General features: G+C 57.7%; 39 protein-coding genes, 1 tRNA gene and 1 pseudogene. 26 read left to right on the plus strand and 15 right to left on the minus strand.

Annotation, left to right across the window (positions count from 1 at the left end; translation table 11 throughout):
* Nucleotides 1-308 precede the first annotated feature (308 nt).
* Nucleotides 309-1,121: an ECF transporter S component gene (locus Q0650_RS06810; protein ID WP_298817212.1), complete on the plus strand. Its 813-nt coding sequence runs from the start codon at nucleotides 309-311 to the stop codon at nucleotides 1,119-1,121.
* A 78-nt stretch (nucleotides 1,122-1,199) separates the two neighbouring features.
* Here the strand turns inward: Q0650_RS06810 and Q0650_RS06815 are convergent, their stop codons facing one another.
* On the minus strand, nucleotides 1,200-2,615 hold the full coding sequence (locus Q0650_RS06815; RefSeq protein ID WP_298817214.1) for an ammonium transporter: 1,416 nt from the start codon (nucleotides 2,613-2,615) through the stop codon (nucleotides 1,200-1,202).
* 727 nt (nucleotides 2,616-3,342) lie between these two features.
* Between Q0650_RS06815 and Q0650_RS06820 the strand changes: the two genes are divergently transcribed.
* The 5 genes from Q0650_RS06820 (at nucleotide 3,343) to Q0650_RS06840 (ending at nucleotide 9,065) form a co-directional block, all read left to right on the plus strand.
* Nucleotides 3,343-3,681, plus strand: a complete 339-nt coding sequence (locus Q0650_RS06820; protein WP_298817217.1) for a zinc-ribbon domain containing protein — start codon at nucleotides 3,343-3,345, stop codon at nucleotides 3,679-3,681.
* Nucleotides 3,682-4,359: 678 nt separating this feature from the next.
* Nucleotides 4,360-5,004 carry a TetR/AcrR family transcriptional regulator gene (locus Q0650_RS06825; RefSeq protein WP_298817219.1) on the plus strand — a complete coding sequence of 215 codons (645 nt, stop codon included), beginning with the start codon at nucleotides 4,360-4,362 and terminating at the stop codon, nucleotides 5,002-5,004.
* Between the two features lie 3 nt (nucleotides 5,005-5,007).
* Entirely contained in the window at nucleotides 5,008-6,768 is a 1,761-nt protein-coding gene (locus tag Q0650_RS06830; protein ID WP_298817221.1) for an efflux RND transporter periplasmic adaptor subunit, read from the plus strand.
* 133 nt (nucleotides 6,769-6,901) lie between these two features.
* Nucleotides 6,902-7,702, plus strand: coding sequence for an ABC transporter ATP-binding protein (locus Q0650_RS06835; protein WP_298817223.1), 801 nt, complete (start codon nucleotides 6,902-6,904; stop codon nucleotides 7,700-7,702).
* A 112-nt stretch (nucleotides 7,703-7,814) separates the two neighbouring features.
* The gene (locus Q0650_RS06840) at nucleotides 7,815-9,065 is read left to right on the plus strand and encodes an ABC transporter permease (RefSeq protein WP_298817225.1); all 1,251 of its coding nucleotides are present in this window, start codon (nucleotides 7,815-7,817) and stop codon (nucleotides 9,063-9,065) included.
* Nucleotides 9,066-9,244: 179 nt separating this feature from the next.
* Here the strand turns inward: Q0650_RS06840 and Q0650_RS06845 are convergent, their stop codons facing one another.
* Nucleotides 9,245-9,886 (minus strand): SH3 domain-containing protein, encoded by a 642-nt coding sequence (locus tag Q0650_RS06845; RefSeq protein ID WP_298817227.1) that lies wholly within the window; start codon nucleotides 9,884-9,886, stop codon nucleotides 9,245-9,247.
* Nucleotides 9,887-9,954: 68 nt separating this feature from the next.
* Nucleotides 9,955-11,238, minus strand: a complete 1,284-nt coding sequence (locus tag Q0650_RS06850; protein ID WP_298817229.1) for an NAD(P)/FAD-dependent oxidoreductase — start codon at nucleotides 11,236-11,238, stop codon at nucleotides 9,955-9,957.
* Nucleotides 11,239-11,371: 133 nt separating this feature from the next.
* Between Q0650_RS06850 and serC the strand changes: the two genes are divergently transcribed.
* The 4 genes from serC to dcd all read left to right on the plus strand — a co-directional run bounded on the left by serC (nucleotide 11,372) and on the right by dcd (nucleotide 14,620).
* Complete coding sequence (gene serC, locus Q0650_RS06855; RefSeq protein WP_298817231.1) at nucleotides 11,372-12,454, plus strand: 3-phosphoserine/phosphohydroxythreonine transaminase; 1,083 nt, start codon at nucleotides 11,372-11,374, stop codon at nucleotides 12,452-12,454.
* A complete protein-coding gene (locus Q0650_RS06860; protein WP_298817233.1) occupies nucleotides 12,447-12,827 on the plus strand; it encodes a VOC family protein in 381 nt (126 codons plus the stop codon). The genes serC and Q0650_RS06860 overlap by 8 nt, the downstream gene beginning before the upstream one ends.
* 33 nt (nucleotides 12,828-12,860) lie before the next feature.
* Entirely contained in the window at nucleotides 12,861-13,991 is a 1,131-nt protein-coding gene (locus tag Q0650_RS06865) for a glycosyltransferase family 4 protein (protein ID WP_298817235.1), read from the plus strand.
* Nucleotides 13,992-14,059: 68 nt separating this feature from the next.
* Complete coding sequence (gene dcd / locus Q0650_RS06870; protein ID WP_298817237.1) at nucleotides 14,060-14,620, plus strand: dCTP deaminase; 561 nt, start codon at nucleotides 14,060-14,062, stop codon at nucleotides 14,618-14,620.
* A gap of 95 nt (nucleotides 14,621-14,715) precedes the next feature.
* On the opposite strand, the gene Q0650_RS06875 is transcribed toward dcd, so the two are convergent.
* The 3 genes from Q0650_RS06875 to Q0650_RS06885 form a co-directional block, all read right to left on the minus strand.
* On the minus strand, nucleotides 14,716-16,389 hold the full coding sequence (locus Q0650_RS06875; protein ID WP_298817239.1) for a ribonuclease J: 1,674 nt from the start codon (nucleotides 16,387-16,389) through the stop codon (nucleotides 14,716-14,718).
* Nucleotides 16,390-16,537: 148 nt separating this feature from the next.
* Nucleotides 16,538-17,122: a hypothetical protein gene (locus Q0650_RS06880; RefSeq protein ID WP_298817241.1), complete on the minus strand. Its 585-nt coding sequence runs from the start codon at nucleotides 17,120-17,122 to the stop codon at nucleotides 16,538-16,540.
* Nucleotides 17,123-17,159: 37 nt separating this feature from the next.
* Entirely contained in the window at nucleotides 17,160-17,792 is a 633-nt protein-coding gene (locus tag Q0650_RS06885; RefSeq protein WP_298817243.1) for a uracil-DNA glycosylase, read from the minus strand.
* Between the two features lie 374 nt (nucleotides 17,793-18,166).
* Between Q0650_RS06885 and Q0650_RS06890 the strand changes: the two genes are divergently transcribed.
* The 6 genes from Q0650_RS06890 (at nucleotide 18,167) to Q0650_RS06915 (ending at nucleotide 22,664) form a co-directional block, all read left to right on the plus strand.
* Nucleotides 18,167-19,273 (plus strand): TRM11 family methyltransferase, encoded by a 1,107-nt coding sequence (locus Q0650_RS06890; RefSeq protein ID WP_298817246.1) that lies wholly within the window; start codon nucleotides 18,167-18,169, stop codon nucleotides 19,271-19,273.
* A 13-nt stretch (nucleotides 19,274-19,286) separates the two neighbouring features.
* Nucleotides 19,287-19,955 (plus strand): TIGR04283 family arsenosugar biosynthesis glycosyltransferase, encoded by a 669-nt coding sequence (locus Q0650_RS06895; RefSeq protein WP_298817248.1) that lies wholly within the window; start codon nucleotides 19,287-19,289, stop codon nucleotides 19,953-19,955.
* Between the two features lie 87 nt (nucleotides 19,956-20,042).
* On the plus strand, nucleotides 20,043-20,951 hold the full coding sequence (locus Q0650_RS06900) for a MoxR family ATPase (protein ID WP_298817250.1): 909 nt from the start codon (nucleotides 20,043-20,045) through the stop codon (nucleotides 20,949-20,951).
* Nucleotides 20,948-21,331, plus strand: a complete 384-nt coding sequence (locus Q0650_RS06905) for a hypothetical protein (protein WP_298817252.1) — start codon at nucleotides 20,948-20,950, stop codon at nucleotides 21,329-21,331. The genes Q0650_RS06900 and Q0650_RS06905 overlap by 4 nt, the downstream gene beginning before the upstream one ends.
* Nucleotides 21,328-22,371 (plus strand): glycosyltransferase family 4 protein, encoded by a 1,044-nt coding sequence (locus Q0650_RS06910; RefSeq protein ID WP_298817254.1) that lies wholly within the window; start codon nucleotides 21,328-21,330, stop codon nucleotides 22,369-22,371. Before Q0650_RS06905 ends, Q0650_RS06910 begins: the two co-directional genes overlap by 4 nt.
* 202 nt (nucleotides 22,372-22,573) lie before the next feature.
* Nucleotides 22,574-22,664 (plus strand) — tRNA-Ser (locus tag Q0650_RS06915).
* Between the two features lie 11 nt (nucleotides 22,665-22,675).
* Here Q0650_RS06915 and Q0650_RS06920 read toward each other — a convergent pair.
* Nucleotides 22,676-23,008, minus strand: a complete 333-nt coding sequence (locus Q0650_RS06920; protein WP_298817257.1) for a DUF1294 domain-containing protein — start codon at nucleotides 23,006-23,008, stop codon at nucleotides 22,676-22,678.
* 88 nt (nucleotides 23,009-23,096) lie between these two features.
* Nucleotides 23,097-23,291, minus strand: a pseudogene (locus Q0650_RS18835) (cold shock domain-containing protein); the annotation flags it as partial.
* Between the two features lie 190 nt (nucleotides 23,292-23,481).
* Here Q0650_RS18835 and carB point away from each other — a divergent pair.
* Nucleotides 23,482-26,766 (plus strand): carbamoyl-phosphate synthase large subunit, encoded by a 3,285-nt coding sequence (gene carB, locus Q0650_RS06925; RefSeq protein ID WP_298817259.1) that lies wholly within the window; start codon nucleotides 23,482-23,484, stop codon nucleotides 26,764-26,766.
* 117 nt (nucleotides 26,767-26,883) lie between these two features.
* Here the strand turns inward: carB and Q0650_RS06930 are convergent, their stop codons facing one another.
* Together Q0650_RS06930 and Q0650_RS06935 are read right to left on the minus strand one after the other, a co-directional pair.
* Complete coding sequence (locus Q0650_RS06930; RefSeq protein WP_298817261.1) at nucleotides 26,884-28,698, minus strand: ABC transporter ATP-binding protein; 1,815 nt, start codon at nucleotides 28,696-28,698, stop codon at nucleotides 26,884-26,886.
* A 100-nt stretch (nucleotides 28,699-28,798) separates the two neighbouring features.
* Nucleotides 28,799-30,625: an ABC transporter ATP-binding protein gene (locus Q0650_RS06935; protein WP_298817263.1), complete on the minus strand. Its 1,827-nt coding sequence runs from the start codon at nucleotides 30,623-30,625 to the stop codon at nucleotides 28,799-28,801.
* A gap of 332 nt (nucleotides 30,626-30,957) precedes the next feature.
* Between Q0650_RS06935 and Q0650_RS06940 the strand changes: the two genes are divergently transcribed.
* On the plus strand, nucleotides 30,958-34,020 hold the full coding sequence (locus tag Q0650_RS06940; protein WP_298817265.1) for a clostripain-related cysteine peptidase: 3,063 nt from the start codon (nucleotides 30,958-30,960) through the stop codon (nucleotides 34,018-34,020).
* 31 nt (nucleotides 34,021-34,051) lie between these two features.
* Entirely contained in the window at nucleotides 34,052-35,314 is a 1,263-nt protein-coding gene (locus Q0650_RS06945) for a sensor histidine kinase KdpD (protein WP_298817267.1), read from the plus strand.
* A 105-nt stretch (nucleotides 35,315-35,419) separates the two neighbouring features.
* On the opposite strand, the gene mvk is transcribed toward Q0650_RS06945, so the two are convergent.
* Nucleotides 35,420-36,361, minus strand: coding sequence for a mevalonate kinase (gene mvk / locus Q0650_RS06950; RefSeq protein WP_298817269.1), 942 nt, complete (start codon nucleotides 36,359-36,361; stop codon nucleotides 35,420-35,422).
* A gap of 3 nt (nucleotides 36,362-36,364) precedes the next feature.
* Complete coding sequence (pheT, locus tag Q0650_RS06955; protein ID WP_298817271.1) at nucleotides 36,365-38,947, minus strand: phenylalanine--tRNA ligase subunit beta; 2,583 nt, start codon at nucleotides 38,945-38,947, stop codon at nucleotides 36,365-36,367.
* A gap of 167 nt (nucleotides 38,948-39,114) precedes the next feature.
* Here pheT and Q0650_RS06960 point away from each other — a divergent pair, with 167 nt between their 5' ends.
* Nucleotides 39,115-39,816: a hypothetical protein gene (locus Q0650_RS06960; RefSeq protein ID WP_298817272.1), complete on the plus strand. Its 702-nt coding sequence runs from the start codon at nucleotides 39,115-39,117 to the stop codon at nucleotides 39,814-39,816.
* A 48-nt stretch (nucleotides 39,817-39,864) separates the two neighbouring features.
* Here the strand turns inward: Q0650_RS06960 and Q0650_RS06965 are convergent, their stop codons facing one another.
* Together Q0650_RS06965 and Q0650_RS06970 are read right to left on the minus strand one after the other, a co-directional pair.
* A complete protein-coding gene (locus tag Q0650_RS06965; RefSeq protein WP_298817291.1) occupies nucleotides 39,865-40,359 on the minus strand; it encodes a hypothetical protein in 495 nt (164 codons plus the stop codon).
* Nucleotides 40,244-40,738, minus strand: coding sequence for a hypothetical protein (locus Q0650_RS06970; protein ID WP_298817273.1), 495 nt, complete (start codon nucleotides 40,736-40,738; stop codon nucleotides 40,244-40,246). The genes Q0650_RS06965 and Q0650_RS06970 overlap by 116 nt, the downstream gene beginning before the upstream one ends.
* A gap of 380 nt (nucleotides 40,739-41,118) precedes the next feature.
* Between Q0650_RS06970 and mraZ the strand changes: the two genes are divergently transcribed.
* The 6 genes from mraZ (at nucleotide 41,119) to Q0650_RS07000 (ending at nucleotide 47,280) form a co-directional block, all read left to right on the plus strand.
* Nucleotides 41,119-41,574 carry a division/cell wall cluster transcriptional repressor MraZ gene (gene mraZ, locus Q0650_RS06975; protein WP_298817276.1) on the plus strand — a complete coding sequence of 152 codons (456 nt, stop codon included), beginning with the start codon at nucleotides 41,119-41,121 and terminating at the stop codon, nucleotides 41,572-41,574.
* Nucleotides 41,575-41,615: 41 nt separating this feature from the next.
* Complete coding sequence (locus Q0650_RS06980; protein ID WP_298817278.1) at nucleotides 41,616-41,807, plus strand: hypothetical protein; 192 nt, start codon at nucleotides 41,616-41,618, stop codon at nucleotides 41,805-41,807.
* Between the two features lie 187 nt (nucleotides 41,808-41,994).
* A complete protein-coding gene (locus Q0650_RS06985) occupies nucleotides 41,995-43,326 on the plus strand; it encodes a CHAT domain-containing protein (RefSeq protein ID WP_298817280.1) in 1,332 nt (443 codons plus the stop codon).
* Nucleotides 43,327-43,380: 54 nt separating this feature from the next.
* Nucleotides 43,381-45,306: an N-acetylmuramoyl-L-alanine amidase gene (locus Q0650_RS06990; protein WP_298817282.1), complete on the plus strand. Its 1,926-nt coding sequence runs from the start codon at nucleotides 43,381-43,383 to the stop codon at nucleotides 45,304-45,306.
* A gap of 31 nt (nucleotides 45,307-45,337) precedes the next feature.
* On the plus strand, nucleotides 45,338-46,438 hold the full coding sequence (locus tag Q0650_RS06995; protein WP_298817284.1) for a cell division protein FtsZ: 1,101 nt from the start codon (nucleotides 45,338-45,340) through the stop codon (nucleotides 46,436-46,438).
* Nucleotides 46,435-47,280: a hypothetical protein gene (locus tag Q0650_RS07000; RefSeq protein ID WP_298817288.1), complete on the plus strand. Its 846-nt coding sequence runs from the start codon at nucleotides 46,435-46,437 to the stop codon at nucleotides 47,278-47,280. Before Q0650_RS06995 ends, Q0650_RS07000 begins: the two co-directional genes overlap by 4 nt.
* Nucleotides 47,281-47,403: 123 nt before the next feature.
* Here the strand turns inward: Q0650_RS07000 and Q0650_RS07005 are convergent, their stop codons facing one another.
* Nucleotides 47,404-48,636, minus strand: a complete 1,233-nt coding sequence (locus Q0650_RS07005) for a cysteine desulfurase-like protein (RefSeq protein ID WP_298817289.1) — start codon at nucleotides 48,634-48,636, stop codon at nucleotides 47,404-47,406.
* Nucleotides 48,637-49,662: the final 1,026 nt, after the last annotated feature.

Consider the following 49,662-nt stretch of genomic DNA (forward strand, 5'->3'; position numbering starts at 1 on the left):
CGAGCACTGAGCGTTTCGTGGTGATACAGGTCACGCATCATCGACCACTTCCTTTCATCAGATACATGGTGATATTTACCAGACTTGAAAACATTTTATCACGACATTGATAAAAGTCAACATGTAAATTGGTTAATATTACCATTTAATTGAATATTCACGACCTCTCATCGATTACATGTCATTAGCTCCATGCAAGCGTCTCTGTTCGTTCTCACCCCATCGGCATACAATTGCAATCTACAGCGGCGGCACGCGGCGATCCACTGGTTCACACCATCCCAACCGGATTTGGTATGATAGCGGCTATGAACACATCTCCTTCACACCACAACCAGCCGGCGGCATGGGCCGGCAATCTGGCTCTGGCGCTCATCTGTTTGCTCGGCGCAATTGCGTTTCTCTATCCTTTTGCCATGGGGCGCGCCGAGACCGGATTTGAGCAAGCGCATGCCACAACTGCGCCAATCTTCTTTGCGATACTCGGCCCTGCGTTGCTGATCCTGCTGATTGCCGAACTGAGTGCCGGTCGGCTCAACACGCGCGCACTGGCTACGCTTGGCGTACTCGCCGGTGTGGTCGCATTGTTGCGCCTGCCAGCCGGGCCTGGTGACTCGCCAACCTTTTTCTTTTTGATCATCCTGGCCGGTTATGTGTACGGCGCTCGTTTCGGTTTTTTGCTCGGCGCGTTGGGATTGCTCGTCTCAGCGCTCCTCACCGGTGGAATAGGGCCATGGCTACCCTTTCAGATGTTTGTCAGCGGCTGGATGGGTATGAGTGCCGGATTGCTGACACCGCTCGGTCGCAGTCTAAAACCGGGGGGATGGGGCGAGCTGACCATGCTGGCAGGTTTCGGCTATCTGTGGGGATTCCTCTTCGGAGCGCTGATGAACCTCTGGTTTTGGCCGTTTGCGCCAGCCGGCTCGCTCGGCTGGACGCCAGGCTCTGGGCTGACGGCCACGATCCAGCAATACTTCATCTTCTACACGGTGACTTCGCTGGCATGGGACGCCACGCGCGCGTTGGGGAATGCGCTGTTGATTGCGCTGCTAGGGCGATTAGCTCTCAAAGAATTACGCCGTTTTCGCAACCGATTCTGGTTTGCAGTGGATGCTCATTGACAGGCTGCGCTTAAGCGCAAAAGAAAACCCCTCCTCCATTCAGGAGGAGGGGGCGCAAGGAGGAGGGGAAATATTCTATTACTTGGCCAGCGCGCCGCTCACGCCACTGCCCGCCGGAGTGCCCGCCAGATCGGGGTAAGCAACCATGCCGTGCTCGCCGATGTCGAGGCCAGCCTCTTCTTCCTCTTTGCTCACGCGCAGACCGATCGTCGCCTTGATAGCGAAGAACATCAGCGCCGCAGTCGCTACCGTCCATAAACCGATTACCACCACACCAACCAATTGCGAGATGAGCAGGGTCGCGCCACCGCCGTAGAACAAACCAGTCGTGCCGGTATTGCCAGGAACTGAAGCGAAGAGACCGACCGCCAGCGTTCCCCAGATGCCACTGAACAGGTGAACCGGAACTGCGCCGACCGGATCATCGATCTTGAGCTTCTCGAGCAGCTCAGCCGAGAAGACAACGACCGGACCAGCGATGAAGCCGATAATAATTGCTGAAAGCGGATCGACGTAGGCGCAACCAGCCGTGATCGCCACCAGGCCACCCAGAACACCGTTGAGGGTCTGGCCCAGATCGGGCTTGCCATAGCGCAGCCACGCGGTGAAGAGGGCGCCTAATGCGCCAGCCGCCGCTGCCAGGTTCGTCGTCACCGCCACCAGCGCCACCGCATCGGCATCACCTTGCGACGCAATCGCCAGTTGTGAACCGGGGTTGAAGCCGAACCAGCCCAGCCAGAGGATGAATGTGCCCAGCGCAGCCAGCGACATGTTGTGGCCAGGAATGACACGCGGCTTGCCATCAGGGCCGAAGCGACCGAGGCGCGGGCCAAGGATCATAGCGCCTACCAGCGAGGCCCAGCCGCCAACGCTGTGTACCACCGTGCTGCCAGCGAAATCGGTAAAGCCCCAGTTCCCTTCAGTGCTACCACTGTAGGTATTCAACCAGCCGGCGCCACTCCAGACCCAGTGAACAACAACCGGGTAGATGAAGAGTGAGATGATGAAGCTGTAGACGAGATAAGCGACAAACTTTGTGCGTTCGGCCATCGCGCCAGCCACGATGGTTGCCGCTGTGCCAGCGAACACGACCTGGAAGAACCAGCTTGCCAGCACTGGAATCTCACCCTCTGCCGTAACATTGGCGAGGAAGAACTGGTCGGTGCCGATGAAGCCATTCGCTGAAGTGCCGTAAGCGATGCCCCAACCGACTGCCCAGAAGGCGATTGAGCACATCACGAAATCCATCAGGTTCTTAAACAGAATGTTGGTTGTGTTTTTCGAGCGGGTCAGACCGGCGGTCAACATCGCAAAACCGGCCTGCATAAAGAAGACCAGCGCAGCAGCAATGAAGAGGAAGAACGTATTCATGGCTACTGCAAGTTCTGTCGTTGTTGGCCCTTCCTGCGCAAATGCCCGTCCGCTACCCACCAGCCAGAGACCGAGGCCAATACCAAGACCGAGACCGATCTTTGTGCGCCATGCAAGCTTCATGAGAAAAACTCCTTAAACCGTAGTGCTGCTCAGCGATTGCATGCAATCCATGGTTTCAGACACCATGAGATTTTAGAAAAAATGCACAAACCATCTGCCTCTGCCTCGTCGCAGGCCAAATCAGCTTCATCGCGCGCGCAAGCGACCAGTGGCCCTTGCTATGAACTTGTGAAAAGAGAAGGCAATTCCGAACAGTTATGCACCCCTGAAACGATTCCTCGCTCTGGCGCGCGTGGTTCATACTGCAACGCCGCAGATGATGCTCACGCAGCGCGTGTTCACCCCCTTGCAATCTACGCATCCTGGCGATCACCAATTTGTGCAGTCATTAGACATCGGTATGATAACAAGCTTGCTTCAGTCTGCCAATGGATAGGTTTGCCAATGTTTGCAAGTAGCGGATTGGATCTTTTGCATAAGCAGGTCATCACGAGACACAACATCCTTCTACCCCTAGCGCCGGCAGAATATGAACAACGCGACAGAGCCCGGTTTCAAACCACCCCCCAATCGCTCACGTTTGGTCAGACGCTTCTGTCCGATCGGATAGCAAAACCGTTTTGCGCGTTAGTAAAAATTTGGTATAATCAACATTCAAGAGTGGTTCGGATTTGGTACGCGCTAGCGCTCCCCCGCTGAGACTCCCCTCGGTCGAGTACGGACGCAACGCAGCCTTACGCACCGGCCCAATAAACCCTTCGTTGTTCTGCTAGAGGAGTAGCGAGCCATGAGCTTCGCAGACAAGACCCTTACCTGTCGGGATTGTGGGATGGATTTCGTTTTCACAGCGGGAGAGCAGCAATTTTACGCTGCCAAAGGCTTCACCAATGAGCCGGTGCGTTGCCCATCGTGTCGCAAAGCGCGCAAGACTCAAATGAGTGCCCCGGCAGAGCGTCATCGTGTTGCTCATACTGCGCCAGTTGGGCGTGAGCGAGTAAATTACCAGGTGACGTGCGCCAGTTGTGGACAAGAAACGACCGTTCCATTCGTTCCCCGCGGCACCAAGCCGGTCTACTGTAGCTCGTGTTTTAACCGAATGCGGGGCAGTCAACGCTCGATGTTCTGACAGGCGATGGTGACCGCGCTGCGATACCACAGCTTGTGCCATCGTCAGTTGCGCATCAGATAGAAACCTGGCAAGCAGTGTCCTGATACCTGTAACCCACTCTCGGCTCTGGAGTGGGTTCGGTGTTTTTTGTTGAGCTATATCAGGTGGTTTGCATGCGCGCAGAGCGGATGGGTATCCCTCTATCCGGTTCAATCGCCGATCCGTCATCATGGACGCTCTTCCCTGCATCTTCCCCGTCGATGAACGGTTGCGCTTGCCGGTGTGACTGGTCTCTCAACAACCAGCTACAATTCCCCTACGCTGCAAGCTGCGCGCCCTCTATACGCCAACCCAGCCCGGTTGACCGGTCTGATCCCTTCCCGCATCGCATCATGACAGCTCACAATGCGCCCACTCTGCGCGGCAAGCCGCGCGCTCTATACGCCAACCCAGCCCGGTTGACCGGTCTGATCCCTTCCCGCATCGCATCATGACAGCTCACAATGCGCCCACTCTGCGCGGCAAGCCGCGCGTCCTCTACGCGCCAAGCCCGCCCGGTTGACCAGATCGAACCTCGCCAATGCTTCCCATGAAATGCTTTCCATGACAAAATCTGTGCAAGATATTGACAAATCTTCGACAATCATGCTATATTACTTACCGGTCGGTAAGAATAGATGAGATTGGTCTTTTGAAATGACAGAGTTCAACCTGACGCTCGATCCGCGGATCATTGATAGCCCCACTGCGCTACGCATTCTCGACGTGGCTGGCCACCTTTTTATGCAGCGTGGTTATCGAGCGGTTTCGATTAATGACATCATCAATGCCGCCGGTGTCACTAAACCCACGCTTTACTACTACTTCAGTGACAAAGAGGAACTGTTTGTACAGATGGGATTGCGCGTCCTCATAACAATGAGTGAACCGCTGGCCGAATTGGTCAGCGCAGATCTTCCGCTCGTCGAGCGGTTGCGCGCCATCGCGACCTTGCTGATTAACGGGTACGAAGGCGATATGCGGGTGATGCGCCATGAGATGATGGAACACCTGGGTGAAGCGGCTCGCGCCCGGCTGAGCGCTGCGTTCTACCAGCATCTGTTTGAGCCGCTGATCCGACTCATGCGTGAAGCCGGCGCTGCCGGTCTCATCCGCAACGATCTCGCGCCAACGATGCTCGCGACCCTCTTTCTCAGTCTGTGCGAGACATTTCACGAATTGACGCCCACCAATCCGTTCACGCGCTGGGTTGGTGAGGTATCACCGGCTTTACTGGTCGATCTTTTTCTCAATGGCGCTGGCAGACGGGCCACGCCCAATCCGTTGACAGGAGCAGCATAACTTATGAGTACGATACCCCAGTCTCGCCCCCGTTTCGGTCTTCCACGTCTTTCCTGGCCGGTCTTGATTGCCGCTGGCTTGCTACTGGCCGTTATCGTGACAGTCATTGTTCGATTGACTACCGCTTCTACGACCGATCCACTTGCCGGTGTCACGCTAGCGCCGGTTGTGCGCGGCGATCTGCGTCTGACCGTCAACGCCACTGGATCGATTGAACCGAATCAGACGGCAGCGTTGAGCCTGACCATTCCTGGCCGGGTGCAAGAGGTATTGGTAACGGTCGGGCAGCAGGTGACTGCTGGCGATCCATTGTTACGGCTCGATGATCGCCAACTGCGGGCCGATGTGGCCGCAGCGCAGGCGGCAGTGGCGCTCGCCCAGGCCGATTTGCAGGCGCTGCGCGAACGGGCGACACCGGAGCAGCAGGCGGAAGCTGCGGCGCTGGTGGCGGCGGCGCAAGCTGGTTTGGCCCAGACCCAGGCGAGTGTGACTCCGGCGGATGTAGCCGCAGCGCAGGCAGCGGTAGAAGAGGCCCGCGCGCGGTTGCAGGAGTTGCTTAATGGGCCAACCCCAGAGCAGCGCGCGCGCGCTGAGGCGGCGCTCACGCAGGCCAAAGCCGAACTTGAGCGCCAGCGCGAGCTGTTGTCAGCAGCCAAATCTGAAGCGCAAGCCCGGATTGAAGCGCAGGCTAATGTGGTTCGCAATGCGCAGAGCGCGTATAGTGATGCCTACTGGAATTGGGAACACGTCAAAGCCAAAGGAACCGATCCGCGCAGCGGACGCTCGCTCAATGAAGCTGAGCAGCGCGATTTCGAGCGCGCATTTGAGCGCGCCGCCCGCGCATTGGCCGACGCAGAAGCAGGGCTGGCACAGGCGCAGATCGCCTATCAGACGGCAGTGCAGAATGAGATTAGCGGTCTGGCTGCCGCTGAGGCGCGGGTCGCCAGCGCGCAAGCCGATCTCGATGCGCTGCTGGCCGGGCCGAATACCGACACCGTAGCCGCTGCGCGCGCCCAATTGGCCCGCGCCGAAGCTGAATTGGCCCGCTTGACCGGCGCGGCTCGCCAGAGCGCGATTGTCGTTCAGCAGGCGCAGCTTGAAGCGGCTCAGGCGCGTCTGGCTCAACTCACCGCCGATCCACGCGCCAGCGATCTAGCCCGCGCTGAAGCCCGTCTCGCCCAGGCTCAGGCCCAGCTCGAAGCTGCGCGCATCCGGCTTGATGAAGCGACTCTGCGCGCGCCCTTCGCCGGCGTGGTCGCTGCAGTTGATGTTGCGCCCGGTGAAGCCGTTGGCAATCAGGCGCCCATCATCTTGATCGATGTGAGCCGGTATCTGATCAAAGTGACGGTTGACGAAGTTGACATTAGCCGCGTTACGACCGGTCAACCGGTTGAGGTGACAGTTGACGCCCTCGATGCTCCGCCGTTCCGCGGGCAAGTGGTCAATGTTGAGCCGTTGCCTGCCGGCAACAGCGGGGTGACTGCGTACCAGGTCACCATCGCCTTCGATCCCGCCGGTCAACCGGTGCGCCCAGGCATGACAACCACAACCGCGATTATTGCCGCAACTCGAAGCAACGTATTGCAGATCCCGGTCACCGCGATTCGCAATGTCGGCGCAAAGACACTGGTTGATGTGGTGACAGTGGCAGAAAACGGACAGCGCGCCTTGAGCGAACGGTCGGTGCTGGTCGGGCTGCGCGCCAATGGTATGGTCGAAATCCAGAGTGGCCTGGCCGAGGGTGAGCAGGTAGTGGTGCGTTGATGCGCATGCCATCGCGCTCTATGACTGATGTCGTCGTGTTGTGTATCGATCTTAAACACCTGAACTTACCAATAGACGGGGAGTGACACGTTCACTTCGACCGGTCACTTCCCCCACAAGCAAGGAGTCTACTGTGACAACGGAATACCTTGGCCGACCAATTGTCGAACTTCGCAACATCCGCAAGACCTTTCCTACCGGCGACGGCGAGTTCCTGGCGCTTGACGATATTAGCCTGACGATTAGCGAAGGCGAGATGGTGGCAATTATGGGACCATCAGGGAGCGGCAAGAGCACATTGATGACCCTGATCGGATTGCTCGACAGTCCGACCTCTGGTCAGTATCTGCTCGACGGCATCGATGTCTCGCGCTTGAACCGACAGGAACAGGCTCGCATCCGCAACCGCAAACTGGGCTTTGTGTTTCAGAACTTTAACTTGCTCCCGCGCCTGACAGCGCAGAAGAATGTGGAGCTGCCGCTGGTGTATGGGCGGATCGGAGCGCGCGAGCGCGCTGCGCGGGCCCGCGCAGCGCTAGAGGCGGTCGGGCTTGGACACAAACTTGACAGTCTGCCCAATACGCTGTCAGGCGGGCAGAAGCAGCGGGTTGCGATTGCGCGCGCGCTGGTACATGATCCGGCGATCATCCTGGCCGACGAGCCAACCGGCGCGCTCGATACGCGCACCGGCGCCGAGATTCTGGCCCTCTTTCGCGAATTGAACCGCGATCAGGGGCGCACGATTATCATCGTTACTCATGACCCTGAAATTGGCCGCCATATGGATCGGGTGATCGGACTGCGCGATGGACGGCTGGTCGATAACATTCTCAGCGAGTATTACGGTGTCGAGGTGCTGGAAGAGGTTGAGCGCGCGCGCGGCCTCGAGCCGGTTCCAGTGCCGGTGCGCCGCCCAACCGACGAGGCAGCCTGATTAGCGCCCTGCCTTGCGCGACGAGCGCAGATCGTTGCGCGCGAACGCTGGCAGTGCGCTCGACATCTGCGGCGCATCAAGATAGACAAGAACGTGTAAAGAGGAAGATGGTATGTTCAACGAACTGATCGCAATGGCTTTCGACAGCCTGCGCGCCAATAAATTTCGTTCGTTGCTGACGATGCTCGGCGTGATCATCGGCGCTGGCACACTGGTGGCAGTGTTGTCGTTAGGCAATGCCCTGCAAGGCCAGGTTTTTGAGCAGTTCATCGATCTGGGTACGCGCCGGATCGCGGTAACACCCGGCGATCCGCAAGCAAAAGGCGCGCGCGACGTGCCCGGTTATGGCCTGCTCTCGGTCAAAGACTATCAGATACTGGAGTCGATGGTTGCCGGGCGGCCCGATCTGTTCCGCGCTATTGCGCCAGAGATCACGGTCAGTACGCAAGCACGCGCCGGCACAGTCGCGCTACAAGCCTTACTAGTCGGCACCAGTGCTGATTACCCGCAAGTGCAACGCGCGCCGATGCTCTACGGTCGGTTTCTAACCGCGGCTGACGAGGCAGAGGGAGCGCGCGTCGGTGTACTGGGCTGGCTGGTCGCGCGCGATCTGTTTGGCGCTGACAAAGAGGCGTTGCGTAACGTGATTGGGCAGACGATTGAAGTCAACGGCCAGCCGATTGAGATCATCGGGATCATCGGCGAGAATGGCGGACCCTTTTCGACTGATAGCCGCATCTTTACTCCGGTGAGCACGATGCGTCTGCGCCTGATCGGCGATCTCGATTTGCCCGGACGTGGTTTGCGCATGAGCAGTATCCTGCTCGGCATCCAGAGCGAACAGCAAGTCAATGAAGCGGTTGCGGTGATCGAGCGCACCTTGCGCGCAGCGCGCAACGTTCCAGCAGAGGCGATCAACGATTTCAATTTACAGACGCCAACGCAGGCCTTGACTGTTCTATCTGCAATCAGCACAGCGATCACCGGTTTCATCGCAGTTGTGGCCGGAATCAGTCTGGTGGTCGGCGGGATTGGGATTATGAACATCATGCTGGTCGCCGTGACTGAGCGCACTCGCGAGATTGGCGTGCGCAAAGCGCTTGGCGCCAGTGACGGCGATGTGTTGGGCCAGTTTGTGATGGAAGCAGTGGCTCTGAGTCTGGTCGGCAGCCTGATCGGTGTGATGGGAGCAATCGGGATCGTCTGGATCATCGGGGCAGTCAGCGGAATTAATACCGGCGTGTCGTGGATCGGGATTGCGCTGGCACTGACGTTCGCTTCGGCTATCGGTATTGGGTTTGGATATTACCCGGCCCGGCGCGCGGCGTTGTTGCCACCGATTGAGGCATTGCGGTACGAATAACGGCGCGATCCCTGATGGCCAGAAATACTGGGGGGCGCAGCATTGCGCCCCTCAATCACTTTCCCACCGAACGAGAGATTTGCTATTACCCACCGGATAAGAAACGTTGCCCTTGCGCGCTCAGCTCAGCCAAACCGGGGATGCGCGAACCCGACTGTTCCGTCGCAGGAAGAAGCCGATCAATCCTCAGGTTCTGTCACCAGCTCAGTGCCGGCTACCCATCCTTCTCGGCCATCACTGGTACGGATGTGCCACCATGGGTAGCCATCCTTCTCTTGCGGGCCGGCAAGCAGTGTCAACTGCGTGCCGGGAGGAAGGCAATCAAGCACTGTCGAGTCGAGACCGGGCGCTTGACGCCGGCGCAGGTTTTTACCACCCGCCTTCTGCACATACGCCACGCCGCCGATCTGCAAGCCACCGTCAGTCGATGGAGACGCAGTCGGGGTCGCCGGGCCGATCTTTACTGCGCCACTCCCACCCAAAGCGCCGGCGATTGCGCCAGCGATACCGCCACTCTCACCCGACCCGGCAACGCTCTTGCCACCGCTACTTTCAGTCGGAGCGGAAGCTGTGGCGGCAGCAAGCTGGGCCTGCAACCGCTTTAGTTCGGCTTCCATTTGCGCCATCCGCGCCTCGGCTTCCGCCAGCGACGCGCGCGCTTTCTCTGCCGCGGCAGCATCTTGTTGCGCCGCTTCGAGTGCCTCTTGCAGCCGTTTGATCTCCTGGGCCTGCCGACCAATCTGCTCGCTCATCGAGCGCATTGCTACGCCAATTCCCTCACTCGCGCCGCCCTCTTCCTTTTTGCTGCCGTAGTTGATCATACGCGCCGCTCCTTCCAGGCTGAAAACCATTGCAGGTAGATGCATTATATCCCGTCAACCGGCTCTCGTCATCGGGGAAGATCGACCTGGATCGCCTCAGCGCAGCGCTCGCCGCTGAGAATTGCCGCATTGATGCTGCTGGCTTCAGTCAATTCACCTGCCAGATAGAGTCCTCGCCGCGCCGAGCGGTTATCGGGCAGATTGGGATGCAGGCCGGGTGGCTGCGGGAATTGGGCAAATGGGATGCGATCAACTCGCAAGATGCGAGCATTGGCCAGCGTGGTCATAGCTGCGGCTTCGTTGACGAAGATGCGATGAAGATCAACCATCACGCGGGCCATCATCGTGCTGTCGTCGATTTCGGGAACGCTGAGGATGGCAGCGGCGTAGAGGTGCCAGCCGGAGGGCGCATACGTGGGCGCAACTGCGCTGAGCGGCGCCAGAGTATTGACAAAAGCGTTATCCTCAGCGTTGAGAAGCAACTTTTTACCGCGATAGAGAGGGTGACGGGTAGCCAGCCAGACGCACGAAGAACCAAGGCTTCCCTCTGGCATCGGCAATCCGCTCAGGCGCGCAGTTTCAGGCGCCGGGGTCGCCAATACAACCGCATCGGCGAGCAGTTCACTGCCATCATCCAATCGAGCGCCGGTCACCCGGTCGGCGTTGTTGAGCAGCGCGACCGCGCGCGTGTTGAGCCGCACCTTGCCGGCTCGCAGTAACTCGGCTCCGAGCTGATCGGCAATGGCACCCATGCCGCGCGCCGGAACGACGGTTTCGCCATCACTCATCATTTTAAAATTGAAACGGAAGCACTTGGCGCTGGTCTGTAGCGAGCGGTCGAGAAAGATGCCACCGAAAAAGGGACGGAAGAAGCGATCGATCATCTGGTCACTGAAACCGAGCGCCTTGAGTTCCGTCAGTGTGGCGCGGTCGGGGCCGGCCAGAATCTCATCGACCGTTTGCCGGCGCAGGCGCAGCGCCAGTTGCAGCGTGCGCAGTTTGTCGGCAGGCGACACGATACCGGTAAGCGCCGCTCCAATTAACGCTGCCGGATCACGATCGCGCAACGGGTCGGTTAACACCTCGCGCCGACCACGCCAGGCCACAATCGCGCCCGGATCGAAAGCGCGCAGATCGAGGGCAGCCAGATTGAGCTGGCGCCGCGCCGCCGGATAGGCGGTGAAAAGCACTTGAAAGCCTCGATCGAGGATGAAGCCGTCCACGCAATCAGAACGCACTCGCCCACCAATACCATCACTCGCCTCGATCAGCGTGACATCGTAACCGGCGCGATGCAAAGCGCGAGCACAGACCAACCCGGCCACTCCGCCACCGATAATCAGTATGCGCATAGAGCTGTCCTTCTAGCATCACCAGGAGCGCATGCAGTATCTGCAATTCAGCTCCACACTGACAGACACGTTACCTCTTCGAGTATACTATGTGCTACAACCAGCCTGCACGCAAGGTTAAAGGGGGCGATCAATGATTCACAACTTCAATCCCGGCCCGGCAGCATTGCCGCCTGAGGTGATTGCGCGCGCGCAAGCCGAACTGGCCGATTATCACGGCACAGGGATGTCGATCCTGGAGATGAGCCACCGCAGTAAGGAGTACGAAGCCATTAACGCCGCCGCCGAGGCCAATCTCAAGGCGCTGCTAGGTCTTGGCGATGATTACCGGGTGCTCTTTATGCAGGGTGGCGCCTCGATGCAGTTTGCCCTGATCCCGCTCAATTTCTTGCCCACCGGTGGCTTCGCCGAATATATCGTGACTGGCTCGTGGGGCGAAAAGGCATTTGAAGAGGCGCAACGCCTCGGTCAGGCTCGTTTGCTGGCGAGCACAGCCGACCAGGGTTACCGTAGCTTGCCAGAGTCAGACTCATTCACGCCTGATCCACAGGCGGCTTACCTGCACATCACGACGAATGAGACTATTCAGGGTGTGCAGTGGCCAGCCGAACTGCCGCAACTCGGCCCGGCGCCGCTGGTCGCTGATATGAGCAGCGATTTCCTCTCCCGGCCCTTCAATGCCGGTCAGTTTGCCCTCATCTATGCCGGCGCGCAGAAGAATCTCGGCCCCGCCGGTGTAACGGTTGTCGTCATTCGCCAGGATCTGATCGAGCGCGGACGCAAAGATTTGCCGGTTATTATGCGTTATGCCACGTTCGCCAAGAACAATTCGCTCTACAACACCCCACCGGTCTTTGCCGTCTATATGGTCAATCTGGTGCTGGAATGGATCAAGGATCAGGGTGGACTAACGGCAATGGCCGAACGCAATGCGCGCAAGGCAGCAATGGTCTACGCCGCGATTGATGAAAGTAATGGGTTTTACGCCGGTCATGCGGCGCCGGCAGCGCGCTCCCTTATGAATATTACTTTCCGCCTGCCATCGCCAGAACTGGAAAAGAAGTTCCTGAGTGAAGCGCAGTCTGCCGGCATGGTAGGTCTGGCCGGACACCGCTCGGTTGGCGGGATTCGAGCCTCGCTATATAATGCAGTGTCGGTTGAGTCGGCAACAGCGCTGGCTCAGTTTATGCAGGAGTTTGCCCAGCGGTATGGATGAGCAGCCTTACGCCGCCGCGATCACGTTCGTGCCGGTGACCGACTTGCAGGTGAGCGCGACCTGTTACGGCGTTGCCCTCGGTCTGCCACTGGCGCTCGATCAAGGCGGCATTCACATCTATCGGGTGGCGCGCGGTGGCTATCTCGGTCTGTGTCAACAGGCTCAACCGCCCATTGTCGATGATCGGTTGATTTTGACTATCGTTACCGCCGATGTCGATGCAGTTTATCGGCGCTTAGTTGCCGCCGGGATCGCCACCGATGGCGAGCCGCGCGAGAATCCGCGCTACCGCATTTACCATTTCTTTGCGCGCGATCCCGACGGCTATCGCCTAGAAGTGCAGCGATTTCTACACCCGTTCGACGCGGATTGACCAGAAGCGCGCAATTGCCCGGAATATCCCCGTATGCGTGTTGTCATGCTCTCAAAGGCCGTGGTCGCCGGCGCATACCAGCGCAAGCTGGAGGAGATTGCGCGCCTCGGCGTGGAACTGACGGTGCTGGCGCCATCTGGCTGGCGCGAACCACGGGTAGGGTTGATTCCACTGGAACGGCGCTTTACCGCGGGATACACGCTCTTGACCTTGCCGATGGTCTTCAACGGTCATCATCACATCCATTTTTATCGCGGTTTGCGCCCGCTCATTCACCGACTGCGACCACACGTTTTTCACATCGATGAAGAAAGTTTTAATCTGGCCACCTTTCAAGCAATGCGGATCGGCGTAGAGGTAGGCGCGCGCTGCTGCTTCTATAACTGGGCGAATATCGACCGCCGCTACCCGCCACCATTCGGTTGGTTTGAACGCTACAACCTGCGTCACGCCACCCACGCCATTGCCGGCAATCAAGAGGCCGCGACTATCATTCGCCGGCACGGTTATCGCGGTCCCATCAGCGTCATTCCACAGTTTGGAGTTGACCCCGATCTCTTTTCACCGGCGGCTACGCCACGTCAGTCAGAACAGTTCATTATCGGCTACCTGGGCCGACTGGTACCCGAAAAGGGGGTAGCCGATCTGGTGACTGCCCTGGCTGGCTTACCTGACCATACCCGCCTGCGCCTGATCGGGGACGGTATTGAGGGGCCGCGGCTGCGCCATCTGGCAGCCAGACTGGGGCTTGAGCAACGTGTCGAATTGAGGCCTGCCGTGAGCAGCACCGCAGTGCCAGCGGCACTGCGTGAGCTAGATGTACTGGTCTTGCCATCACGCGCGCAGTCAAACTGGAAAGAGCAATTTGGTCGCGTGTTGATTGAAGCGATGAGTTGTGGCGTGCCGGTTATTGGTTCAACCTGCGGCGAGATCCCGCATGTGATCGGTGAGGCCGGGATCGTCTTTCCCGAAGGCGATGTCGTCGCCTTGCGCGCGGCGCTCACCCGCCTGATTGAACAGCCGGAACTGCGCATCGAACTGGCTCAACGCGGGCGGGCGCGCGTCTTGAACGAATTTACCCAAGCGGCCATTGCCCGCCGTCACGTCGCAGTCTATCGGGCAATGCTGGATCGCGCTGAAGGCAGCGTGAATCGATCTGACTAAAAGCCGTCGGTGTATGCGTTCAACCAGACAACAACCCTTTGTACTCTGGCAGGAGGAGGTATAACCCAATGCCGGTCAAATCTGATCGCTGGATACGGCGGATGGCCCTTGAACACGGGATGATCGAGCCGTTCGTGGATCATCAAGTGCGACGAGGCGTAATCTCGTATGGCCTGACCTCGTATGGATACGACATGCGGGTCACCGATCACTTCAAAGTCTTCACCAACGTTTACAATGCCCTGGTTGATCCCAAGCAATTCGACCCGCGCTCATTTGTCGATATTCAGGCTGACTACGTTGACATTCCACCCAACTCGTTTGCGCTGGCCCAATCGCTGGAATATTTTCGCATTCCGCGCAATGTGTGTTGTATCGTGATCGGGAAATCGTCCTATGCGCGGTGCGGGATTATCATCAACGTGACGCCACTCGAACCGGAATGGGAAGGGCACGTCACCATCGAAATCAGCAACACCACGCCGCTACCGGCGCGGATCTATGCCAACGAGGGGATCGGACAAGTATTATTTTTGGAGAGCGATGAGGTGTGCGAAGTATCGTATGCCGACAAGAAAGGAAAATACCAGAAGCAGACCGGCATCGTCTTGCCACGGATCGATCCGTAGCGGCACGGCGCTGGCCCAACGAGCAATCGACCTGTCATCACCGTGCCGATCATGCGGCAATGCGGCGCCGGATGGCGCCGCATTGTTGTTGCTGTTTACACCTCCATTACCATCGGTAGCACCATAGGCCGCCGGCGCGTCTCGCGGTAGAGAAACTCGCTCACCACATCGCGAATCTTGCGGCTGATGTAGGCAGCGTCAACAGTCGAGCCGGCGCCATTCTTGCTGTTAAGGGCAGCGCGCACCGTCTCTTTGGTTGCCTCGATCAGATCCTGGCTCTGACGCATATAGACAAAGCCGCGCGAAACGACATCTGGCCCGGCGACCAGTTCGCCGGTAGCGCTATCGATGCTTACCACGACAATCAGCATGCCGTCTTTCGCCAGCAACTGCCGATCACGCACCACAACATTGCCCACATCACCGACCGTTGTGCCATCGACGTAGATATAGCCGACCGGCGCTTTACCGGTAATCTTGCCAAAACCAGGCGCAAACTCCATGATGGTGCCGCCTTCGGCCAGCAACACCCGCTCGCTGTCGGCAACTGCGCCAATGCCGGTAGCCAGCTTGCGGTAGAGCATCAGATGGCGGTAATCGCCGTGGAATGGCACGATGAAGCTGGGACGCAACAAAGCCAGCACTAGCTTCAATTCCTCTTGAGCGGCGTGCCCGGATACATGCACTCGCGCTTCCGGCCCGTAGATCACCTCGGCACCCAGCTTAAACAGATTGTTGATCACTTTATTGACGCTGACCTCATTGCCGGGGATGGGGGTGGCCGAAAGCACAACCGTATCGCCGGGTTTGATCTTGACGTTAGGGTAATCGCGGTTTGCCATCCGGTTGAGGGCAGCCATTGGCTCACCCTGACTGCCGGTGCAGACGATGGCAATCGCGTCATCGGGATAGGCCGACATCTCGTGTGGCCGAATGATCGTTCCCTCATCGGCGCGCAGATAGCCTAGCTCAAACGCAATGCGAGCGTTGGTCTCCATACTCCGCCCGGCGAGCATCACCTTGCGCCCGTAGGCTTCGGCTGAGTCAATCACCTGCTGCACGCGACTGATATTCGAGGCAAAGGTTGCGACAATGATCCGGCCAGGAGCAGTCGCAAAGATGTTATCGAACGCCTCGCCAACGGTTGCCTCGCTCGGCGTGTAACCGCGCGACTCTACCCGCACACAGTCGGTGATCAGCACCAGCGGTTTGCGATTACCAAGTTCGGCAATCTTTTCGAGATCGGTGGGACGACCATCAACCGGAGTATGGTCGAGCTTCCAATCGGTCAGGTAGATAAGCAGACCGGCGGGTGTTGTGATCGCAAAACCAACTGCATCGGGAATCGAGTGGGCAATGTGAAATGCTTCAACCGTAAAGCAACCCACCTGAAACGGCTCGCGCTCGGTAATCTGCACAGTGGTGACTTTATCCTGCAACCGATGCTCTTTCAGCCGATTGCTGAGCAGACCAAGCGTTAACCGCGTCGCGTAAACTGGCGGAAATCCCAAATCGGCGATCAAATGTGGCACTGCGCCGATATGATCTTCGTGACCGTGGGTAATTAAAATCCCCTTGATATGATCCGTCTTCTCGCGCAAATAGGTAATGTCGGGCAACACGAGATCAACGCCGAGCATGTCGGCATCGGGAAACATGACGCCGCAGTCGAGAATGACAATATCATCGCCATACTCAACCACCCACATGTTCCGACCGACCTCACCGGCGCCACCGAGTGGAATCACACGGAGACGTTGTTTGGCCATAGGTTTCAGTTAGGGCCGGCACGTAATCGACCCTTGCTCCTTTCTAATCGGTTCAACAATAACCAGCGGGCATCGTCCTGACCCGCACAAACGTATGATGACAGGGCATCACGCCGCCCTGACTAGCCCAGACCTGCCAGCGACAGGTTTAACCAACCGGCGCGCGCTCCAACTGTCCGGCTTCAGCCGACGTGTGGGCAATTGCTTGCTCAATCATCGAGACCAATTCAGCACGCCGTTCGACACCTGTACCGATCACCAATCGTTGCCGACCGTGCGCCATCCGATGCAACCAGCGCCGCGCCGGATTGACAATCGCGTCTGCCGGATCGATCCGGCAAGAGATGACGATCACCTCATCATCGACTGCCGGAAGCGGACGCGCGCCGAGCACATCATTCCAGCGACAGAGCAGTCGGACACCGATTGCCTCGTAGCGCAAGCCTTCATCATCGATTGTAAACGCAGCCCCCCACTCGACAATCAGGTTCCAAACCAGCAATGGCGTTGCAACAATCAACACGAGCAGGAACAACGCCGGCACAACCTGCTCGATGACGGGAGGTTGCGCCGATATGCGAAGCAGATCATGCCAAAATTGAAGCGGATGGAGGCTAAGCTGGAGCGTGTTAGAAAAGCTCCACAGGGCCAGCAGCCACAAGAGCATTGCAGCGACGATCATCAATAGATTGTCACGCCGACCGACAGGCGAGAGGAGATACACTCGAGACATTGGTTCAATTGCATCACCGGTAACTGGCGACCAATGATCAGAAGAGACGGAGCTGTTCAGGTGGCTCGTCAACCGTTGGCCTGGCCGGCGCAGCCTTGCTACGCTGACGCTCGGCTTCGGCCAGAATTGCGGGCAAGCGGCTAAAATCGGCTTCCAGCAGCGGACGATTCTGGGGCTGGTGCAGAGCGGATGCCGGATGCAACATCGGCACAATCAATCGCCCATTCACATAGCGTGGTTGGCCGTGGATGCGCGAAATGCGTTCGCCGGGCAGAAAGAGATTCATGGAATAACGGCCCAACGTAACAATCACAGCCGGATCAATCGCCGCAATCTGTCGCATCAAAAACAATTTGGTGCAGGTATCAATTTCAGCAGGCTCAGGATCGCGATTTTGCGGTGGCCGGCACTTGACAACGTTTGCAATAAATACTTCGTCGCGACTCAACCCGGCCAGCGCCAACAGATCGGTCAGGAATTGACCTGACGGGCCGACAAACGGGCGGCCCTGCCGATCTTCGTGATAGCCAGGGCCTTCACCGATCAGCATAATGCGCGCATCTGCCGGCCCCTCACCGGGAACGGCGCGCGTGCGCCCACGATGGAGATTACAAGCGGTGCAGCGCTGCACCTCCTGAGCAATGGCAAATAGAGTATCACTGGCTGTCACACGCCCATCCTTGCATGTTTCAGCTTTACCTTTGTTTATTATAACACACCCAAAAGTGTACAGCAGACTTTGTGTGCAACTGCGCAGGTCGCATATCATACGAGAACGGATCAATCCCTTCCGTTGGTAGACTGCGCCATGCTTTCACCCAGACAGTGCCAGATCGGCATACCTTTCCCTGGCGAGTCGAGGAATGTTCGCTCTCGCGGCCCAGCGAGTATCGGCGAGCGGTCGCGCGAACCTGGCGGTTTTCGCAAATCTTCGTCACGCGATCGCCGGAACCGAATCATGCTATCCAGAAGCTGCACAATGACATGACAAACATCTTGTGCTACACTAACCATGATAACGTCTCGCCGACAGGAATACTTCCGATGACCGGACACGCGCCCTCGGCCCAGTTGCCGCCCAATGCTGATTCGCCGCAGTGGCAGATTGACCGCGCCACCTTTGCCGCGGCGCTCGATGCGCTGCTAGACATGCCGACTCTGGCTGATCTGCGCATCGGTGTAGCCAAACTGCGCCGGCGACTGGCCGATCCAGATGACCGGCTACGCCAGTCTGGCGATGATGCGATCCACTTTACGCCGGAAGTATTGCAGGCCGAACTGGATCAAATTGCCGCTGCCCGGACCCTCGAACGCGCCCGCTATTACCTCAGCCGCCTGCGCCGTTCACTGACTGCGCAGCGGTTTGCGCCGGCCAGCGACATTGATCTCTATCGCTGGAAAGAGTACGATGACATTCTGACTGATAGCCTCTGGCTGATCGAACGACGCGACAACTCCGGCGTTCATCGTGCCGATTACTGGGGGAACTTCGTTCCACAAATCCCGCGCCAGTTTATCCGTCGCTACACCCGGCCCGGTGAATGGGTGATCGATCCCTTCGCCGGCTCAGGCACAACTCTGATCGAAGCGCGCCGTCTCGGTCGCCATGCGATCGGGATTGAGCTTCAGGCGCAGATGGTAGATCACGTTCATCAGCTCCTCGCTGCTGAGCCACCAACGCACCCAACGATTGCCGCCATTGAGCAGGGCGATAGCCTCGAGACCGATTTTCAGGCGCTGCTGGCTCGCTATGGCGCCACGAGTGCGCAACTGGTGTTACTTCACCCACCGTACCACGACATCATTCGTTTCAGCAGTGATCCGCGCGATCTCTCCAATGCGCCTACGATTACCGACTTTCTCAACCGCCTGAAACTGCTTACCGAACGATTAGCGGCAGCGCTCGACCGCGGTCGCTATCTGGCGCTGGTCATTGGCGACACATATCGTCGGGGTGAATGGTATCCGCTCGGCTTTCAGGCGATGGAAACGATCCGCGCCTGCGGTTTTAGTCTCAAGAGTATCATCGTCAAGAATTTCACTGATACCCTGGGCAAGCGCGGCAGCGCCGAACTCTGGCGCTATCGAGCGCTGGCCGGTGGTTTTTATGTCTTCAAACACGAGTATATCTTTCTGCTGCGCAGACGGTGAGAAAGGAGGAACTTTGCCAGCATTTAGCGTCATTATTCCTGCCCTCAATGAGGCTGACCACATCGGCGCCTGTGTGCAATCGGTCATTCGGCTCGATCCTGATCTCGAAGTGATCGTTGCCGATGGCGGTAGCACTGACAATACGCCTGCTCTGGCGCGCGCTGCCGGCGCGCAGGTCGTAGCGGCGCCGCGTGGCCGCGGCCCACAACTCAATACCGGAGCCTCCGTCGCGACCGGTGACATCTTTGTGTTTCTTCACGCCGATACCCGCCTGCCTGCTCACGCCTTCCGTCTGCTGCGTTACCTATTCGCCGATCCGCAGGTTCAGGTAGCCAAATTCCGGCTCTCGTTCGACGATCCTGATTGGTTACTGGCACTGGCAGCTCGCTTGATGTGGTTTGACTCGCTGCTCACCAGCTATGGCGACCAGTGTATGGTGATACGACGCACTCTCTTCGAGCGGCTCGGCGGTTTCCCTGACTGGCCACTCTTTGAGGATGTCGAACTTTTCCGTCGCGCCCGCGCCTATACCCGCGTCCACGTTGTGCCGGCGGAGGTGGTCACGTCGGCGCGGCGCTTTCGCGCCAATGGTATTCTGCGCCAACTGTTGCGCGATTTCTGGCTCTGGTTGCAATATCTGATCGGCGTGTCACCCCACCAGATCGCTCGTCAATACCGGTAAACCAATGCCCTGCCGCGCTGTTCATTCGCAAAGGCGAGTCGGTGTACAATACAACAGGAATTATCTTTCGCCGTGGAGCGCCCACGTATGACGTATACTTCATTTGCTTCGATCGACGAATTGCAGGCGGCTCTCGCCGAATACGCTTACATCGCCGATCGCGCCCTGACCACCGCCATCTTTCTGGCGCTGAAGCTGAACAAGCCGTTGTTGCTCGAAGGTGAGGCCGGCGTCGGCAAGACAGAGATTGCCAAAACACTGGCCCGCATGCAGGGTCGCGAGCTGATCCGACTGCAATGTTACGAAGGGCTGGATGTTAACACAACCATCTACGAGTGGAACTATGCCCGTCAGATGCTGCAAATTCGCCTGTTAGAGGCGCAAGGAGCCGCGCAAAACACTGCGGCGCAACAGAGCATCTTTGGGCCAGAGTTTCTGATCAAGCGTCCACTCTTACAGGCGATTGAGGCCAGAGGTGACCAGCCACCGATTCTGCTGATCGACGAACTTGACCGCGCTGATGAAGAGTTTGAAGCCTTTCTGCTTGAACTTCTCTCTGACTGGCAAATTTCGATCCCCGAAATCGGGACGATTCGGGCCGAGACACCGCCAACCGTGATTATCACCTCTAATCGCACGCGCGAAGTACACGATGCGCTGAAGCGGCGCTGCCTCTTCTACTGGGTCGATTATCCTGCGCTGGATAAAGAGATTCAGATCGTCAAGGCGCGCGTTCCCGGCGCGAGTGAGCGCCTTGCTCGACAGGTCGTGCTGGTCGTGCAAGAGTTGCGACGGATGGATCTCTACAAGTTGCCCGGCGTCGCCGAGACCCTCGATTGGGTGACGGCGCTGGTTGCGCTTGATCAGACCGAGTTGACACCGCAGGCCGTCGAAGATACACTAGGCGCGATCTTGAAGTATCAGGACGATATTGCGCAGGTGCGTGGACAGCGGCTCAACGAATTGTTGAAACGGGCGAGTGTGGGGGTGTCATGAGCGGAGAGATCGATGTCGCGGCAACGCTGGCCGCTTTGCGCGCCGAAGTGCGCGCCCAACGCGCTGCGCTGCCCGCTGTCGAGCCAACGCCAACCGAACGCGAGTTGCAGCGGGTGGTGGAAGAGCTGGAATATACCCGCGTGGTGAGCGCTCACTGGCCGCTTGAGGGGCGTAATCCGCTGGAAAAGGTGATCGCGTTCGTCAATAAAGTGGTGCGACGTTATCTGCGCTGGTATATCAACCCGATTGTTGAGCAGCAGAACGCCTTTAACGACACAACTGCCCGCGCTATCCGCTTGCTGGTCGCCGAGAACGCTGCCTTGCGCGCCGAACTGTCCGCCTTGCGCGCTCAATTGCAACAATCTGTGCCACCCTCATGAGCCGCATTCTAATCTGCGCGACGCAGGTGCCGTTTACGCGCGGCGGCGCCGAGTATCTGGTTGAAAGCCTGCGCGATGAGTTGCGCCGCCGTGGCCATACCGTCGATGTAGTTGCCCTCCCTTTTCAATGGCATCCAGTCGAACGGATTATCGATAGCGCGCTGGCGTGGCGCCTGCTCGACATCAGTCACGTGAACGGCGAACCGGTCGATCTGGTCATTGCGACCAAGTTCCCTTCGTACCTGATCCGTCACCCGCGCAAGATTCTCTGGCTGGTGCATCAGCATCGGCAGGCCTACGATTGGTATGGCACGCCGCTCAGCGACTTCGACGGATCACCATCTCATCGCGCCGTGCGCGAACAGATCTTTCGCATTGATAACCGCGCCATTGGTGAATGTCGCGCGCGCTATACCATCTCACGCAACGTTAGCCATCGCCTGGAACGGTTTAACGGCCTGAGCAGTACGCCACTCTACCCGCCGAGCCGCTACGCCGAGCGGCTGTGGGCCGGGCCATACGACGACTACATCCTCTCGCCTTCTCGCCTCGACCGGGCCAAGCGAATTGAGTTGCTGCTAGCAGCTCTGGCGCGCACAACTACGCCAGTGCGCGCGATTATCGCCGGTACCGGCCCTGACCGTGAGCGATTGCAGCGACTCGCTGCCGAATTCGGCCTCGGTCAACGAGTCGAGTTTCGCGGGTTTGTTCCCGATGATGAACTGATCAATCTGTATGCTCACGCTCGCGCCGTCTACTATGCGCCGGTCGATGAGGACTACGGATTTGCGACGGTGGAAGCCTTTGGCGCGAGCCGACCGGTCATTACCACCGACGACGCCGGCGGAGTGCTTGAGTTTGTGCGTCACGGTGAGAACGGTCTTATCTCGCCGCCTGATCCGACAGCGATTGCCCGCCATCTCGACCGATTAGCAAGCGATGCGACCGAAGCGGCGCGGCTGGGCAGCGCTGGCCGTCCACTTGTTGCCGAAATCTCCTGGGATCGCGTGATCGCGGCTCTGACAGGGCAGACGCCGTAAGCTCGCAGCGCTGGTACGCGACCGGGCAGTTCCACCGATTGATCATTGCTCGTGATCCAGGCATCTATGCAACCCTCGCGCGACCGCCAGCAGTGCGAGCAAGTTGACGCGAATACCGTCTGCGCGGAAAACGGGGAGGTTCGCAGGATGCGCGTGAACTCTTGCGTCACCCGTCGCCTTATGGTAATATCGCGTATGGCGCGGGCAGGTCGCATAGTTGGTCTAGTGCGCGGCACTGGAAATGCCGTACAGCGGCAACGCTGTCGTGGGTTCGAATCCCACCCTGCCCGCCATCTACTATTCCCTACCTGCCTATCACTCCCAAACTCCAGATCAGGTATCCGATCAATCCAACCAGATGGGCGATAATGATCGTCCAGAAGATCGACACATAACGATCTTTAATGCGTTTGTGACGAAAGACCTGCTGCGCGATGATAGCGCCGGGCCAGCCGCCGATCAACTCCCATAGATGCAGGGTGTTTTCGCGGATCCGTCGCACAGCTTGCCGGGCTCGTTGCTTGTCTTCCGCATAGAGCATGATGGTCACAACGCTGGTCGCCAGATACCAGCCGATTACCCAGATGGGCAACGCTGCGATGAAGGTTGCCATTCCGAGCAAGATCAGAAAGGGCAACAAACACCAGAACGGCCAGCACAGCGTCGAAGCCAATACCAGGAGGGGGCAAAAATTGCGGATTGCTGGTGAGCGACCTGACCTCAACCGCGCGCCACCGACCGTCGGTATCAGGCTTTAGCTCAAAACTGACCGGTTCGCCGACTTGTGGCAACCAATCCCGACTAAAAGAGTCGTTCACGTGGAAGAAGATGTCACCTTCATTATTTGCCAAACTGATGAATCCGTACCCTCTCTCGCCTTTCCACGAGACAACCCGACCAACGTATCGTTGCTGTTTCATAATTCCCTGGATGAAAATGACCCATCGTAACGCAATCCGTGGATATTTCTCGCCATACTAGCATATTTCCACCCAATTGTCATCGACCGAATGCCACCTCACCTGACCATAACCGCACTTCGTTGTATAATCAGTCAGCGCCGTGCGGGGCGCGCTCGATAGCCCCGCGCCAGAGGAGCCAGAAACGAAGATGCCGAAGCGCACCGATTTACATACTATTCTCATCATCGGCTCTGGCCCGATTGTGATCGGGCAGGCCTGCGAATTCGACTATTCCGGGACGCAAGCCTGTAAGGCGTTGCGTGAAGAAGGTTACCGGGTCGTCCTGGTTAATTCTAACCCGGCCACTATCATGACCGATCCCAGTCTTGCCGACGCCACGTACATCGAACCGCTCACCGTCCCCAGTCTCGAACGCATTATTGCCCGCGAGCGGCCTGATGCCATCTTACCCACTGTTGGCGGTCAAACGGCACTCAATCTGGCCGTAGCGCTGCATGAGGCCGGCATCCTGGCAAAGTATGGCGTCGAGCTGATTGGGGCATCGGTCGAAGCTGTGCGCATCGCCGAGGATCGGCAGCGGTTCAAGGATAAGATGATCGAAATCGGCTTACAGGTGCCACGATCAGGCACGGCCACTACAATCGATGAAGCGTTGGCCGTCGTGGCTCAAACCGGTTTCCCGGCCATCATTCGCCCTTCGTTCACCCTCGGCGGTGAAGGTGGCGGCATCGCCTACAACATGGAGGAATTCCGCTCGATTGTCGAACGCGGTCTCGATGCTTCGCCGGTATCGCAGGTGTTGATCGAAGAGAGTGTGCTGGGCTGGAAGGAGTTTGAGCTAGAGGTGATGCGCGACCGGAACGACAACGGTGTCATCATCTGTTCGATTGAAAACATCGATCCAATGGGAGTTCATACCGGCGATAGCATCACTGTCGCTCCGGCGATGACTCTTACCGACCGTGAATACGAGCGGATGCGAGATATGGGTCTGGCCGTGCTGCGCGCCGTTGGCGTCGAGACCGGCGGCTCTAATGTGCAGTTTGCCGTCTCTCCCACTGATGGTCGGATCTACGTGATTGAGATGAATCCGCGCGTGTCGCGTTCATCGGCGCTGGCCTCGAAGGCGACCGGCTTCCCGATTGCCAAGATTGCCGCCAAACTGGCTGTTGGCTATACGCTCGATGAATTGCCCAACGACATTACCCGCGAGACACCGGCATCGTTTGAGCCGACACTTGACTATGTGGTTGTCAAGATTCCGCGCTTCACCTTCGAGAAGTTCCCGCAGGCCGATCAGACGTTGACCACCTCGATGAAGTCGGTCGGCGAGGTGATGGCGATTGGCCGCACCTTCCCCGAAGCCTTCCAGAAGGCATGGCGCTCGCTCGAACAGGGACGGGCCGGTTGGGGCGCTGATGGTCGCGATGCGATTGAACCGGAGCGGTTGCGCGAGCGGCTGATTACTCCTCACCCTGACCGCATGTTTTACATTCGCTACGCGCTCCAGAGTGGGATGTCGGTTGAACAGATCAGCGCTCTCACCAAAATTGATCCGTGGTTTATCCGCCAGCTCGAACAGCTTGTGAATCTCGAAGGCCGCTTGCGCGCCTTTGACCTCGATACCATTCCGCCCGATCTGTTGCGACAGGCCAAGCGGATGGGATTCAGCGACGCCCAACTGGCCCATCTCTTGCGCGTGCCCCCCGGCCCAGAGCGCTGGTCAGCCGAACTGGCCGCGCGTCGGCGACGGCTTGAACTCGGCATCCGTCCCACGTACCATCGCGTTGACACCTGTGCCGCCGAGTTTCCAGCCTACACGCCCTACCTCTACTCGTCATACGAGAGCGAAGATGAATCGGAGCCGACCAACCGCAAGAAGGTGGTGATTCTCGGCTCTGGGCCCAATCGGATCGGTCAAGGGATCGAGTTTGACTACTGCTGTAGTCATGCGGTCTTTGGTTTGCGCGCGCTTGGCTATGAGACGATCATGGTCAACTGCAACCCGGAGACGGTCTCAACCGACTACGACACGGCTGATCGGCTCTACTTCGAGCCATTGACCCTGGAAGACGTGCTCAACGTGGTAGAAAAAGAACGGCCCGATGGCGTCATTATCCAGTTTGGCGGTCAGACACCGCTCAAGCTAGCGCGAGCGCTCGAAGCCGTTGGCGTGCCGATCTGGGGCACTGCGCCTGAAGCAATCGATCTGGCTGAGGATCGCGACCGATTTGGCGCATTGCTGAAGGAGCTAAACATTCCTGCTCCCGAACACGGCAGCGCTACCTCGTGGGAAGAGGCGCTGACTGTGGCTCGCCAGATCGGTTATCCGGTAGTAGTGCGCCCCAGTTATGTGCTCGGCGGGCGGGCAATGGCGATTGTCTACGACGATGCCGCTCTCGAACGTTATATGCGGGAAGCAGTCGCTGCTTCCCCTGAACACCCGGTGTTGATCGATCGCTTCCTCGAAGATGCCTTTGAAATGGATGTCGATGCGGTCTGTGACGGCGAGACAGTGGTTATCGCGGGCATCATGGAGCAGATCGAGCTGGCTGGCGTTCACTCCGGCGACAGCGCCTGCGTGATTCCCACCTACATGGTGGCAGAAGAGCATGTCGCGACGATGCGCCGCTACACTGAGCAACTGGCCCACGCGCTCGGCGTTGTTGGCCTGATGAACATCCAGTACGCGATGAAAGATGGTATCGTCTACGTGCTCGAAGTCAACCCGCGCGCTTCGCGCACCGTGCCGTTCGTCGCCAAAGCGACTGGAATCCCGTGGGCGCAATTAGCGGTGCAGTGCGCGGCTGGCGCGCGGCTGCGGATGCACAACGAACGAGTGTCCGTTGTGCATCCGGCGCTGGTCAACCCACCGCGCTACCGGCTAGAAGTAGCGAGCGAGCAACGTTTTCACGTGAAAGAAGTAGTGCTACCATGGTCGCGCTTCAGTGGTGTAGACACCCTGCTCGGCCCTGAGATGAAATCAACCGGCGAGGGGATGGGGAGCGGCGCAACTTTTGGCGAAGCGTTCGCCAAGGCGCAGATGGCATGCAACAATCATCTACCTACCAGCGGTAACGCCTTCCTGAGTGTCAACGACCGCGACAAGGCGACCCTCTTGCCGATTGCGCGCAATCTGGCTGCGCTCGGCTTCAAGCTACTGGCGACCAGCGGCACTGCCGCATTCCTCCAGCAACACGGGCTGGAAGTAAAGGCCATTTATAAAGTAAACGAGGGACGGCCCAACGCGGTTGACTACATCAAGAATGGTGAGATTGCCCTGATCGTAAATACACCGCTCGGCAAGACGAGCTTCTTCGATGAAGGCGCTATCCGTCGCGCCGCAATCACCTACGGCGTCCCAACGCTGACCACGCTCTCCGGCGCGGCTGCGGCAGTGCAGGCGATCCAGGCAATGCGCAGTGGTCACTGGACATTGCAATCATTGCAAGAGCGGTCAGCCGCAGATTAGGCTCCGATTACGACCCGGTTTAGTGGCAACGTGGTCGCTCTGAATGCGACCACGTTGCTCTTTTTTGCCTGAAACCGCCTTGCTGAAGCGCCGGCCTGCACCTGACCACAATACCCTTTACACTTTGACCCTTCCCGCCGCTTCGATATATTCGAGACTCTGATGGCGGAAGTAGGTGTTGTACAACTCAGCGTAGTGCCCACCGGCAGCCAGCAACTCATCGTGTGTCCCCTGCTCGATAATCTCGCCGCGGCGGAGCACAATGATCCGATCAACTTCGCGCACTGTACTGAGCCGATGCGCAATGATGATAGCCGTTCGTCCACGCATCGCCTCGTCAAGCCCCTCTTGAATCAACGCTTCGGTGAGCGGGTCGATGCTAGCCGTTGCTTCGTCGAGGATCAAGATAGCCGGGTCCTGCAATAGCACCCGCGCCAGCGCCACCAGTTGCCGCTGACCCATACTCAGGCTGCTACCACGTTCCCCTACCGGCGTATCGAGGCCTGCCGGCAGCGTTGCCAGCCAGTCACCGTGACCAACCCGTCGCGCCGCTGCCAGCACTGCTTCATCATCGGCGTCGGGTCGTCCGTAGCGAATATTCTCGCGCGCGGTACCGTCAAACAAAAACGGTGTTTGCGTCACCATACCGAGCTGACTGCGATAGGCATTCAGATCGAGGCAACGAATATCGTGACCATCGATTCGGATCTGACCACCCTGAAACTCGTAGAAACGGGCAATGAGTTTCGCAATACTACTCTTGCCAGAACCGGTATGCCCGACCAGCGCCACCCGCTCACCGGGCCTGATATGCAGATTGAACTGACGCAACACCGGCTCGTCCGGCTTGTAAGCGAAATCTACCCGATCAAACACGATCTCGCCGCGCAATCGGCCCGGATCAACTCGATCAAGCTGCACCACTCGCGGTTCGGCATCGATCAGCGCAAAGACCCGCTCGCCAGCGGCCAGACCTAGCTGAAACTGACTCCAGAACGAAGCAATACTGGTCAGCGGGAACCAGAAGCTCTGTAAGCCCTGAATGAACAGGAACCAAGTTCCGGTTGTCAATTCGCCTGCAAAGACCATTTGACCGCCAAGGTAGACTAGCATGGCCGTACCAACCGCAGCCAGCAGGTTGAGGAGTGGAAAGATGCTGCTGAACGTATAGCGTGTATACAGATTGATCCGCCGGCTCTTCTGATTAACATCGAGAAAATCAGCGTAGATCGCCTGCTCCTGGCGAAAGGTCTTGGCCACTCCGATACCGCTAACCGTCTCCTGAATGTGATTGCTCACTTCAGCGTTGACGCGGCGCGAGGCGGTGATCACGCGGCGCGCAATGGAGCGAAACGCCAGGGCTGCGCCGATAATCAGCGGCGCCAACCCGATTAATACCAGCGTGAGTGACCAGCTCACCACCGCAAGATAGCCCACCAGCACGACGACCAGCAACAGGCGACTGAGCAGATCCATCGTCAGTGTCATCACCTGAGCAAATGCTGCCGTGTCAGAATTGACTCGACTGACAATCTTGCCCGATGGAAACTCATCATAGAAACTGAGATCGCGGGCCAGCACTGCGTCGGCAGCATCGCGCCGCAGCGCCAGGACGACCTCCCCGATAGCTCGCGCCGACATGGTTTGCCGGATCAGGTTGAAAACCCACGATAGACAGGCGATCAACGCCAGCGCACCCGCCAGTAACGCCGCCTGATTGAGTGATGTCGCCGTCTGGATCTCATCAATACTGTGTGAAATGAAGATCGGAATGAGCGCTTCGATCAAGGCAGTGGCGCTGATCATCAGAGCAGCGGTGATCATTTTCGCGGCTTGCGGACGAAAATAACGCAGAATCCGCTGCACCAGTTCCTTGTCACTATACTTGCGATCGTAGCCTTCAGCGTCGAGGCCATCAAAGAGAAAACCCATAGGCGTTCAGCCCTTTCTGCCGATCCAGATGTTGGATGTTTCCAGCCATCTACAACTTACACCCTGCGCGACGAAACCAATCGACATCCAACTCGTTACGTCAAGTTGATTGACTTGCCTTCACCGACGCCGGCGTCAGTTCGGCGCGCAGAGCGGGAAGCTCATAACGGGCAAAGATGCGGCGGTAATGGGGCGAAGTTCGCAACAGCTCATCGTGGGTACCCGACGCTACCAAACGTCCACCATCGAGTACAAGAATCTGATCAGCCCACCGGATTTGCGATAGGCGGTGAGTGATCAGCAACACCGTGCGACCCTGTTGCGCCTGCCGGATAGCCCGCTGAATCTCATCTTCGGTTGCGCTATCGATCGCACTAGTACTGTCATCGAGAATGAGAATGCGCGGATTGGCGAGAAAGGCGCGGGCCAGCGCAATTCGCTGCCGTTGGCCACCAGACAACGTTACGCCCCGTTCACCGATGACCGTCTGATAGCCGTCAGGCATTCGGCTGATAAACTCGTGCGCTTGCGCAGCGCGCGCGGCGGCTTCAATCTGCTCTTGCGTTGCGCCGGGTGCGCCAAAGGCGATATTTTCGGCAATCGTGCGCGAAAAGAGAAAGATATCCTGCTCAATCTTACCGATCTGCGAACGGAGCGCATCAAGATTCCAGTCACGCACATCAACCCCATCAATCAAAACCCGCCCTTCAGTTGCGTCATACGTGCGGTTGACCAGTTGGGTCAGAGCACTCTTGCCGCTGCCGGTTTGGCCAACGATTGCCACGGTTTGACCGGCGGCAATCCGAAACGAGATGTCGCGCAACACCTGATGCGGTTCTTCACCGGGATGAGCAGCAAAGCTAAAACTGACCCGTTCAAAGACGATCTCACCCCGGAGCGGCGCGCGATAACCGGTTGGATTCTCGTCGAGGTCGGTCTCAGCGTTGATGATCGAGAGAATTCGGCGCGCGCCGGCCAGTCCGGCCTGAAAGACCGAAAATGCGAAGAGAGAGATGAAGGTCGGGAAACGCAGGACATTCATCAACCCGATCACGGCCACGACCTGCCCCAAACCGACTTCACCTACACTGTAGAGCCAGAGCGCATGGAAGAACTCAGCGCCAAGCGCAATTCCAAACAGTAACAGGGGCAGATAACGCGCCTCGATCTGCCCCTGTTCGACAAACAGATCGCGGAAACGTTGCGCGTTGCGCAAATACTTCGAGCGCTCGAGCGCCTCGCGCGCGCTCGCCTTGACGACTTCGATCCCGCTGATCGTCTCTTCCAGGCCGGCATTCATGACCCCGTACTGCTCACGCTGACGCTGAATCACCGGCATCAATCGGCGCAAATACCAGCGCGCTGTGACGATATAGCCGACAACGAAGACGAATGGCACCACGATCAGACGCGGCTCAGTGAAGAAAATGAAAGTTAGTGGCACCACAATCCCTAACACTGTTTCTGAGATCAGCGTCGCTCCGGGCACAATCATATTCGCTACCAGATTGGTATCATCGGTAGCGCGTGCCATTAGATCGCCGGCGCGCTGGCGATCATGAAACGCTTTGCTCTTCGCGAGCAGGCTCTCGTAAAACTCTTGCCGCACATCAGCCTCAACCCGCGCTGCTACATTCTCGGCTGACAGACTGCCAATCAAAGCAGTGACGCTATCGGTCACCATCACTGCCAGCACAGCCAGCGCCAGCCCGGTGAGCGCGCCATAATCTGGCGGCCCGCTGAGCACATCGGCAGTTCGTCCAATCAACGCCTGCGCTCCAGAGTAGGCGGCCCATGCTGTGATGAAACAGAGATAGAAGCCAAGCACAAATGGCCAGTAGCGGACAACATGCGAGATGAGCCAACGAGCGACGCTGCGCCGATCGTAGGCGTAGGCTGAGGCAACGGTAAACTCACTGCGCTGCACGATGATCGGCTCCTTTGCTATACCTGACTATTTACCTCATTCCGGTCACGTGACGAACTACCGCCTGATCAATCACATCCAACATCTGGGAACCTCCATGCGCCTGCGCTGATAACCTGGCCAATTGAGCGATTTGGCGTTCCTGCCAGAGTATTGCTGCATTGCAAAGCCATATATGCAATGACCGCAGAATAGAACATTATTGCGAGTATACTCTATCCCATATCGCCAGAGATCAGCCGTAAGGTGTAACCTTTTTCCTATGTTCAACGGAGTGATCGCGTGCTACAATTCGATCGTGTTTGTGTCCGGCCACGCATCATGGAGCAGCTATGACGGCACGCATAGTGGCAGTAAGCGGACCATTGGCCGGTCGAGTATTCCAGCTCGGCGACACAATTTTGACCTTTGGCCGCTTGCCCGAGAATACCGTGGTCATTGCCAGCCAGCAAGCTTCTCGTCGCCACGCAGAGATTAGACGCGAAAGCGGCGTATACATCCTGATTGACGTGGGAAGCGCAAACGGAACGCTGGTTAATGGGCAACGAGTGCAACGCCATCTGTTGCGTAACGGCGATACTTTTGTCATCGGCGATGAAGTTTTCCGGTTCGAAGAGATAGTTAGCGCAGCGGTCGAACCAACACTACCAGTTGGCGGCTCACCACCAGGTGTCACCCCGCCAACGCCAGCATGGCCGGCGCAACCACCATCCGTTTCTCCACCAGCAGCCGGCAACCCATTACCGGGTATGCCGTCAGCGCCGCCAGGCTGGCCGCAACCATCGTCGCCTCCTGCTGGCGGTTTCCAATTACCACCTAACCCTGCTCCCGCTCCGCCACCATCAACCTCGTCTCGCCGCTTCCCAATCTGGCTTTTGCTTGGCAGTCTGTTTAGCTGTATTGTGCTTGCGGCAGCCATTGCCGGCGGTATCTTCATCTTCAACCGTAGCGGCGGTGGCAACAACAGCAGCAATAATAACAGTGGCGGCACCTTCAGCTCTACACCCGTTGCGCTATCCACGACACCGACTCGCGAACCACCACCCAACGCCGCCGATTGGACAGTGCTCGTCTATCTGGATGGCGATAACAATCTGGAGTCTGACGCCATCGACGACTTTCTCGAAATGGCGCGGGTCGGCTCCTCTGACCGCGTGCGCATTGTGGTTGAAATGGATCGCATCCGCTCACCGGAAACGTGGGATGACGAGCGCTACGGCAATTGGGAAGGCGCGCTACGCTTTCTGGTCGAAAGCGGGATGGAACCAACTGTCGAAAATGCGCTGGCCAATCTCGGCGAACGCAATATGGGCGATCCGGCCACGTTGACCGATTTTCTAATCTGGGGGATCGAAACCTACCCTGCGCAACGCTATGCGATCATTCTCTGGGATCACGGCGCGTCATGGCTCGGTATCGCCAGCGATGACACCGATGGCGATGCGCTCAATCTGCCTGAGATCAGCTCGGCCTTTGAAACAGCGCTGGCCCGGACTCGTATCGGTGGCTTCGAATTGATCGGCTTTGATGCCTGCCTGATGGCGCAAATCGATGTCTTGCATACAGTCGCGCCTTATGGACGAGTCATGGTCGCTTCGGCTGAACTCGAACCCAACAGCGGTTGGGCGTGGGACGCCTGGCTGGAAAGGCTGGTAGCGGAACCAGAGCAAGACGGCTACGCCATCGCGCCAGTAATTGTCGAGACGTATATGAACTCGTTTCGCGGCAGTCAGGCCGACGATGTTACCCTCTCGGCATTCGATTTGACACGCGCTGATGAGATGATTAACCGGCTCCATAGTCTGGCCCAAGAGCTGCAACGCAGCGCGCGGCAATACTATCTCATCATCGGGCAGGCACGTTCGTTCGTCAATGTCTACGCCCCTGCTTACGCCGAAGAATTCAATGCCATTGACCTGCCACACTTTTTGAACTTGTTGCCACAACAAAACGCAACCAGCGCAATTCGCGATCGCGCCAACGAATTGTTACGAGTCATAGAGGAAGCGCGCATTGCCAACGGCGTTGGCCCGTACCATCGCCAGAGCGGCGGTCTCTCGATCTACTTCCCGCAATTCAGCGATCTCTACGCTGAAGCCTATGATCGCGCGTCACCAATTCCGCGGGCTACGGCGTGGGATGACTTTTTGGCTTCGTATTACGAGGTCGGCAGCGCGGCAATCCAGCGCCCAACCATTCGCGATCTATCGATCAACCGTGATGTCGCGAGCATCGATGCGCCGGTAAACCTGCTCGGCACCGTCGCCGGTAGCGATATTGCCTACGTCTTTCAGTTTATCGGAATTCCCAACAGCACCCGCGATACCGTTGATCTCATCCTGGTCGATTTCATCTATCCGCCGGGCACTGCTCCGGGAGCGCAGGTGCCGGATTGGGATGACGGTGAATACAGCCTTCGACTCAATTGGGATGCCACTAACTGGTATCTGAACAATGGCAACGAATCGATAGAGGTTTTACTCGGCCCAATCAAATATGGTTCAGAGTTCTATGGCGTGGAAGGCGTATATACTTCGAAGACAACCGGCGAGCAAATCAATGCCGGCCTGGTCTTTACCATTCAAGGCAACGAAGCTCAACTGGTGCGCATTTGGGGGTTTCCGCGCGCCGCCGGCAAACAGGAACCGCAGCCGTTCGAATTGACACCACGCGCCGGTGACACATTCACTGGATACTACCGCTCATACACCGATACCGGCAGCGGGCTGGAAGCAAATCGCTTCGAGGGTCAGACTATCACCTTCGGCGATGCGCCCCTCAGAGCGGTGCGCGGCCCCACCCTGAACGGTGATTACGTGATGGGCTTTCTCGTCCGTGACATTGCCGGTAACTATCACTACAACTATGTTGACATTTCGGTTGATAACAGTAACGTCTCAACCAGTCCTGATATTCCGGTGACTCCGCCGTCAACGACAGCGCAAACCGGTTTCCAGCGATATGAGGGTACGCTCGGTTTTTCTATCGACTATCCACAAGACTGGCGCGCGTTTGACTCCGGCAACGATCGGATCATCTTCGCCCATAGCATTGTTGACGATGGAGTCTACGTAGTTGTGGATGTGTACAAGGCCATCGACAACAACCCGGCAGCCGCGACCCGCTTGCTCATGGAAGACCTCAAGCTGGCAGTGACCCAAAATGGCGACTTACGGGTTGATACCAGCGCGATACAACTCGCCGGACTGGACGGCTTGAAGATAGAATATACCTACCAAAACTATCAGGGTGGTGTCAGTTACGTAGTCGCGCTCATTGTGACCAGTCCGAACAGCCTGTGGACCTATCTGGTCATGCTCGAAGCGCCGGAGGAGAGTTTTGACAGTCAACTTGATCTATTTAACACAATGCTCAACAGCCTCGTGATTGGGTAGCATTCGCTACGCAGTGAGGAAGGAACGAACCGTGGGGGGGCAAAAACAACGCGAATTGGGCAAGAAGACGGTTACTAACATGATCCCAGATATTGCCGGCTTAAAAGCGTGTTTGTGCATGGGAGTTGCCGGCGGCTATACCCCGGCCACTCTTATCCAACTGGCTCAGAGCTTGAGCTATGCCACGCTTGCCGAAGGTGGATCGGTGCTAGTAGCCGGAGCAGATGGAGGTCACTGGGCTGATTTAGCGTTACAAGATATTACCTTACCGATTCAGCGCAGTCATGCACTCATTCGGGGCGCTGGCGTAGCGCTCATCGGCGTAGGGCCACGCTATGGCTACGCAATGGTTGCCGTCCCAATTGAACCATTGGAACGTGATCCAGACCTGCAATTGCACGATGCGCATTGGAGTTGCGCGCCTGAAGACCTGTTGCGGATCGGCGAACTGCTCGACGGGTCAATCCCGATGATGCAGCGAGCGGCATTGCTGCGTTTACAATTACCACCGGTCGATCTACTCCTTCATGTCACCAATCAAGCACTCGATTTTGCCGCTCGCCAACACGTCACGCTGGCGCTGTCTAACCGAGCGCTACATGAGCGATTGCGTAATCACGAAGATCAGACCCGGATGATCGTCCATGATATGCGAGCGCCGTTACATACCCTGTTGATCAGTCTCAAAGCGCTACAACGCCAGGGATTTGACGCTAACGCGCGCAACGAGCTCCTCGAGGTGGCGCGCGAGAGCGCAAACTATCTCCTCAGCCTGACTGAAACTGTACTCGATTCGGCCCGGCTGGAAACCAGTAGCTGGACGTTGCAGTTGCATCCGGCTAACCTGATTACACTGATCAAAACAGTGTGTGACCCATACCGCCAGATAACCCATCCTGACCGTCCATCTGTGCGGGTTGAGTTACCGGCTGAGCTGCCCACTGTGATGCTGGATCACCACCTGATCGAACGTGTCATCACAAATCTGGTTTCAAATGCGATCAAATATACCCCTTCCGATGGCGAAGTTGTTGTAAGTGCCCGCGCCACCAGCGATGGTCACAGCATTGAGATTCGGGTCAGCGATACCGGCCAGGGTATACCGGCAGAAGCGCAGGTGCGCATCTTTGACCGGTTTTACCAGGCGCGCAGTTCCGACCGACGTCATGGCGCCGGTCTCGGTCTCTACTTCTGCCGCCTGGCGGTGGAAGCGCACGGCGGTAGCATTGCGCTTGAGAGTGAGATTGGGAAAGGAAGTACCTTTATCGTAAAATTGCCGCTAGGAACGGACTAAACATCACCGCAGGCTGAGAGTGGGTAAACCCTTGCAAATGCCTGCCCCGACGCTGTGACGGGAGAAAGGCATTTGCGCAATTTCCGAACGCACGACCGCTGCATCTCAGGGGAAGGCCACGGCAGCGATCGTCGTGATGAACGCATTCACTGCCCCGGCAGCGCGCAACGCCGCTGCAACCGACTCGGCCTGTTCTGGAACCGTTAACGCCAGCATCACGCCCCCCCAGCCGGCGCCAGCCAGTTTTGCGCCTAGCGCTCCGACAGCGCGCGCCGCTGCTGTCAACCGATCAAGCTCTGGCGATGAGACGCCAATCTCACGCAGCAATTCGTGATTGGCATCGAGCAGTGGACCAAGCTTCAGAGCGTTGCCCTCAGCCAGCGCTACCCGCGCCTGCCTGACCAGCTCGGCCACCTGATCAAACAACACTTCATAGCGATCAGGATCGGCTTGCCACCGCTCTCGCACTGCGCCAACCGGTAGCCTTGTCGGACTGCGCACCCCAGTGTCGCCTACCACCAGCGTCAACGGCGCTCCAATCGGTAATGGTTCGATCAAATGCGGCGGCACTGTTCGACGTTGAAACCAAATCGGCTGCTCGAAGGCCACTACCGTGTTATCGATCCCGCTCGGTGTGCCATGGTAGCCACGCTCACTCTCGTAGACGAGTTCGGAAATGGTAGCGGCAGGCAAACTTTGCCCGCAGTAAGCAAGTAATTCGCGCGTAATCGCAGTCGCAATCGCTGCGCCACTCCCCATTCCACTGGCGATAGGAATCGATGAGCGAATAGTGATCTCGATATTCGCTGGCACCCCAAAACGGTCGATCAGTGCCATGATCAATCCGCTCAGAGGTTCGTCAGGGCGATCGGCAACCCGCCATCGTCCACCCAAATCGGGAGCATTGATGATTGGGCCATTGCCTGCCAGCGCCGGCTTTACCGTGGCCGAAGCGCGCAGATCGGATAACGGCAAAGCAATCGCTGGCCGTCCGTAAACAACGGCATGCTCGCCACACAGGATCAGTTTGGCCGGCGCTGTTGCCATAGATCAGCTACGGATCGTCGCTCCCAGTTCGCGTTCAAGGTTCGTGATGATCTTTTTCCGAATCTTTGCCAGTGTTTCGTCAAGCAACGTGCGATCGGCGGCGCGGAAAACCAGGTGGTACGTCAGGCTGCGCTTGCCGGCGCCCACTTGCGGCCCGCTGTACCGGTCGAATAGCGTCAGACTCTCTAGATACTCGCCAGCGCTACGCTGAATCACGGCTCGAATCTGCGCTTCACTTACCGTTTCATCAGCCACAATCGACAAATCTTGGACACTGGCCGGGAAGCGTGAGATTGGCCGGTAAACCGCCTGACCGGCGCGCTCGAAGAGCGTCTCAAGATCGATTTCCGCCAGCAATATCCGGGGTGCCGACACCTCAAGCCGCGCGCGCACCTGCGGATGCGCCTCCCCCAAAACTCCAACCGACTGTTGGGCAACCGGCTGCCCGCGGCTATCGCGCTTGAGCGTCAACATCAGCGTTGCCGAGCGGCCAGGATGAAACCGCTCATCATCGGTCAGTGGCGCGAAGCTCAACTGATCGGAAAGGCCTAGCCGCTCGCCAAGCAACTCGACAATCCCCTTTAAATCATAAAAATCAAGCCACTCGCGATCGGTACTCAGCCAGCTTTCCGGCTGGCGCGGACCGGCCATTGCAATGGCCAGACGGCGAGGTTCAGCAGGCAGCCAGTGATCATCTTTGCCCGGCTCGGCCATGGGGAGATACACCCGCCCGATCTCGAAAACCAGCGAACGCTCACGTTCGCGCAAATTCATCGCCAGGGCGGAAGCCATCGATGGCAACAACGAACGTCGCAGGTAGACGTGTTCAGGAGTGCTGGGATTGCTCAACTTCAGGTAACGCTCGGCAACGGCCTCTGACGGCTGCACCTGCGCAACCAGTGCCATGTCGATCAACGAATAGGTGATCAATTCCGTCAAACCGGCGCCTACCATCAGATCGCGCACCTGCTCTTCCAGCTCGATAGCCTTGTGCGTCACCGGTGGCGGCAGCTCATCGGCCAGCCGTGTCGATGGAATGCGATCGTAACCGTAGACGCGGGCAATCTCCTCACACAGATCGGCTACCATCGTTACATCCTGGCGGAAGGAGGGTACCCGCACCTGTACAACCTGATCGGTGGTGAGGAGAGCAAAATCACCAACAGTTGATCCACCTTTGATCGAACACTCAAATCCCAGCCGCCGCAACATATCGACAATGCTATAAGCATCAAGATGAATGCCAAGCAAACGATGCACCTCAGCCGGCGGGAGATCGATAGTGACCGTCTGCCACGGACGAGAATAGACATCGATGAAATCGGCGGCAATGGTTGCACCGGCGTAGAGGCGCATCAGTTCAAGACAGCGACGGAGTGCAATCGGTGGCAGCTCATAATCAACACCACGCTCAAACCGACGCGAGGCCTCGCTGGGCAACTTGAGACCGCGCGCCGCGCGCCGAATCTGAACCGGCTCCCAGATTGCTGCTTCGAGCAAAACGTTCGTCGTAGTCGCGCTCACCTCAGAACTGGCGCCACCCATCACTCCCGCCACCGCCAGCGGCCCCGTTGGATCACATACCATTAACGGCGGGTGCGACAAACCACTATCAGGGCCGGGAGTCAGGTCACGATCGCGGTCATCGAGCGTGGTCAAACGTTCACCGGGTTGGGCCAACCGGACAATCAGATGGCGATCGGTTACCCGGTCAGCATCAAATGCATGGGTTGGCTGGCCCCACTCAAGCATGACATAGTTGGAAATATCGACAATGTTGTTGATCGGTCGCATCCCGGCATTGATCAAGCGGCGCTGCATCCAGAACGGCGAAGGCCCGATCTTAACCCTCTCAGCCAGACCAACCATGAAACGCGGACAAAGATCGGGTTCGTGGACAGTCACATTGGCCCGCCCGACTATCGACGGCCCTTCCGCAACGACCTGCGGATCAGGAATGGTCAAGGGCGCGCCGGTCAGGGCAGCCACCTCGCGGGCTACGCCAACAATCGACAGACAACGAGCAAAATTGGGGGTAAGATCGATCTCAAGGATAATCTCACCCAGATAGTCGCGTAGTGGCATACCAACCGGCGCATCATCCGGCAGGATCAGAATACCCTCGTGATCCTCGCTCAGGCCCAGCTCCTTCTCAGAACAGAGCATCGCATCGCTCATCACCCCGCGTACCGGTCGGCCTTTCAGCCTGGTAATCACCCAACCCTCTGCGTGGCCATCGTACAACTGAGCGCCTTCACGAGCGAAAACGGCTTTCAAAGGGCGCGACAACCGGCCTTGATCGCGATAGGGAAAAAGGTTGGGTGCGCCGGTGACAACTGTATGAGGTTGGGGCGCGCCATAATCAACATCGGCCAGCACCAACCGGTCAGCGTTTGGATGCGAGCGCACCTCCAGCACGTTCGCGACCACGATCAGCTCAGGATCCCATGGCAGCGGCGAACCTTCAACGCCAATGCGATGGATCTGAGCAACTTCCATCCCGCCAAACGTCAAGCGGCGAGCCAATTCCTCGACCGGTAGATCTATCGCGACAAACTCGCGCAACCACGACAGCGGAACTCTCATATGGCTCCTCAGCATAGCAATCTGACTATTGCGATTGTAGTCAGCGCTTTGCCGGCTGTCAAATGAGCAAGGCTACCAGGATTTAGACGAAGCCGCGACAGGCTGCAACAACACTGACCTTCGTGCTACAATAGCGGAGTGTTCGCGTCTATGGAAACCAAAACCATATGAGTCAACCCGAAGAATTGCCTCCTGTCCCACATGTACCATCAACCCCACCGGCGCCACGTCCGCGCAGTTGCCTCAGCCGTTTGCTCGGCTTTATCGGCTGGCTACTCACAGTAACCATTGCCGTCGGCCTGGCGCTTGCCGCGTCTGCCGGCATTCTCTATCTCCTTGGGGTAGATCTGACCACACCACAACAGATTCGGCAAGCGAGTATTGAAGTGCAGCGGCTGCAAGCGGCAGCCACTGCGCAGGCCGACACCATTGCGCAACTGCAAACCGCGCAAGCTCAGAACAGTATCGAGACAGGCAATGCGCGGGAACGGATCGACGAGTTAGAGACCCAGGCTAGAGAACTGGCGGCAGCGGCCACTGCGCAAGCCGGACAGGCTATCACCGCAGTTGCATTGGGGCGAACGCTTCAAACCGCTGTGGCTGAGGCAGCGGCGCTACAGGATCAGCTCCGTGAGGGACAGATACTGGTTGCAGTTGTCGCGACAGTGCAGGCCACGCAAAACGAACGGATTCGTGAAATCGAACAGCGGAGTGAACGGTTGATTCGCTTTCTCAACCGGCTGAGCGACATCGCTGCCGACACGGCTGACGATACCAGCCTGCCGACAACCACCCCAACTGCAGCGCCAGCGCCAAACACGACAACACCAACGCCAATAGCGACAACCACGCCCACGCCGACACCATAGCGCAATCATCATCGTGGACAGCGATCCGGTTTGTCACATTAGCAAGGATTAGTCTCGCCCAATTGCGGCCTCAGTCAACAAACGCACCATCTGTTCAATCGAACGGCGAGCGCGAGCGAGGGCCAGCGTCATATCGGCCAGCACTGCTTCGGCCAGAGTAAAATTCGACTGATAACTGTCGCGCAAAGCCTCGAACAGATCTTGAGCCTCTTCGAGGCTTTGCATCGCCTGGATGAGCGCATGTTCGCTATCATCACGCTGACGCGCGGCGGTCATCGGCCAGCGACCGTTAATCTCGGCGCCGCGCACAATAGCCAGATAACGTCGCATTCGCTCAGCGCAAGTCAAGGCATCATACACCGCGCGCTCAGCAGTCACGATCAAGACGCGGGCCAGATGAACATTGCGACCAAGCTCGGCGCGCACCTCATCCAGAGTACTCCTGGCCAGTTGGATATGCTGAACCGCCTCGTCCGCCACGCGGATCAGCTCCACCCTCTCGTTCTCCAATTCGGTTGGCCAGCGGCGTGGAATCGTCGGCATAATCAACAGCGCTCCTTCGTGGTCGGCGCAGATACTCCTCAGCCGCGCGGCGGCGGAGCACATTCTCTCCCAGTTGCCACAAGATAATGGGGATGCCCGCAGCCACAAAACTGCGCCAGACCAGATCTTCATAACGATGCCAGTCGAGACCACCCAAACGACGGGCAGCCAGCGCAACCGGCGCTAGCGATAGAATAACGCCACCCGCGACTTCCGCCCACAAATGATCAGGCAAGACAGTAGGATAACGGCGCTGAAGCAGCTCAAGAGCCGCGGCGTAGACAGTTGACAACCCCATCACTTGTAAAGGCAACTGCACGGCGAGATGATCGGCTTCGGTCACTGCGTTGTACTGAGCATCGTGAGTCGTTGCTTGCATTGCAGGGTTCCTTTCGGGTACCTTTCAGGATTGATTATACTGCAGATGGAAGTTTTTGTCTAGCTTTTCGGGCATTTGTTGGGCGTTTGTTAGCGATTGTCTTAACCTGCTCCTATCCTCCTTTCAGGCGAGCATCGCGCGCAGCGCTGAGTGACGCACTAGTATTCTGACCAGATTTGTTGTCAGCCGGTTCGCATTCATAATACTACAATTTGTAGTAAAGTCAAGACATCGCCCAACAAGCACCCTTGAACCGGCTAGACAGCTCGAATATTATATGCTATAGTGAGAATAGCAAAAAGTTGATAAATCCTAAAAGAAACCCAACAAGTACCCTGAAACACTATCTCTAACCGCCGTTTTGATACCGCGAGGGAGCAATGCTGATCGGCACATGGCAGGTATCGTTAGACGAACATGGCCGCCTGGTTCTTCCTGCGCCGATTCGTCCGGCTTTCACCACCGGTATGGTAATTACCCGCGGCTTTGAACGCTGCTTGCAACTCTGTCCGCAATCGTTCTGGCAAGGTCTGACGCAGCGGGTTAGTCGCCTGAGCCTCGCCGGAACTGACGAGCGCTGGTTGCGCCGACTGCTGTTTGCCGAAGCGAGCGCCGCTTTGCTCGATGACCAGGCCGCAATCGTGATCTCCACCGCTCTGCGGAACTATGCCGGCCTTGACCGTGCCGCCGTGGTGGTGGGAATGGAGCAATACCTCGAAATATGGTCGCCTGAACGCTGGCAAGATTGCCAGACGAATATTCTGGCGCTGGCCGGACGCTGGTCAATCCGTGATTGGGATGTGTCAGTCCCGCCCGATAATGCGCTTTTTTTGTGATGGTGTTTACTACATATTGTAGTAGAAAGGAAATTCGCTCTATGTCCAGCTCCGTACTCTATCAGCCCCGCCCCGCTATCGACCGGCCAACCGGCAGCGCCGCCATCGCCCGGCAGCGCCTTTACCAGACCTTACAACGTGAACGGGTGCTCTTGCGTGAGCGCAATGCCGATCAACTGTTGTTGATCGCTTTGCTACACAGCAATGAGTCGGGGCCATCTTGCGAGGAATGATTCGCTATGGACGTAGCCTGTTGTCACGCTATGAGCACTCTCCAGTCGTGGTGCGCAATTGTGATTGTTGTGATTGTTTTTTGTTATTGTTGCGAGGTGCGATTGCTCGACAACAGCGCGCGTCCTCATTCTCTTACCCAACGCTGTATCTTGCCGTGCCGTCCTCGTTCGAAACCGGTCAGACCTTATGCGATCAACATATCAGCCTGTGTTGCTTTCGATCGATTTCAGTTCGTACCACCGCGGTTTCTTCGCGCGCTGGGAGGCCAACGAGGTCATCGATATTACGCAGAGCCAAATGCCCATGCCTATCGCCGTCACCGATTTGCCGCTGGTCTTGCGCGCGCTCGACGTATTGCAGGATCCGGCCTACCCACATCCCTGGACAGATGCCCAAGAGGCAGCTTTTACCTTTACGTCGGCTGAGAAAGAGCGTCTGCGCGAACTCGATTTCTGGGACGACGGCGATCGCGTCCCGTCCGATTTGCCTCGACGAGTCGGACGGCGACTCTTTCGCGCCCTGACCCACGATCAGCGCGGCGCCGAAGCACTGAAGATCGCGCGCAATTATGCGCTGGCCGTTGATCGACCACTCCTCATCGCATGCCATTTCAATGCCCATGCTCAGGCCGATGTAGCGCTGGCGGCGCTACCCTGGGAGTTGCTCTGGGCCGACGAACCAACCCCACTATTGGCCGAACGACGCCTTTCAGCTTCAATTGAACGTCGCTTGAAACACACCGGTCCGCCGCCTCTACCCACTTCAGGGCAAGGTGCGCTGCGTATCCTGGCCCTTTCGCCACAGGCCGGGATCCCGCCTGAACTGCGCCAGCTTGAACGGAGCGCGCGGATGAGTGCATTGCAACCACTTCTTGAGCGCCATCTGGCCGAAGTGCGCGAACTCAGTCCGGTTTCGCGCCGTGAACTTGAACGGGTCGTGCGTGAGTGGTCTCCCGATGTCATTCATTACTACGGCCATGGACGCTACGAGCAGGGAGCCGGCGCCCTCTTGCTCGACCGCGAGAGCGGCGGTGAAGACTGGACACCACCTGGAGCATTGGCGGCGGCAGCAGGTGGAGTGCGGATGGTACTCCTTCATGCCTGTCAGGGCGCAATGGCCACACCCGGGTCTGCTTTGCTGAGCAGTGTGGCTCCCGCGCTCAGTGTTGCCGGTGTGCCGGTAGTGATTGGCATGCAGTTTACCATTCGCGCCGATGCTGCTACCCGCATTGCCAGTATCGTTTACGCCGGCCTCGCCCAGGGACGCAGCGTCCAAGAGGCGCTGGTCGCTGCCCGCATTGCGCTCTATGTCGGTGAAACCGATCAGGTGTCATGGTTCGTGCCGGCGCTGTATGTGCGTAGTCGCAGCCTTGGACCCATCTACTTACGGCCACCAAGTGATCAACCTCCGGCATTGACGCTCAGTCATCGGAGTTCAGGTCGTGATCCATCACCTGTTATTCGTCGGCTCCGCATTCAAGATGAATGGCTCCGCCGACGGTATGGCATTGAACTGTAACGCTATCGCCTAAACATAGGGACGATGCATGCGTCGTCTATATCTGAGGTGACAATGTATCACATCGAATGGATCGGAATGAGCCGCGCCAATTTCAAGCCGGGAACACCTGATCGCATTCGCATGGTGGTGCTTCACGCCACCGCAGGCTCATATCCAGGCGATCTTAGATGGCTTCGCCAGGGTGGCGCGCCTGGCCGCGAGGTGTCAGTGCATTACTATATCTCCAAGCTTGGCCAGATTTTTCAACTGGTTGCCGATCGGGATATTGCATGGCACGCCGGCACGAGTCGCTGGGAAGTCGATGGCCGTACTGTGTTCAGTTGCAACGATGTATCAATAGGCATCGAGCTGGAGAATCGCAACGATGGCCGCGATCCTTACCCGCCCGAGCAATATGCTGCTGCGCTTTGGCTGACCCGCGAGCTGGTACAGAAGTATCAGATCCCACCTTCACAGGTGGTACGGCATCTGGATATTGCGCCGGGACGCAAGACTGACCCGGCGGGCTTTCCCTGGCAACGCTTTCTCAGTGAAGTCTTTGCCAATCTGCCGGGAACACCTGCTCTGCCGCCGGGAGATCAGTTACGACAGCATATGTTTGATCTTGCCTTCCGGGCTGCCGGCAGCGGTCTGCCGACCGAATGGCCCTTCTTCACTCAGGCTCGCGCCGCCAATCTGGGAATGCCGGTAGCTTCATTAATCGCCCGGCCACTGTCACCACGTCCGGCCTCAGCGCCTAACGATCGTGAACGCGCGCTTGTCCTACCCGACGGCACCCGTTACGTGGTCGAAGTGTACGCCCGTGATGCGCTGTTTGCTGCTGTTGGCCCTGATGATGCGCTCCACCCCGGCGCGCGCATCGAGCGGCTGAGCGCCGTTCCCGCCAGTCCACAACGGATGGCGCTGCTTGAAGCGGTCTTCCGCGCCGCCGATCCGGTAAGCGGCTTTCAGCCTGGTTGGGCTTTTCACCAGTATTTTCTCGCCCATATCGACTCTCTCGGCATGCCGATCAGCCACAATCACCGCCTGGCACTCGCGCCAGGAGTTAGCTTTGCCTGCCAGCATTTTGCGCTCGATAGTCTCTGCTCACCGGCTGGACAATGGCAGGTGATCTATCGCCTGAGTGAGATTCGTCGCGCCGCTACCGGTCAAATAACCCTCACCGGCTTGAGCCGCGCGCGAGCCACTCAACTGGCGCAACTCTTGCTCGATGATCTCTTTGCGCTGCGAACCGGTCGTCGCTACCAGGCTGACGCAGCCCTGATTCGGTATGCGCTGGAAGAAGACCTCGGTGCGCCACTCGGCCCTGCTGAAACAGTAATGATTGATGATACGCCAGTTGCACTTATGCCCTTCGCGCTTGATGTAGTGGCTTGTCGCCTGCCAACACCAGACTGGCCGCTCGACCGTCCGCTGCCTCCGACCAGCTCTTTTGGACGGCTGACCGCACTGCTTGGCAACCATCGACAATTTGCAACCGGTATCCTGCGGCTATCACGTCTCACCAACCAGCGTCTGCCAGCGCCATTGACTACCAGCGATCCTCTGTTGGGACCGATCCGTCAAGGCCGACCACTAATTGATGTCAGTATGTTTGCCGGTGATGGTGAAGTTCGTCGCCGCCCGATTGACACCATCCTGCTGGTGCCAACCAGCGGACCTGCCAGCTTGCACTTAGCCGATGCTCATATCGGCGCGCGATGGCACTACTTCATCGATCATACAGGCACGGTATTCCGTCTTCGGCACGAACGTTACATCGCCCGCGCTGCTCGCGGCGTTGGCCTGCCGGCGGAACGACTCGACCAACGCGCGTTGGTGATTGCAGTAGAAGGATCGCTTAACAACGCGCCGCCGCCATTAAAGCGTGCAACTCAGGCGCTTGTGCAATTGCTGCGGCGTCATTTTCGTATCAACGCTGACCGACTGCGCGTGATCGATCACACTGCGCGCGCGACACTCGTTGAAATCGAGTAAATCTGGCATATCAATGCCTGTGGGAGAAGCAATGCAATCCACAAGCACGACACTTCCATCGCACCCACCGATTAACATTAAACTTGTCGGTCTTGGTGGCTGTGGCGGAAATCTGGTCAGCGCCATCCGGTTACCCTCTGCTCAGGTCGATATGATCGTTGCCAACACCGATCAACAAGACCTGGTCGGACGGGTCAATATTCCGACTCGTATCCTCCTGGGGCCTCAACACACTGCCGGCAAAGGCGCTGGCGGTGTGCCTGAAGTGGGTGCCGCCGCCACCCGCGAGAGCGAACCCGTTCTGGCTAAAGCTCTCACCGGAGCGGATCTCGTGGTACTTGTCGCCGGGATGGGTGGCGGCACCGGCACCGGCGCTGCGCCAATTGTCGCTCGATTAGCGCGCCAGCTCGGTGCGCTCACGCTAGCCTTCGTCACCATGCCTTTCCTGGTCGAAAAAGGCCAGCGCAGTCGCGCTGCTGAACAGGGTCTGGCTGCACTAACAGAGGCTGCCGATGCAGTGGTTGTTGTTTCTAATCAAAAGATTCTCAATTTTGTCGATCCACGTGAAACGTTGACCAAAGCGCTGACCTACAGCAATACCATTTTGAGCGCAGCTATCAGTGGAGTGATTGAACAGCTTTCGTTGCCCTCGCTGATGCAGCTCGATTTCTCTCACGTGCGGCAAACGCTGAGCAATGCCGGACAGACAATGCTCGGTATCGGCAGTGCCAGCGGCAACGATGCCGCTCAGCGCGCAGTGCAGCAGGCGCTCAAATGTGATTTGCTAGAAGGCAATTTAATGAAGGCCAAGCGCATCTTCGTCTCAATTATTGGCGGTAATAACCTGGGATTGCACGACGTGAGTCGCGCTATCGATAACATACACCAGACAATCGACAATGATATCAATCCGGTGATCGGGGTGGCAAATTCACCGGCTCTGAATCATCAGGACCGCGTGCGTGTCACGTTGATCGCCAGCAAAGTTGGCTCATTCCGCCGGCTACACCATACAATGACAACGCAGCCACCATCAGGATCAACTCGCGCAGATCAGCCATCACTTGCGTTCACCCAAGATCAAGAAAACCTTCCACCCTTCTTGAAGTTATACCGAAGAGGGAAAGTATGATCCTGCATCTATGCACGAACGATCCACTTGTTTCACTTGTGCATGATCTATTCGGAGCAAACCCGGTGCGTGTGCCAGACGCCCGCATCCGACCGCTCTCAGTTGTCGTCCATCGCCGCGGACGCAGCATCTTTCGTGGCTCGCTGTTACCATTGCTCACCGATTCCAGCCCGCTCAGCGTACAGCCCTCAGTATCACAATTGATCGACATCAGCGGTCGCCGATCGCGGCGCGTCAATCTTGAGCTGGGCTTAAACATTTTGCGCGGTTTTCTCTACGGTTTTGGTCTGCCCACTGCCACTTTCACAACCTCCGTGCAGGGAGCAACAACCATCACCTTCTCATTCCCCACTGCGATGCGCCTCGCCTATGACGTGAATGCGCTCGGTTGGGCCCTGGCTGGACGCGCCATCGATCGCACCAATCCGGCAGCGGCGATCTTGTTCGAGCAGACACCTTATGAATTGTTGTTGATCGACTCGATTCTGACCAGCCGCCATCTCACGATCACCTTCAGCGGCGCGCAGGGACAACAATTAAATGTCGACATCAATGCGCTTCGCCAAATGCTCGGCGATCTTGGTGGTCATGCCAGTATTAACAACGATGCCGATCTGGAAATCACCCTTGCCAGCCCACACGACTTAACCTTCGCTTTCTCCTGTGTGCGACTTTTCTTCAATGACGAAGGATATATCACTACACTTCCGCCTGATCTCGACCGGCGCGTGCTTAACAGCAGAAATGATGTCAGTGTACGATATAGCCCGGATCGTGTGATGTTAAGCAAACAACCAGGTCTATTGATCTGGGATCGCGCAGAGCAGAGGAGCAAACCGTGACCCGAGTTGACATCCACTTTCAGACGCCTAGAGAGAACCGGTCAGGCGAGGCAGGCAGATTTTACAGCACACCCGCACTCGCCGACCTGAGGTTCACATCTCTCCAATACTTAAGCGCCATCCTCAGATAGTAGTCAGTTCACGCAACACCGTAAGGAAACGTTCTACTTCATCAGCAGTGTTGTAGTGTACCAGCCCCACGCGCACCATACCACCAAGCTTCTCAACACCCAAACGCTCACTCAGGCTGAGCGCATAGTAATTTCCATCCCAGACAAAGATTCCGCGCTCAGCCAGCTTTTCAGCCACGATGCGCGGCGACAGATTCGCCAGCCGGAAGGAGACGGTCGGCGTGCGCCAGGCAAACCGTTCTGGTTCGCGAATACCGTAGAAGGTCAAACCGGGGATGGCAAGCAAACCTTCGATCAACTGCACCGCTAACGAACGCTCATAATGAGCAATTCGCTCCAGCGCTGTCACCAGGGCAGTGCGTCGATCGGGCGCAGGTTGCCCAAGACTGGCCAGATAATTAACCGCAGCAACGACACCGGCCAAACCCTCGTGATTTTGGGTGCCAGTCATCCAGCGCTCTGGCACAGTGTCAGATGCAGGCCGCACTTTGTAAGGCTGCAAGCTCTGCAAGTGCTCACGTTTACCATACATCACACCAACGTGCGGCCCGAAGAATTTGTAGACGCTACAGGCCAGAAAATCACAATCCAGCGCTTTAACGTCAATTGGGCCATGAGGTGCATAGTGAACTGCATCCACGAAAACAATTGCGCCCACTTGATGCGCCCAACTCACCACTTGCCGCACATCATTGATCGTGCCAACAGCATTTGAGGCATAACCGACCGCAACCAGTTTGGTACGAGCACCGATCTTTGTGGCCATATCGGCCATGTCGAGCGTACAGTCTTCTGGATCGATGTCAACCTCACGGATAACAACCCCACGCTCACTCAACACTCGCCATGGCGCAACATTTGCATCGTGATCGAGCCGTGTCACCACGATTTCGTCGCCAGGTTGCAGTTCACGTCCAATCGCGCGACTGAGGGCAAAAGTCAGTGAGGTCATATTCTGGCCGAAGAAGACCTCGTCAGGCGCACAACCAAGCAAATCGGCCATCGCCGCATGGGCAGCAGCAATCGTGGCATCAGTGCGCTGACTGGTTAAAAATGCGCCGTGCGTGTTAGCATTATCGCGCGCCAGATAAGCGCCGATCGCATCAATAACCATCTGCGGTACTTGCGTACCACCAGGGCCATCAAAAAAGATAGCCGGTTGACCGGCAACCTCTTGCGCCAGAGCCGGAAAGAGGGGACGAATGGCATTCGGTTCGAGAGGCATAACTATAACTCCGCAACACATCGCTGTTTCGTCAAATAATACCAGATGTGGCTATCAGGTTGAAAGGCTGGAGTGAATGAAGTTGCGATCAGGTGTATGGCGATACCATGACCGTCCCCAACCACGCTTCGCGGAAGCGACAGATAATCTTCGGGACATAGTGATGCTGTGACTCGGTATACCCGACTAACGAAGGCTGCAGGCATTGCACTAATGCCTGTTCGAGTGCACTGTGTTGGGTTTTATGCGAGCGCACCCTCTTCCCGCCATCCCCCACATACGCAGGAGTGACATCCACGACCAGATCGATAAGCGCTCGTGACGCCGCCATTTCTCACATACGCGGGAGTAACGACATACCAACGTCACGACAACGAGCAGTATGGCCCTCACACGCGCGCGCGATACCCCTGCTCACGACAGCCCGACCAGACACAACGACCTCCCTCCCTCAGGCGGGAGCGATGCACGTTGCGATCAACTACTGCCGGCTCCGTCTCGTATGGCCCTCACACGCGCGCGCGATACCCCTGCTCACGACAACCCGACCAGACACCACGACCTCCCACACCAATGTGGAAGTGATTCTGTTCACGCCGCCCATCCATCTCACGTCGGCACTTTGCTCCACACACATGCGAAAGCGATGAGACAAGATCGTTGCCACACCGAGATTGAGCAAACTTCTCTATCCAAAATGAGGTATCCACGCGCTCCCCACCCCTGGTCGCGCATCCAAACTTCGGCGAGCAGCATTCCCGCTTCAGCCTTATTATCTCTTAGAACTCAGTTTGATGTGAGGCGCAGATCCATTGCATCCACTCATAAATGATTGCATAGACATCTATTTCTTGCGCACAAACACCGCGCAACGTTTACGAATGTCGCGCGGTTTTATATATGACGACTCATTCATCAACGAACCTCAGGAGGCGCTCCAATGCTGCTCTCAGTGCTACCACGCCGCCGCTGCGCACCCCTTGCCCCGCCGCCTGCCGCTCCACCGCCGCCCTCCCCGCCACCGGC

The organism is uncultured Chloroflexus sp. (genome assembly GCF_937129525.1).
GTDB lineage: Bacteria > Chloroflexota > Chloroflexia > Chloroflexales > Chloroflexaceae > Chloroflexus.

What these genes read in the sequence shown, in the direction of transcription:
- Q0650_RS06810 (WP_298817212.1), top strand. Translation starts at nt 309, where the DNA reads ATGAACACATCTCCTTCACACCACAACCAGCCGGCGGCATGGGCCGGC.
- Q0650_RS06815 (WP_298817214.1), bottom strand. Translation starts at nt 2,615, where the DNA reads ATGAAGCTTGCATGGCGCACAAAGATCGGTCTCGGTCTTGGTATTGGC.
- Q0650_RS06820 (WP_298817217.1), top strand. Translation starts at nt 3,343, where the DNA reads ATGAGCTTCGCAGACAAGACCCTTACCTGTCGGGATTGTGGGATGGAT.
- Q0650_RS06825 (WP_298817219.1), top strand. Translation starts at nt 4,360, where the DNA reads ATGACAGAGTTCAACCTGACGCTCGATCCGCGGATCATTGATAGCCCC.
- Q0650_RS06830 (WP_298817221.1), top strand. Translation starts at nt 5,008, where the DNA reads ATGAGTACGATACCCCAGTCTCGCCCCCGTTTCGGTCTTCCACGTCTT.
- Q0650_RS06840 (WP_298817225.1), top strand. Translation starts at nt 7,815, where the DNA reads ATGTTCAACGAACTGATCGCAATGGCTTTCGACAGCCTGCGCGCCAAT.
- Q0650_RS06845 (WP_298817227.1), bottom strand. Translation starts at nt 9,886, where the DNA reads ATGATCAACTACGGCAGCAAAAAGGAAGAGGGCGGCGCGAGTGAGGGA.
- Q0650_RS06850 (WP_298817229.1), bottom strand. Translation starts at nt 11,238, where the DNA reads ATGCGCATACTGATTATCGGTGGCGGAGTGGCCGGGTTGGTCTGTGCT.
- serC (WP_298817231.1), top strand. Translation starts at nt 11,372, where the DNA reads ATGATTCACAACTTCAATCCCGGCCCGGCAGCATTGCCGCCTGAGGTG.
- Q0650_RS06860 (WP_298817233.1), top strand. Translation starts at nt 12,447, where the DNA reads ATGGATGAGCAGCCTTACGCCGCCGCGATCACGTTCGTGCCGGTGACC.
- Q0650_RS06865 (WP_298817235.1), top strand. Translation starts at nt 12,861, where the DNA reads ATGCGTGTTGTCATGCTCTCAAAGGCCGTGGTCGCCGGCGCATACCAG.
- dcd (WP_298817237.1), top strand. Translation starts at nt 14,060, where the DNA reads ATGCCGGTCAAATCTGATCGCTGGATACGGCGGATGGCCCTTGAACAC.
- Q0650_RS06875 (WP_298817239.1), bottom strand. Translation starts at nt 16,389, where the DNA reads ATGGCCAAACAACGTCTCCGTGTGATTCCACTCGGTGGCGCCGGTGAG.
- Q0650_RS06880 (WP_298817241.1), bottom strand. Translation starts at nt 17,122, where the DNA reads ATGTCTCGAGTGTATCTCCTCTCGCCTGTCGGTCGGCGTGACAATCTA.
- Q0650_RS06890 (WP_298817246.1), top strand. Translation starts at nt 18,167, where the DNA reads ATGACCGGACACGCGCCCTCGGCCCAGTTGCCGCCCAATGCTGATTCG.
- Q0650_RS06900 (WP_298817250.1), top strand. Translation starts at nt 20,043, where the DNA reads ATGACGTATACTTCATTTGCTTCGATCGACGAATTGCAGGCGGCTCTC.
- Q0650_RS06905 (WP_298817252.1), top strand. Translation starts at nt 20,948, where the DNA reads ATGAGCGGAGAGATCGATGTCGCGGCAACGCTGGCCGCTTTGCGCGCC.
- Q0650_RS06910 (WP_298817254.1), top strand. Translation starts at nt 21,328, where the DNA reads ATGAGCCGCATTCTAATCTGCGCGACGCAGGTGCCGTTTACGCGCGGC.
- carB (WP_298817259.1), top strand. Translation starts at nt 23,482, where the DNA reads ATGCCGAAGCGCACCGATTTACATACTATTCTCATCATCGGCTCTGGC.
- Q0650_RS06930 (WP_298817261.1), bottom strand. Translation starts at nt 28,698, where the DNA reads ATGGGTTTTCTCTTTGATGGCCTCGACGCTGAAGGCTACGATCGCAAG.
- Q0650_RS06940 (WP_298817265.1), top strand. Translation starts at nt 30,958, where the DNA reads ATGACGGCACGCATAGTGGCAGTAAGCGGACCATTGGCCGGTCGAGTA.
- mvk (WP_298817269.1), bottom strand. Translation starts at nt 36,361, where the DNA reads ATGGCAACAGCGCCGGCCAAACTGATCCTGTGTGGCGAGCATGCCGTT.
- pheT (WP_298817271.1), bottom strand. Translation starts at nt 38,947, where the DNA reads ATGAGAGTTCCGCTGTCGTGGTTGCGCGAGTTTGTCGCGATAGATCTA.
- Q0650_RS06960 (WP_298817272.1), top strand. Translation starts at nt 39,115, where the DNA reads ATGAGTCAACCCGAAGAATTGCCTCCTGTCCCACATGTACCATCAACC.
- Q0650_RS06965 (WP_298817291.1), bottom strand. Translation starts at nt 40,359, where the DNA reads ATGCCGACGATTCCACGCCGCTGGCCAACCGAATTGGAGAACGAGAGG.
- Q0650_RS06970 (WP_298817273.1), bottom strand. Translation starts at nt 40,738, where the DNA reads ATGCAAGCAACGACTCACGATGCTCAGTACAACGCAGTGACCGAAGCC.
- mraZ (WP_298817276.1), top strand. Translation starts at nt 41,119, where the DNA reads ATGCTGATCGGCACATGGCAGGTATCGTTAGACGAACATGGCCGCCTG.
- Q0650_RS06980 (WP_298817278.1), top strand. Translation starts at nt 41,616, where the DNA reads ATGTCCAGCTCCGTACTCTATCAGCCCCGCCCCGCTATCGACCGGCCA.
- Q0650_RS06985 (WP_298817280.1), top strand. Translation starts at nt 41,995, where the DNA reads ATGCGATCAACATATCAGCCTGTGTTGCTTTCGATCGATTTCAGTTCG.
- Q0650_RS06990 (WP_298817282.1), top strand. Translation starts at nt 43,381, where the DNA reads ATGTATCACATCGAATGGATCGGAATGAGCCGCGCCAATTTCAAGCCG.
- Q0650_RS06995 (WP_298817284.1), top strand. Translation starts at nt 45,338, where the DNA reads ATGCAATCCACAAGCACGACACTTCCATCGCACCCACCGATTAACATT.
- Q0650_RS07000 (WP_298817288.1), top strand. Translation starts at nt 46,435, where the DNA reads ATGATCCTGCATCTATGCACGAACGATCCACTTGTTTCACTTGTGCAT.
- Q0650_RS07005 (WP_298817289.1), bottom strand. Translation starts at nt 48,636, where the DNA reads ATGCCTCTCGAACCGAATGCCATTCGTCCCCTCTTTCCGGCTCTGGCG.